The organism is Roseovarius indicus (assembly GCF_008728195.1).
GTDB lineage: Bacteria > Pseudomonadota > Alphaproteobacteria > Rhodobacterales > Rhodobacteraceae > Roseovarius > Roseovarius indicus.
The window spans coordinates 4,304,296-4,359,535 of record NZ_CP031598.1; the positions used below are offsets into that span (position 1 = coordinate 4,304,296).

Genomic DNA, 55,240 nt, shown 5'->3' on the forward strand with positions numbered 1-55,240 from the left:
CCGCACTCTCGGCGGCGGCCAGCAATGTCAGCGTTTCTTCGGCCTTCCGCCGCTCCTCTTCCAGCGCCAGCGTCATCGAGGTAAGTTCGGCCTCGGCATTCTCAAGCTTGTCACGCAGGGCCTCGGCCGCGGCGGCCTCTGCCAGCCGCAGCTTCTCTTCCTCGCTCAACTCCTCTTCCAGTGTTTCGACCTGACCAGAGAGGGTGGCAATCTCCTCCTGCCCGTCGGCGTAACGGCGGCGCAGGTCGGCGATCAGGGCCTCCAGCGCCTCGCGCCGCGCGGCGGCAAGGCGGGCTTCCTCGGTCTGGGCGTCGATCTCCTCGCGCATGTTGGCCAGCGCGAGGTTCAGCTGTTCCTGCTCCGACAGCAGTTCCTCCTGTCGGTCCTGCAGATCGGCGATGGTGCCGAGATTGGTCTCGCGGTCCGACAGCAGGCTCGCCACCTGCTCCTCGAAACTGGCGATCCGCGACTGCGCGGCGGCCAAGGCCTCGTCCTGCGCCTCGCGCTCCTGCCGCAGGCTGTCGATCAGGGCTGTCTGCTGCTCCTGCTGCTGGCGGGCATCCGTCAGCGTGCTGGTCAGCTCACCCACCCGCTCGCTCAGCGTGGCATTCCGGTCCTGCTCCAACCCCAGCGCCCGTGACAGCGCTGCCACCTCGGCCGACAGCTCATCCAGCTTGCTGGCCTGCCCGCTGATCGTCTCGCGCAGCACGAACTGCACGACCATGAAGATCGTCAGCACGAACATCAGCACCAGCAGAAGGCCGGTCATCGCATCCACGAAACCCGGCCAGATCGAAGACTGAAAGCGTTGTCCGGTGCGCCGCGACAGGGCCATGACCTAGCCCTCCCGCTCCGTCTTGTCGGCCTCGGGCCGCACCCGAAGCGCCGCCCGCGTTCGCCCGCTTTCGGCGTTGCGCAACTGGTTGAAGATCTTGGTCAGCGCCGCAAGGTCGGTGCGGATCTCGGTCATCGTCTCCTGCCGGCCCGCGCTGATCTCTTCGAGAATACGCAGCATCTGCACGTCGATCGACCGCAGGCGCATCCGGCTTTCGGCATCGAGCCCCGTCTCGCCAAGCGACTCGTTGCGCGCCTCCAGCGTAGAAATCAGGCGTTCCTGCCCGTTGGCCACCTGCATCAGCGCGGTGTTGACCGGATTCGCCTCGCTCATCCGGTGGGTCAGCCGTTCGATCGAATCCGCCAGAACGCCCAGCTTTTCGTCGACCATCGCCCGGCTGACATCCGACTGGCTGACCATCTGCTGCATCGCATCCATCTGCTCGGACATATGTTCGAGGAACCCGGCCATGGCACCGTGATCGCCGCCGCCCTCCCCGTCACCAGCAGCAAATCCCATGCGGGTGATCGACGACATCCACTCTTCCAGCTCGCGATAGAACCGGTTCTGGCCGTGGCCGGCGAACAGCTCCAGCAAGCCCACCACCAGCGAGCCCGCAAGGCCAAGCAGCGACGAGGCAAAGGCCACGCCCATCCCACCCAACTGCGCCTCGAGCCCGGTCATCAGCCGGTTGAACACTTCGACGCCGCCCTCGCCCTCCTGCGGGGCAAGGCTGCGGATGGTGTCGACCACCGCCGGCACGGTCGTGGCAAGCCCATAGAACGTACCCAGAAGGCCAAGGAAAATCAGCAAGTTGACGATGTAGCGCGTGATCTCCCGCGCCTCGTCGATCCGCTGCGCGACCGAGTCGAGGATCGACCGCGCAGAGGTCGAGGCGATCTGCATCCGCTTGCCCCGGCGCTGCCGCATCAGCGTCGCCAGCGGCGCCAGCAGCCGCGGCGCGCCGGCGGTATCGCTGACATGGTGATCCTGCGCGTAGTCCTCGATCCACCGCACCGAGGTGATCAGCTGGAACACCTGCCAGAAACACGACACCACGCCGATCACGAAGACGAACAGGATGAAGCCGTTCAGGTAGAGGTTCGCCTCGAAGACGGGCATGACTCTGGGCAGGGCCACGAAGGCCCCGAACCCGGTCAGCCCGAGCACGATCAGCATCAGCGTGATCTGACGGACAGGCTGTGAAAACTGCGGCTCGACCTCACGGTCCGGCTGGTCCATATGGACGGCTCCCGGCTCTGACGGTTCTTGGCGCCACCCTACGCTTTATATCGTGTCAAGCCAAGGCTTTATCCCACGATCTGGCGCACCCGTTGCGCCAGCCACTCAAGGTCTTCGTCCTCCAGCCCGAGCTCCCGCAAATGGCTGGTGGTGTTGTAGAGATACTCGGTATTCGGGCCCCGCCCGCCAACCGCATGCGCGATCATCTGCGCCTGCTCTTCCAGCGGCATGCCCCCGCAATACTGAACGTGCTCCGCGTCGATGACATAGGTCACCGCCTCGACCTTTCGGCCATCGCTCAGCGCCAGCGGCAGCACCTTTTCCACGTAGGCCGAAGAGATCAGCTCACGCTCGCGCAGATACTCGAGCACCTGCGCCTCTTCGGGCTCGTGAACCGACAGGGCGACGCCCGTGCAATGCGCGCCCTCGGCCTCGTCCAGCGCCAGAACCAGCCCGGGCTTCTCGTCCGTCCCGCGGTGGTGAATACTGCGCATGCAAAAGCTGCGGTGATAGCCCGGCAGCGTGGCGATCACCTGTTCGCGGGGCTTGAACCCCGGGTTCCAGAGCAACGAGCCGTAGCCGAAAACCCACATCGTCATTTTGCTGTTCCTCGCTCTTTCGAGGCCTTAAACACCATCGAAAGACCCTATGAAAGAGGCACCGGGCAGATGCGTATTTTGTTGACCCTGATCGTGATCGCGGCGGCGGCATGGTCGGGGTATTGGTACATAGGAAAGACAGGCGTCAGCGAAGGTTTCTCGACCTGGCTCGAGGCGCGCAGGGCCGAGGGCTGGGCGGCCGAAACCGGCACGCTGGAAACCGTGGGGTACCCCAACCGCTTCGACACCACCTTCACCGACATCACGCTGGCCGACCCCGACACCGGGCTGGCCTGGGAAGCGCCGTTCTTCCAGATCCTCGCGCTCAGCTACAAGCCGAACCACGTCATCGCCGTCTGGCCCGACGAACAGCTCGTCGCCACCCCGCGCGAGAAATACCAGGTCACAAGCAGCGACATGCGCGCCAGCGTCGTGGTCGGCGCCGATCTCGACCTGCCGCTCGAACGCACGACGCTCACGGCCGAGGAGCTGGCGGTCACCCCCGTTTCCGAAGATCAGACCACCCGCGCCGAGGCCCTGCGCCTCGCGGCCGAGCGGCTGCCGGCCCATCCCGCGACCTACCGGCTGGGCCTCGCCGCCGATGGCCTCTCCCCGGCGCTGGAATGGCGCGTCCGGCTCGACCCGGCGGGCAAGCTGCCGGAACGGTTCGACGCCTTCGAGGCCGACGTCACCGTCGAGTTCGACAAGCCGTGGGACCGTTCCGCCATCGAAGAGGCCCGCCCCCAACCCCGCCGTATCGAGCTTCGCCTCGCCCAGGCCCGCTGGGGCGAGCTCGAACTCCAGGCGGCCGGCGAGGTCACGGTCGACGCACAGGGCTACCCCGAGGGCGAGGTGACCGTGAAGGCCCGCAACTGGCGTGATATCCTGAGGATGGCCGTGGCCTCGGGCACCCTGCCCGACGCCTTCGCCGGCACGCTGGAAGACGGGCTCGGCCTGATCTCGCAAATGTCGGGCAACCCCAAGACGCTGGATATTCCGCTCAACTTCAGGAACGGCAAGGTCCGCCTCGGCCCCGTGCCGCTGGGCGACGCCCCCGTGCTGCGCCTCAGATAGCCGCAGGCGGTGCATTTGAACTTGTCGTCCCACGCGCAACGGTATTAGTCATTCGGCCATGACAGGCTGGATCGTCCGAACCCTTGTCGCGCTCGTCGTGACGCTCGGCATCCTCGCGCCTCAGGGCGCGGGGCCGGCTGCCGCGCTCGGCCTGACCGGCGACCGGATCATGGTCATCTGCACCGGCGACGGCCTGCGCACCCTGCGCTTCGACGCCGACGGCACCCCGGTCGAGGTCTCGGAAAGCCCCGATATCTGCGCGCTGGTCCACGCGGCCGACACCGCATCACCCGCGGTTCCGATGCCTGCTGCCCAACCGCTTGCTCCGGCGCCGCCGCCAGTGGCGGCCCGGTCTTCCGAAAGCCCGGAGGCCCTTTTCTCCCCGTCCCTGCCCAGGGCGCCTCCGGCCATCTGACGCCAGAGAACCCCGAATGCAATTCCGGCCGCATAACCCCCGCGGCCATCAGACTTGGAGAAAATTCCGATGAAATCCCTTCTTGCAGCCGCTCTCGCGCTGACCCTCCCCACCTTCGCCGCCGCCCATGACTACACGCTGGGCGATCTTCAGATCATCCACCCCAGGGTCTTCGCCACCGCCGCCACGGCGAAATCGGGCGGCGGTTACGTCACCATCGCCAATGACGGCGAGACCGACGACGCCCTGATCGACGTGCGCGGCGATTTCCCCAAGGTCGAGGTCCACGAATCCTACGAGGAAGACGGCATCGCCCGCATGCGCCATATCGAAAAGCTCGACCTGCCTGCCGGCAATGTCGTCGAATTGGCCCCGGGCGGCTATCACGTCATGTTCATGGGCCTCAGCGACCCGTTCGAGGTCGGCGAAGAGATCCCCCTCACCCTGGTTTTCGAAAAGGCCGGTGAGATCGACATCGTCTTCATGGTCGAGGAGCGCACCGGCGACGACGCCCACGGCACGCATTCCGAGTGAACGCTCCCGCTGCGGCCCGGCCCGGGCCGCAGCCTACCCTGCCTCAGCGGCAGTAGGCGCCCGAGCGATAGCTCGCCGTGTCGAAATGAAAATGATCCTGGTGGTGGCGGTCCGACTCCGGCCCCAGCACCGTGCCGAAGGGCCCGCAGGCCGACTTGTGCAACCGCCGCAGGACGCGCCCCTTGCGGCCGTTGTCCCAATCCCGCAGCACAGAAATCTCGCTGCCATCGCGCAGCCGGAATGCGGCGATGTCGATCGCCCGGCCCTTGGCATGTTCCGAAATCTTCGCGCCGGGCCGGCTGTTCCGCGTCCGGCAGGCGTAATGCGCGGCCACGTGCAACTCTTCCACACCGCCGCCCATGATGCCGATCACCTGGTCCATCTCGCGCTTGACCCAGACGTTCAGAACCCGCGCGGTGTTGCATTCCATCAGCGCCGGCTGGCTTAGCGAAACCCCGCCGATCCTGCTGACCCTGACCGCGTTGGCAATGCCGCAGACCTTGCTCGCCCCGTCGACCTCGCCGACCACGACTCCCTTGATCGAAGCCTGCCCGCAAACCGACCCGCGGCTTGAAACCTCCACGTCGTCGCGTCCGCCAAACATCCCACATCCCATCAGGATCAACGGGATAGCCCAAATGAAACGCATTGCCCTCAGCCTCTTTTCACTCGTCCGAAGTCTGGTGCATCGGTGTCTTGCCCGGCCTCGATGATACCACGCCGAATGGCCCGGGTACGAGTGAAATAGTCGAAAAGATGATCGCCGTCACCCGTGCGAATGGCCCGTTGCAGGGCGAAAAGCTCTTCGGTGAACCGCCCGAGGATCTCCAGCGTCGCTTCCTTGTTATGCAGGAAGACGTCGCGCCACATGGTCGGGTCGCTCGCGGCAATGCGCGTGAAATCGCGGAAGCCCGCGGCGGAATAGCGGATCACCTCGCTGTCGGTTACCCGACGCAGGTCGTCGGCCACGCCCACCATCGTGTAGGCAATCAGGTGCGGCGCGTGGGAGGTGACGGCCAGCACGAGGTCATGGTGTTCGGCATCCATCTCCTCGGTCTTGGCGCCCATCCCCTGCCAGAACTGCTCCAGCCGCTCCACGGCCTCGCGGTCGGTGCCTTCGACCGGCACGATCAGGGTAAAGCGGTTCTCGAAAAGCTCGGCAAAGCCAGAACGCGGCCCGGAATGCTCGGTGCCCGCCAGCGGATGCGCCGGCACGAAATGCACGCCGTCGGGCAGGTGCGGTGCGACGGCATCGATCACGTCCTTCTTGACCGACCCCACGTCGCTCACCGTCGCGCCGGGCTTCAGCACCGGCGCGATCTCGGCGGCCACGGCCCCCATCGCGCCAACCGGCACGCAAAGTACGACGAGGTCGGCCCCTTCCACGGCCTCGGCAGCGCTGTCGCACACCCTGTCGCACAGGCCGATTTCCCGCGCCGTCTCGCGTGTCTCGGCCGAGCGGGCAAAGCCCGTCACTTCGCCCGCCAGCCCTGCACGCTTGATCGCCCAGAACATCGACGAGGCGATCAGCCCCAGTCCGATCAGCGCGACCCGGTCATAGACCTGGCTCATCGCGCCCCCTCCTTGAACTGGCCGATCGCATGCGCCACCCGCCGGCAGGACGGCTCGTCGCCAATGGTGATCCGCAGGCAATGCGGCAGGTTGTACCCGGCCACCCGCCGCACGATCAGACCCTCCGACTTGAGATACTCGTCACAGGCCTCGGCCTCGTCCTGGCTGGCAAAACGGGCGAGGATGAAGTTCGCGGTCGAGGTGTCCGACGGCACCCCCTTCTCGGCCAGCGCCTCGGCCAGCCACGCCCGCAGGCGGGTGTTGTCGGCCCGGCATTTCGCGGCCCATTCGATGTCGCGCACCGCGGCTTCGGCCGTCACCAGCGCGGCGGTCGACAGGTTGAACGGCCCCCGGATACGGTTCAGCACGTCGATCACATGCGCCGGGCCATAGCCCCAGCCCACGCGCAGCCCGCCCAGCCCATACAGTTTCGAGAATGTCCGCGTCATCACCACGTTGTCGCGCATATCGACCAGCGCGGCACCGCCGTCGTAATTCTCGACATACTCGGCATATGCCCCGTCGACGACCAGCAATACCTGCTTGGGCAGCTTCTCGGCCAGCCGGCCCAGCTCGGCCTCGCCGATCATCGTGCCGGTGGGGTTGTTGGGGTTGGCGATGAAGACCAGCTTGGTCTGCTTGGTGCAGGCGGCGAGGATCGCGTCGACATCCGTCACCCGCTCACGCTCACGCACCTCCACGGGCGTCGCCCCGTTGGCCTGCGCGCTGATCTTGTAGATCGCGAACCCGTGCTCGGTATGGATCACCTCGTCACCGGGCCCGGCATAGGCCTGGCACAACAGGCTCAGGATCTCGTCACTGCCGACCCCGCAGATCACCCGCTCCGGGTCGAGCCCGTGCACCTCGCCGATCGCCGCGCGCAGCTTTTCATGCCCGGTCGAAGGATAGCGGTGCAGGTCGAACCCGGCCTTCCGAAAGGCCTCCTTCGCGGCTTCGCTTGGCCCGAACGGGTTCTCGTTCGAGCTCAGCTTGACCACGTTCTCGACCCCGTCGACCTTCGACGAGCCGCCCACGTAGGGCGAGATATCCAGAATACCCGGCTGCGGCTTGATTTTCGTCATGAGCTTGCTCCTTCCGGGCCTTGTATCGGCGGGAAATCGCCTTGGCCAGAACAAACAAAAAGGCCGCGGCGGTCCCCCGTCGCGGCCCCTGTGCTGTTGCAGAAACGCCTTAGTTCTGCGCGTAGAATTCGATGACGAGGTTCGGTTCCATCATCACCGGGTAGGGCACGTCGCCCAGGCCCGGGGTGCGAACGAACTTCGCGGTCATCTTGGTGTGGTCGGCATCGATGTAATCGGGCACGTCACGCTCGGCCAGTTGCACGGCTTCCAGCAGAACGGCCAGTTGCTTCGACCGGTTGCGAACCTCGATGACGTCGCCTTCCTTCACGCGGTAGGAGGGGATGTTGACCTTCTGGCCGTTCACACGCACGTGGCCGTGGTTCACGAACTGGCGGGCGGCGAACATGGTCGGCACGAACTTGGCGCGATACACAACGGCGTCGAGGCGGCGCTCGAGCAGGCCGATGAGGTTCTCACCGGTGTCGCCGCGCACACGCTCGGCCTCGGCAAAGATGCGGCGGAACTGTTTCTCGGTCAGGTCGCCGTAATAGCCTTTCAGCTTCTGCTTGGCGCGCAGCTGCAGGCCGAAGTCGGACATCTTGCCCTTGCGGCGCTGGCCGTGCTGGCCCGGGCCGAATTCGCGGCGGTTGACGGGGGATTTCGGACGGCCCCAGATGTTTTCGCCCATCCGGCGGTCGATTTTGTACTTGGCAGACGTGCGTTTTGTCACGGCTGATCTCCTTCGTTCAGGGTTTCGAAGGGCGTTGTCCTCTCCCCGGATTTGGCCGGGGTGACAGGAATCCCCTCGCGGGGGCCACCAACACCAATGAAAGCGCGCTTATACAGGCGCGCAGGGCGGTGTCAACAGCATTGGGCGCCCATTCCGACGCCCCTCCTGCATGTTGCCGGAAATACTCCGCGTATCGGCATAGGGGGCAACGCCCCCAACGCCATATCCCCTCAAGCCGCCTCGTGCATCAGGATCGCCGCCTCCGACGTGTTCAGGTTCCGCCGCGCGAAACCGCCATACGCCCTCGGCTCGTGTTCTAGGCTCGGGTTGATCTCCAGAAGCCGCACCCTGTCCCCGGCATCCAGCGTCGACAGTGCGGCCGAGGCCGGGTGAAAGCTCTCCGTCTCCACCCCGTTGGCCCACAGCACCTGGTGGCGCGGCAGAAGCAGATGGATGTATGTCACCTCGCGCAGGCCCATGTCGAAGGTGATCGAGCCATTGTTCACGAGGTCCTTGGCCGACACCAGCACCTCGGGCGTGTTGAACAGCGCCCGCGCCACTGGTCCCTTCACCAGCATTCGGTGCTCGGGCGAGACCAGCAATTCCTGGTCGGGCTGATGGATACCCAGCCCCCCGGCCCTGATCCGCACCGGCCGCAAATGCGGCATCGCGAACAGCCGCGCGCCGGTCATCCGGCGCCGGCCGATCCACTGAACCGGCTGCGCGCCGTTATCCTTGGTCTGAACGTAATCGCCCTCGCGAAACTCCTCGACCAGCCTCGGCCCCTCCGGCGTCTCGATCCGCGTGCCCGGGGTGAAACAGATGACCCCGCCGGTTTCCGGCCCGGTGGCGTTCTGCGCCAACGTGTCGAGCGAGTGATGCACGACCCACATTTCCCGCAGTTTCGGCGGAATGTCATCCACGAACATCAGCAACGGCGGCGCGCCGGCGCCCACGGGCACGACCGTGACGTTGTACGCCTTCAGCCCGTCGGTCACCACGAAACCGATATCGGCCAGCGGCTCGGACGGCTCCACCTCTTCGATGTTTCGCGTATTCGTCTTGGCCGCCGATACCAGCCGCCTGACAAGCTTCGCCGCGCACCGGCGGCTTGTCCCGTTTCCGTTCGCCCCTTCCAGCCGCAGCACACCGCTTGGCCCGTCAATCCGCACGATATCCCCGTGCCACGACCAGGTCGTGCCAACGGCCAGGGATTCCACCGGAGCACCGGTCAAGCCGTCTACTTCCGTCTGCGACCATGAAATGACGAACGCGCCACGATAGCCCGTTCCCATTACCTGTCGTCCTGCCTCTGTTTCTTTTTTATTTGGCCGAACGCTAGCAAATCCGAATCACCTTGGAAACCCTTCACAAAGAAGGTTTTTTCAGAATGTGATCCGAAGCTGCACGGAACCCACAACCTGTGGCTACCGCTAGGTGCTGAACCCTTTGCCAAGGCACGTGAGCCCTAGGAAACACTTGTGCCCGCCCGGACGCACCAGGGCAGACCGCCCCGCCCGCGCCTCGACAAAGGGGCGCACCCCACCCGTGCGAGACCGTAATCGCCCTGCCCGGCGCAGCCCGGGGCGATCACACGACGCGGGTCACGTCCCAGGCGACTCGCACAGGTAGAAGGCAGAGCTGTTGGCGCGCATTTCCGTCTTTTGCAGGGTCTTCCCACAAAGAAATCCAAAAAAGAATCTTTCGAAACCAATGCTTTGCGGGGATCTGGCGGGCAAATGCCATTAAGTGTATTTACAACACTTATTGTTGGTGTCATAACTACACCATCGAAACACGGCAACACCGCCAAACACACAACACCACACACAAAGGATCGAAACAATGTTCAAGACCATCATCACCGCCGCCCTCTTCGCAACCGTCGCAGCCACCGCAAACGCCGCCATCTCCGACAGCTTCGACATCGACACCTCCAGCCTCACCCCCCGGCCGCATCGCAAACCGTCACCGAAGAGGCCGCCATCGACACCGCCTATTACTGCGAATGGGTCACCGTCTACGACTACTACGGCAACTGGGTCACCCTGTGGCAGTGCTACTGATCTTTCGCCCCTGAACCTCCCTCCCTCCTCCCAGAGCACCTGGCCCGCCAATCGGCGGGCCTTTTTTCGTGCGGGGATCGCTTTGGGGAATAGCGGAGGCCTCACAGAGCCCTGTGCTGGCCGCGTCGGGTGTTGGCCGTGGATACCAGCACTCCGAAGGCGAATTGCCCTGCCGTTCGTGGAAACCCGACCGACTCGGCCTGGGTCGTGTCCATGAGTCCGGGGGCGTCTCGCTGGTTCGTGTCGCTATCCCCGGCCAACATCCAAATTTGAATCGTTGGATTCCAATGGCTTACGCGAAATATACCGCAATCAGCCATTAAGTGTCTTTACAACACTAATACTTGGTGTCATATATACACCATCAAGACACGGCAACACCGCCACACACACAACACCACACCGAAAGGACCAAGACAATGTTCAAGACCATCATCACCGCCGCCCTCTTCGCAACCGTCGCAGCAACCGCAAACGCCGCCATCTCCGACAGCTTCGACATCGACACCTCCAGCCTCACCCCTCCCGCCGCCTCGCAATCCCTCGCCGAAGAGGCCGCCATCGACACCGCCTACTACTGTGAATGGATCACCGTCTACGACTACTGGGGCAACTGGGTCACCGTATGGCAGTGCTACTGAACTCACCCAAACCCCAAACGAAAAGGCCCGCCAAAAAGGCGGGCCTTCTTTTCGTTCCGACGGAATCCCGCCCGCCCCACGTAAGACTTGAAACCGGGCCGCGGCTGTGGCTGTCTTTGAAAAAGAGGGGGGTCGCGCGCGACATGGCGACTGTGTTCCTGAGCCACGCAACCAAGGACGACGCCCTGACCGGCGACCTTTTGCGGTGGCTGCACGAGAACGGCTTTCGCGACACCTTCGTCGACCATCTCGACATTCTCGGCGGCGACAACTGGACAGACCGCCTGCGCGATCAGGCCGCGGCCTGCCGGGTCGTGATCTGCGTGCTGACCGAAAACTGGCTCAATTCCTCCGACTGCTTCAACGAGTTCCAAGCCGCCTGGTACATGGGCAAGAGCATCCTGCCGCTGTTCTTCGTCGATATCGACGCCCCCGGCAGCGGAGAGCCCGCCCGCCGTTTGGGCCGGGTGCTGGCGGAAACGCAGGGGATTGACTTGCGTGGGGCGATTGGCCCCGACGGCACGGTCGACCTCGCGCGTGATCCCGACACCGCCGACCTGCTGGCGCGCAGCCTGCGGGCCTTCGGGGCCCAATCCGAGATCGGCCTCGACCCCACGGCGTTTTCCATCGACCCTGCCGCGCGCCCCACGCCCTTTCCCGGCCTCGTCTCCTTCGGTGACCGGGATGCCGACGCGGCCATCTTCTACGGCCGCTCGCGCGAGATTGCCGAGGCAATCGAGGAACTCCGTTCGATGCGCGCCAATGCCGACCGGCGGCCGCTGGCCATTCTCGGCGTCTCGGGCGCGGGCAAGTCGTCGTTCCTCAAAGCCGGTATCCTGCCCCGGCTGAGGCGCGAGCCACGCTCCTGGCTGCCCCTTCGCGCCTTCCGCCCCGGCATCGACGGGCTCGACGGCTTTGCACGGGCCATATCGCAAACGCTGGCCGATCATGGCGCGGTGGAGGCACCGGGCGACATCCGCGCAATGCTGGAGTCCGCCCTGGCACAGGGCGAAACCGCCGGGGCCGCGGCGCTCGACGAGGTGCTCGACCGCCTGTCCGGGAAACTGCGCGGCGCCGCCGGCTCGCCCGGCGCGACCATCCTCATCAGCGTCGATCAGGTCGAGGAGCTGCTCCGTGACGACAGCCCGTCCACGGCCGGCCTTATCGCCTACCTCGCCGCCGCCAACGAGGGCCGACGCGGCTGGATGACCGTGATGACCATCCGCGCCGACCGCCTCCCCGATCTGCAGGCCCATCCCGGCTTCGGCCAGCTCAAGACCCGCGGCTACGACCTGCGCCAGATGCCGCCCTTCCGCTTCAGCGACGTGATGGAACAGCCCGCCGCCCGCTACGGAGTGCGCCTTGCCCCCGAGCTGGTCGACGCCCTGATGGACGACGCCCCCCAGCGCGACGCCCTGCCGCTTCTGGCCTTTGCCCTGCAACGGCTCTGGGACCAGTTCAGCGCCGACAAGGAACTGCTTCTGGAGGATTACCAGCGCCTCGGCCGACTGTCCGGCCTTCTGCGTGACGCCGCCGAGCGGGCCCTGGCCGGGCTCGCCCCGGGCGACGACACCGGCCCGCCACCGGGCCAGCCCAGGGATCGCGCCAGGCTTGCCGAAGGCTGTTTCATCCCGACCCTCGTGGACGTCGATGCCGACGGCAAGGCCACACGGCGCACCGCCTTCTGGGCCGAGTTCACCCCCGACGAGCAAACCCTTCTGCGGCAATTCGAGGCGTGGCGCCTCGTCGTCCGCCGCGGCGTGGGCGTAGAGGCGACGGTCGAGGTCGCGCACGAGGCGCTCTTCCGCGAGTGGGACCGGATGCAAGCCTGGCTCGAGCCCGAGATCGCCCGCATCGGCACCCTGCGCGGGATCAGCGACGCCGCCCGCGCATGGGATCAGTCGGACCGCAACGCCAGCCTTCTTACCCATCGCGGCCAGCGCCTCGCCGACGCCCGCGCCCTTCTGGCCGCCCCCCGTTACCGTGAAAGGCTGGGCGCCACCGAGCGCGCCTATCTCGCCGCCTGCGCCGCCCTCCGGCGGCGGGGCATCCTGACCACCTCCGTCGCCGCCGGCGTGGCCGTGGCGGCCGTCGGGCTTGGCGTGTGGTCATGGCAGCAATCCGAGCGTCGCATGGTGGCCGAACGCGAGGCCGGCTTTACCGAGCGGGTCGAGGCCGCGATGCAGGCGCAGGACATCAGCACGCTGGAGAGCTTCACCTACTTCATCCTGCAAGACCCCTATGCCCGCACCCGCGACGACCGCTTCGCCATCCTTCGGCGGGTGCTGAGCTCCGCCAAGGCCACGGTCGACCCCGAATATGCCATCGCCGATTTCGCGCTCGAGGCGCTCGACGCGCCGGAAAACAGCCTTTTCGAGCTGGAATACTCGGCCGAGCGCGGCGTCGACGCCGAACTCTTCCCGATCCTCTGGCGCCCGCGCGCCGACCGGATCGCCGCCGACTGGGGCCTGCCGGTGCCAGGGTTCCTTCAGCTGGTCGAGAACCCGGCTTTCCCGCCCCGCCGGGTCGTGATCCGACGGGCGGGGGACGTGGTGTTCGACGCCATGCTGCCCGAGACCGACGGCCGCCACATCCTCGATGCGGCGAAACTCGACAGCGACGACCTGAAAGCGTTCTTCGAGGCCAACCGCGCCAGTTTTGCCTCGGCCGAGGCGGTCACCGGTTCGCCCGACCATTACTACGTGCCAGACTGGAGCGTGCCGATCTGGAACGCCGGGCGCGACCGCGAGGCAGGCAGCCGCGTGCTTCCCCCGGGCGCAGATTTCACCCTGCTCCTCGGCAACCTGATCGTCGACGCGCCGCAGATCGTGCTCGACACCGCAGCGGTCGACTATTTCTTCCGCCGCTTCCCCGAGGCCTATGACATCACCGTCGACGAATACCTCGCCATTCGCGGGCCCCATGTGCGCGAAGACCTCATGGCGTGGCTCGACGCGGGCCATTCACTTGACGACATCCTGTTCAGCCTCGGCCTGATCGCAAGCTACGGGCCACGCGAGACCGAGATCGACATGGCCGCGGCCCATGAGGGCGCCGCGTGGCAGGCCGGGCTTTACATGCACGGTCCGATCCGTCGCACGCGCCAGGTGGCGGCGCTCAGCGAGGAGAACGACCCCTTCGCCTCCGGCAGCTTCGCGCAATCGGCCTACAGCCGCCCGTCGGCACCCGCGTCCATCGCGCCGGATCGGACCGAGCGCATAAGCCTGCGCACCCCCGAGGCCGACACCGCGCTGACCGATCCCGCACGAGAAGCGACCGATCCGCTGACAGCGCCTGTCCGCCTGCTTCTGCCAGCCCCCGACATCAGCCAGCCCTTCGAGACATGGAACCCGGTGGCCCGCGCCATCTACCGCGACCGCTCGCTACAACTCTCCGAGGCGTTCCTCGATACCCGCGACGCCACGCTCGACCGGCTCAGGCGACAGACCGGGCTGGTGACGCTCGATATCGCCATCCGCTCCGACACCCGGCTGGGGCCGGGCGACGTGGCGGTGGAAATCCTCGACAGCGACTGGTCTGCGCCCCTGACCCCCGACGCGCAAGACCCTGACGGCGTCATCGACGCCGTGTTTCGCGCGCTCGAAACCCGCGTGCTCTCCGACCCGGCGCGCTTCGTCTTCCCCCATGACATGGCGGGCTATCTCGACACCGCCGCGCCCGACCGGAAACGCTGGGCGCTGGAAACCTTCGCCCATACCGACCTGATGCAACTGGTGGCCGGTCTCGTGCGGCACGAAACCTCCGGCGCCCGGCCCGACGGGGCGGGGCCCGCCCATCTGCCACGGTTCGACTGGCTTCTGGGCGCGCTGGTCTTCTCGGTTGCGGCGAACGGCGTATCCGACGGCGAGGCCCATCTCGGCCTTTGGCGCGATCTCTCCGACCGGGCGGCGATGCCGGAACCGCCGGCCGCGCCGCAAGGCGATGTCGGCACATTGGTAGCCGACGGGGTGGCGAGCCTGCTGGCAGACGACGTGTCGGCGGCCAGAACCGCCTTTGAACGCGCCATCGCGCAAGATGCCGGGGCCGCGCGGGAAAGCTTCCTCGCCGCCTATTCCGCCGCCGCCCCGCAAATGCTCGCCTCCCGCCTGCGCGATGCGTGCCGGTCATCCGCCAGCCCCGATCTCGGCCGCCTCGGCGTTCAGCAACTCGATCTTGTGCTCGACACCGCACTCGACCGGGAAGACAGCACGCGTTTCGGCCTCTGCCGCCTTGCCGCACAGGATCAGGTCGGCGCGCGCGACTGGCTCGACGGCGCGATCACCTACGCCGCGACCCTCCGGCCCGATGACGACCTCACGCCGGAAGACGCGGTCTGGCTTGGCAGGACCATCTGGCAGCGGCATGACCCACTCTCTGAAACCCCCGGCGCGCTGGCGGTGGGCGAACGGTTCCTGCTGTCAGGTATCCGTCGCACGGACGACCCGGCCCGCACAGATGCGCTGGGGCAGGCGCTGGCGGCCGACTGCTACGACCGGATCGATGCCCGCCCCTGCATGCGCCGGGTGATGGCGCTGGCGGAACAGGCCGGAAAACCCGAGATCGGTCTCTTTGCGGCCGAGGCACTTGCCGCCTCTCATGACCCCGGCGACCGCCAGCGCGTGACCGCCATGCTCGACCTGTTCCAGGCCGCGCGCGGCCCGGCGCCGGACTATGCCGGTCAACGGGCCGACTGGTACGCCGCATATGTCAGCTTTCTGCGCGGATTGGTGGCCCAGGCCTCGGGCGAGGCCAGCGCCCGGGGCCACCTGACCCGCGCGATGGATCACCCGGCCTTCCGCTTCGCCGCCATTCCCGCCCTCACTCAGGTGATCGCCGAGGAAGACGGCCCCGGGCCAGCACAGGCCCTGATCGAGGATGCCATCGCCGCCGCCGAGGTGGCCGCCGTCGACCCGACCAACCTTGCCAATCTTCATGCCCTCCGCCTGGCGCAGGCCATCGAGGCCGGGACAGGCGACGACCATCTCGCCGACATGATCGACCTGCCCCGCACCACCGACTGCCTGCAGGCCTATACCGGGCCCTGCGCCGCGCCCTGGCTGTGGCGCGCTTCGGCCCAGGTGCTCTACCGCTTCCAGGACTGGCAGACCGTCGCCCGCACCGTCACCGACCGGGTCGATCATCCATATGCAAAGCTCGTGGCGCTGATGCTTCACGCCCAGGGTGGCGACGTGGCCGGCGCCCCCGCGCTCTTGCGGCGCGCCTGGCAGCGGATCGACCCGGCAACGTGGGATAAACGGCTGGAACTGGAAGACCAGGCCGTCTGGCGCGAGGTCCTTCTGGCAGCCGCGCTGGGAGAGGAGATCGATGGCTACGCGCTCGACACCCTGCGCGCCGTCCTGCAGGACCCGGCTGCGTTCGACGGGCACGCCCTGTCGAAGATCGGCCTTTCCCGGAAGGAATTGCTGACCGAGGCCCTATTCTATTCCGCCCTGCGCGACATCGCCCTGGGCCGTGCCGAAGAGGGTCTGACCCTGCTGCGCCAGACCCGCGAGGTTGGCTACACACCCGCCCTGGAACACGCCTATGCCAAGCGCCTCCTGGCCCAACTGGAACAGGCCGAGCGGTAACGCTCCTCAGATGATGGGAACCAGGTGGTTGTCCCACGCGCAGTCATGGGTAGCCATGTCATGCGCCGCACCGCTATCCGCCAGAACCTGGCCCTCGCCGGTGGTAAAGACGAACCCGGCCTGCCCCGGCGCCACGCCGCAGATATCGCGCTGATCGAGCCGCCGGCTCACACGCCCATCGGCATCGGTGACAAACGCCATCCCACCGCGCGGGCCCGTCACCGCGATCTCGTCACCGCTGCCCGAAAATGCCACGCTGCCAAGGTAGCCCTGCAACTCGGCCTCCGCGCGGGGCCCGAGCGCGTGGAACTCCAGCTTTTCCCCCATCCGATGCGTCGCCAGCAGCGGCGGCACCTCCGTCATCGTCCCCTGCCACTGGCAGGCAATCGCGACCAGCCCGTCGCCATTCACCGCGATGTGCCGCATCGAATTCTTGTGCCAATCCTCCGGCGGCTCCACCTGGTCCGCCAGCGCGCCATCGAAAGACACGTAGCTCAGGTTCGGCCGCATGAAGGGAATGTTCAGCTTCTGCCGCCCCGCATCCGGGTGCGTCTCGATTCCGCCATTGGCGATCACCAGCGTTCCGCCATCCGGCATCAGCCGCAGCTCGTGCGGCCCGACCCCGCCCGAGGGGATGGCGCCCAGCCGCGCAAAGCCGCCGGCGGCATCCCAGACCCCGATCATCCCGCGACCGTTTTCATAATCGTTCTCGGTGGTGAACAGCACCCCGCCATCCGCCGAGAACACGCCGTGCCCGTAGAAATGCGATCCGTCGGGCGTGTCGAGCCGCCGCACCGTTTCCCCGGTCGCACAGTCGATGACCAGCGCGAAATGCCCCGGCCGCCGGGCGAAGGCCACCGCCAAAGGCCGGCTCGGATGCGCCGCCGCCGCATGGCCTCGCCCCGGCAGGGGGATCTCGAACAGCCGCGCTCCCGCCGCACTCAGCCCGAACAGCGCGAACCCGCCCGAGGGCACCTTCGCCGCCGCCAGGTAGGCCGGGCTGCCCGCATCGGCCCAGCTGGCATAGGGCGCCAACCCCGAGGCCAGCAAACCGGTCAGAAAGCTGCGTCGCGTGGGCATGGCGTCAGTCTCCATCCATCGAGTTGAACCCCGCCGAGACGCCCAGCGCCGGGCCAAGCTCGCCCTGCACGATCTCGCGAATGTCCTGCACATCGGTCCGCAGCGATTCCACGCGGAACCGCCCCATCGGGTCGGCGACCGAGGCGAAAACCGGATCGTCCAGCGCCTCGGCATCCGTCTGGAAAGCCTCCAGCTCCGCCCGAAGCCGGTCCTGCAAGACCGCATTCCCCGACGCCAGCCGCAACGCCAGCCCGCCGGCGCCGCGCACCGCCTCCTGCAACAGCCGCAGGCTCAGACCCGAGCGATACGCCTCGGCCCAGTTCGGGCGCGGCCGCTCGAACGTGCCCAGGGGCCGGCCCAGCCGCATATCCGAGGCGAATTCCAGTCCGGTGCTCGCCGATTTGTAGAGCACCTGCAAAACCTCGTCTTCCGAGCGATACGGGCTGTCGGGCCCCGGCTCCGTCAGCTTCGGCGCAAAGGCGCCCCATGCCTCGGCCAGTTCGCCCGTGGTGCCATGGATGTCCGCCACGATCGTCCGCACCAGCGCACAGCGATACCCCGGCGTCCCGATCGTCGCCAGGTCCTCCTCGTGAAGCAGGTAATCCAGCGCATAGAACCCGCGCGCCGCGATCGACATGTCGGCATAGGCCTCGGCCGACAGCAGATCCTCGTCCCCATCCGCCAGCATCTTTCGGATCGCCTTCGCCGTCCGCCCCCGCGGATCGGGCCAATAGGCCAACGCAAAGGCCCGGTTCTCCGCCTCCGACGGGCCGAAGCGCAGGTGGCTCACCCGCACCCAGGCCGAAAACGCGGCGGCATAGCTTTCGTGCAGCCCCGGATGCGTGCAATCCTGCCCGGAGGCCTGCACCATGTCCGCGGCCCTCTCATCCAGCTCGGCAAACCCGCCCACGATATCCTCGGCCACGATCCCGCGGATCACCTCCGCCCGTTCTTGTGCGGGCGCAGCCAGCGGCACGGCCATCAACAGGGCGGCAAACACATGCTTCATCACAGGCTCTCCAGAAATTCGATCAGCGCGGCGCGATCCTCCGGTGCCATCTCTACCACGGCATCGCGCTGCGCCTGCGCCTCGCCCCCGTGCCACAGGATCGCCTCCAGAAGCGACCGCGCCCGCCCGTCATGCAGGAAATAGGTATGCTCCGACACACGCTCGGTCATCCCCACGCCCCACAGCGGCGCGGTGCGCCATTCCCGGCCCGTCGCGCGGGCTTCGGGCCGGTTGTCGGCCAGCCCCTCGCCCATGTCATGCAGCAACATATCCGTGTAGGGCCAGATCAGCTGAAAGCTCTGCTCCGGCTGATCCTCAAGCCGGTGCGTCACGTAAGCTGGCGTATGGCACGACGTGCACCCCGTGTCGTAAAACACCTCCTTGCCCCGCAGAACCTCTGCCTCCGACACATCCCGCCGCGCCGGCACGGCAAGGTTGCGGCTGTAGAACGTCACCAAGTCCAGCCCCTCGCCATCAATCTCATATACCCGGTCGTCCCCATCGCCATGCGGCCCGGCACGACACGCGGCTTGCGCCGCGGTGCATTCGCCCCAGGGGTCGGGAAACAGCGGGTTGGAAATCCCGATATCCCCGGCAAAGGCCGAGGCGGTCTGGTGCTTCACCGTCGGTGCCCCGGCCTTGTGCCCGAACCGGCCCAGCATCGGCATGTCGTATTCCAGCGACCAGATGATGTTCGGCCGCCCCGATATCCCGTCGCCATCTACATCGCCCGGGTCGGCCTTGGCCATGATATCCGCCGCCGGAATCGCCTCGAGCAGGCCCAGCCCGATCATCTGCGGCGCCACCCGCGGGCTCAGCATCGCGTCAGGGTGCAGCGGACCATACCCAAGGTCCGCCGCCTCGTATGTGGGCACCCGCAGGCTGGCCACCTCACCGCCCGACAACGCCACCTCCCGCTCCTCATAGCCCACATCCAGCCGATACTCGGCCTTGTGCCCCGGCAGGCTGAAATCCTGCAATTGCGCACCATAGGTCGGCTCGGGCGAGGTCGATATGTAATCCTCGATCTCGGCCATCGCCTGCTCCTCGCCCCCCGGCACCGAGACGCGCAGGAACATCGACACCGCCGTATCCTCTGGCCCCTCCGGTGGGTGCCCGCGCCCATCCTTCAGATGGCACCGTTGACACGATCGGGCATTGTACAAAGGCCCCAGCCCATCCGACGCCAGCGTCGAGGACGGTGACGAGACCCACAGCTTGCGGAAAAGCCCGTTGCCCACCTTGAAATCAAGCTCATCGGCAAAGGGCATGTTGCCCGAGGGCTGGGAAAACGCGTCGGCATTGTTGCGCGGCCGCACCGTGGCGGCCCCGGCCGACATCTCCTCGAAGGCCTGCGCGGCGGAAAAATCCTCCGGCGCCGCCAGCACCTTTCCAATTCTCTCCTTCTCGGCCTCGGTGCGCGGCACGATCCGCAGATGCGGCTCGTCCAGCACGCCGGCATGGGCACCGAACCCGCCGGCGGAAAGACCAAGCACAAGCCCGGCGCCGGCCAGCGAACGAAGGATCGAGGAATGTCTCATTGGTGTCTGTCCCGGGTCTCAGGTGATGTCGCGCGGGGTCTGCTGCAAAGCGATACGAGCTTTTTTGTCGGGTATCAAATCCCGAAGCGGTTTCAAAATGCCGCAGCCCCGGGCGCGAACCCGGGGCTGCCAAGGTAACCGCCCGATAACAGGGCCTTACTGGAAAACCGCCCCGGGATTGTCGAGGCTATCCGACCCCTCGAACTCGATCCCGTCGAGCCCCAGCGCCGAAACCACCCGCTCGATCGAGCGGGTCTGGTCGACCAGCGCATCGACGCCGCCCATCACCAGCGCCTCGCCCTTGTCGTTGCCGGCCTCGAGCATCTGGTCGTAGGTAAACCCGGCCTCGGCCGCCGTCTTGATCTGCCCCAGCTCCCGCATCGTCGCCGAAAGCTTGCCCTGCATCTCGGCATCGAGCGCCTCGTCGATCTCGGCCACCATGTCCGACAGCGACGCGCCACTCACCACCGTGCCATCGGTGCGCACATACTCGCCCAGGTAAACGTTCTGAATGCCCAGCCCGTCATAGTAATGGCTGTTATGGGTGTTGTCCGAGAAGCAGTCATGCTCCTCCTCGGGATCGTTCAGCATCAGGCCAAGCCGCATCCGCTCGCCCGCCTGCTCGCCATAGGACAGCGAGCCCATGCCGGTCAGGATCGCCGACAAACCGGCATTCTCGTCTTCCATAAGCGCCGTGCGGGCCTCGCCGCCCTCCTGCCATTGCGCGGTGATCCATTCGAGGTCGGACACCAGCAAGTCGGTCGCCGCCGTCAGGTACTCGGCCCGCCGGTCGCAATTGCCGTTGGTGCAGTCCTCACCTTGCGCATAATCCGTCCACGGCCGGTTGCCCGCGCCCGGCTCGTGCCCGTTCAGGTCCTGCCCCCACAGAAGGAACTCGATGGCGTGATAGCCCGTCGCCACGTTCGCCTCGATCCCGTCGGCCTCGTGCAGGGTGCCTTCCAGCAGCTCCGGCGTGATCTCGGATGCGTCGACCTCCTCCCCCGACAGGGTGAAGCTCTCGTTCGCCACCACGTTCAACGCCGCCAGCTCGTTGGCATCCGACGGCCCGCCATAGGCCGCATCGACATAATCGATGAGCCCCTCGTCGAGCGGCCAGGCATTCACCTTGCCCTCCCAGTCATCCACGACTGCATTGCCGAACCGGTACACCTCGGTCTGCTGATAGGGCACGCGCGCCGCCAGCCAGGCCTCCTTTGCCGCGCTCAAAGCCTCGGCCGAGGGGTCGGACACAAGCGCATCGACCGCCGATTGCAGCCGCTTGGCTGTGGTCAGGCTGTCCTCGTACTTGGCCGCGGCAATGTCGGCATATGTGGTCAGGACATCCGCCTTGGCCGTGTCGGCCGCGGCAAGACCGGCCTGGCCGAGCGCGAGGCCAAGAGCAAGGGCGCTGGTGCTGAGCTTGGGGTGGGTCATGGGAACTGTCTCCTCTGATGGGGTCACTTGGTCAGGATCAGCTTGCCCGCGCGGGTGATGCGCAGGGTATAGATCTGGTCCTGGTGGCAGATGAACGCGAGCTTCCCGTCCTGGGTAAGGTCATTCGCGAAATAGGCCGGGGTTTCGGTCTCGGACACGTCTCCGGCCCCTTGCGGAACCGCCCGCGCATCCTTCGGCAGGCCGGGAAATACAACTGACATGGGCCGCTCCGGCTGGTGGGTCTTGATCGCTGACACGCACCCGTGTGTCCGGCTACGCCGGCAACGGGTCGCATGTGGCATGGCTGATCCGGAATCACCGGACTGGCTGGCGCGAAGAACTTGAGTTGTTTTGTCAGAATTGTCAAACGCGCTCCGACACCCCTGCCGGCCACCGCACCGGACCGGGCGGTTATGTTATAAAACCTTCATTTGAGAGTTCCCGGGCCGCGTGCTTGTTTGTCGCCACATCAAGCCGGGCATCCGCGCGGCATCCCAACATTAGACTTCTTCGGAGACCGACGATGAAATCCCATACTTCCATCGCCGCCCTTGCCGCGTCGCTGGCCTTTGCCGCTTCGCCCGTGCTGGCGCAGACCGAAATCAATTTCTGGCACGCCATGGGCGGCGCCCTCGGCGAAAAGGTTGAAGAGATCGCCACCGATTTCAACGAGATGCAGGACGAGTTCAAAGTCGTGCCCACCTACAAGGGCAACTACACCGAGAACATGACCGCCGCGATCGCCGCCTTCCGCGCGGGCGAGCAGCCACATATCGTGCAGGTCTTCGAAGTGGGCACCGCCACCATGATGGCCGCCCAGGGCGCCGTGAAGCCGGTTTACGGGGTGATGGGCAACGCCGACATCGACTGGGATGCCGACGCCTACCTGCCGGCCGTGAAATCCTACTACACCACCCCCGAAGGCCAGCTTCTGTCGCTGCCCTTCAACTCCTCCACCCCGGTGATGTGGTACAACAAGGACATGCTCGACGCCGCCGGTGTCGAAGAGGTCCCCCAGACCTGGGACGACATGTTCGCCGCCGCCGAAAAGCTGAAAGCAAACGGCGCCGACTGCGCCTTCTCCTTCGGCTGGCAATCGTGGGTCATGCTGGAAAACTACCTCGCCTGGCATGACGAGCCCATCGGCACCCAGCAGAACGGCTTCGCCGGTCTCGACACCGAGTTCGTCTTCAACGAAAGCACCGACCTGACCGAGCTGCTTCAGCGTATCGCCGACAGCCAAGCCGACGGCATGTTCAAATACGGCGGCCGCCGCGGCGACTCCCTCCCGCTCTTCACCACGGGCGAATGTGCCATGTGGATGAACTCCTCGGCCTACTATGCCGGTATCTCCGAACAGGCCGAGTTCGAGTTTGGCCAGGCCATGCTGCCCGTCAACACCGCGGTCCGCGACGAAGCCCAGAACTCGATCATCGGCGGCGCCACCCTCTGGGTACTCGAAGGCCATGACGACGCCGAATACCAGGGCGTTGCCGAGTTCTTCAACTACATGTCGACCCCCGAAGTACAGGCCGACTGGCACCAGTCCTCGGGCTACGTGCCGATTACCACCGCAGCCTACGAGCTGTCGAAGGAACAGGGCTTCTACGACGAGAACCCCGGCACCGACACCGCGATCAAGCAACTCTCGCTGAACGAGCCCACCGAGAACTCTCGCGGCATCCGCTTCGGCAACTTCGTCCAGATCCGCGACATCATCAACGAAGAGCTCGAAGCCCTCTGGGCCGGAGACCAGACTGCCAACGAGGCGCTCGACAATGCCGCCGACCGTGGCAACGACCTGCTTCGCGAGTTCCAGGACACCAACAGCTGATCCTGACGAAACGCCAACCAGAAAGCGGCCCGGCGCGCCCGGGCCGCTTTCCGCACGATCAACGACCGGAGCCCCGCATTGCGCGCCAAGAGAGTCACCTTCCGGCACCGCTGGCTGCCCTACGCGCTGATTGCGCCGCAGATCCTCATCACAATCGTCTTTTTCCTCTGGCCCGCCAGCCAGGCGATCTACCAGTCGCTCCTGCGGCAGGACGCCTTCGGCCTGCGGACCGAATTCGTCGGCCTGAAGAACTTCGCCCGCCTCTTCGCCGACCCGCTCTACCTCGACAGTTTCATCACCACGATCCTCTTCAGCACGCTGGTCACCGCCCTGTCGATGCTGACCGCACTGATCCTCGCCGTCATGGCCGACCGCGTTTTGCGCGGCTCGCTCACCTACCGCACCCTGCTCATCTGGCCCTACGCCGTGGCCCCCGCCGTGGCGGGCGTGCTGTGGTGGTTCCTCTTCAACCCCACCATCGGCATCATCGCCTACGCGCTCGACGGGCTGGGCTATGACTGGAACCATTACGTCAGCGGCTCCGACGCCATGGCCCTCATCGTCATCGCCGCCGCGTGGCGGCAGGTCAGCTACAACTTCCTCTTCTTCCTCGCCGGGCTTCAGGCCATCCCCCGCTCGCTCACCGAAGCGGCGGCCATCGACGGCGCGGGCCCGGTGAAACGCTTCCTCACGATCCAGCTTCCGCTCCTGTCGCCCACGGTCTTCTTCCTGCTGGTCGTGAACCTCGTCTACGCATTCTTCGAAACCTTCGGCGTCGTCCACGCCACCACCAGCGGCGGCCCGGGCAACGCCACCAACATCCTTGTCTACAAGGTCTGGCGCGACGCCTTCGAAGGACTCAACCTCGGCTCCTCGGCCGCGCAATCGGTGGTGCTGATGGTGATCGTCATCGCCCTCACGGCGATCCAGTTCCGCTATATCGAACGCCGGGTGGAATACTGAGATGGTCGAAAACCGCCCCGTCCTCAACATCGTCCAGCACGGGCTGCTGATCCTCGGCGCCGCGCTCTTCGTCTTCCCGATCTACGTCGCCTTCATTGCCTCCACCCACACCGCACGCGAGGTCGGCAGCGGCATTCCCCTCCTGCCGGGCGGCGAGTTCTTCGCCAACTACGCCCAGGTGCTCGGCGAAGGGCTCTCCTCCGCCGGGGCGCCACCGATCGGCCTCATGCTCTTTAACTCCGCCGTCATGGCCATCGCCATCACGGCCGGAAAGATTGCCATCTCGCTGCTGTCGTCCTTCGCCATCGTCTATTTCCGCTTCCCCTTCCGCGTGCTGGCCTTCTGGACGATCTTCATCACCCTCATGCTGCCGGTCGAGGTGCGCATCCTGCCCACGTATGAGGTCGTGGCCCAGCTCGGCATGCTGAACTCCTATGCCGGCCTCTCCATCCCCCTCATCGCCTCGGCCACCGCCACCTTCCTCTTCCGGCAGTTCTTCATGACCGTCCCCGACGAGCTGACCGAGGCCGCCCGCGTCGACGGTGCCGGGCCGATGAAATTCTTCCGCGACATCCTCATCCCGCTCTCCCGCACCAACCTCGCCGCCCTGTCGGTCATCCTCTTCATCTATGGCTGGAACCAGTATCTCTGGCCGCTCCTCGTGACCACGGATGAAAGCTATTACACCGTCGTCATGGGCATCCAGCGCATGGCCAACGCGGGCGAGGAACAACCGCTCTGGAACCTCATCATGGCCACCGCGATCCTCGCAATGCTGCCGCCCGTGGCGGTCATCATCGGGATGCAACGCCTCTTCGTGCGCGGCCTCGTCGAAACTGAGAAGTAAGAACCATGTCAGACATCGCCATCGAACACGTCCGCAAGGTCTATCCCGGTGGGGTCGAGGTCATCCCCGACCTCTCCCTCTCCATCGCGGCGGGCGAGCTTTGCGTGCTGGTCGGCCCCTCGGGCTGCGGCAAGTCCACGCTTCTGCGCATGGTCGCGGGGCTGGAAACCGTCACCGGAGGAGACATCAGCATCGGTGGCCGCCGCGTGAACGATCTCGAACCGGTCGAGCGTGATATCTCGATGGTCTTCCAGAACTACGCGCTCTACCCGCACATGACGGTCTACGACAACATGGCCTACGGCCTGCGCAACCGGGGCGAGCCGAAGGACAGGATCAACGCGGCCGTCCACGAGGCCGCGAAAACCCTCGGCCTCTCGGACTTCCTCGACCGCAAGCCACGCCAGCTCTCCGGCGGCCAGCGACAGCGCGTCGCCATGGGCCGCGCCATCGTCCGCGACCCCACCGCCTTCCTCTTCGACGAACCGCTCTCGAACCTCGACGCCAAGCTGCGCGTGAAAACGCGCGTGGAAATCCGCGCCCTGCAACAGCGCCTCGGCACCACGTCGATCTACGTCACCCACGATCAGCTCGAGGCGATGACCCTCGCCGACAAGCTCGTCATCATGAACGCCGGTCAGATCGAACAGGCCGGTCCGCCGCTCGAAATCTACGAGAACCCCGCCTCCGTTTTCGTCGCGGGCTTCATCGGCTCGCCGCCGATGAACTTCCTGCCCGGCACCGTCACCGGCGACGGCATCACCCTCGAAACCGGTCACACCATCTCTCCAGACCGCCCCGCCGTCGGGCCTCTCACCGTCGGCATCCGCCCCGAACACCTGACCCCCGGCAGCAGTGGCCCGCTGACCCTTCAGGTGCAGGTCGTCGAGCGCCTCGGCGCCACGGCCAATGTGCATGGCGTGCTGGAAGGGACGCAAACCGAGCTGGTGGCCAGCATCACCGGCACCGAATTTCCGCAGCCGGGCGAGGTCATGCCGCTCAGCCCCACCCCGGGCGCGCTTCGCTATTTCTCACCCGAAACCGGCCAGCGCCTCGCCTGACCCACGTCAGCCCGCCACCGCCAACGCCACGGCCCGTGCCGTATCGCGCCCCGACAGGTCGGCCCCCCCGACCGTCGCCCACAGATCCCCGTGGCACGCCTCGCCAGCCAGGAACACCCGCTCCCCCACCGGCCGCCGCAACACCTCTCGCATCGGGTAGCCCCCCGGCGCGGCCGAGGCATAGCAGCCCCGGAACAGCGGGTCCGCCGTCCAGGCAGTCGCTGTCGCCTTCACGAAATGCCGGTCCACGTCACCGCCCAGCATCCCCCGCAGCTTGCCCATCACGAAATCGACCGCCGCTTCCTCCCCGGCCTCTTCCAGCTCCCGCGCGAACGACCCGCCCACATCGCAATAGGCCAACCCCGTTCCGCTCGCATTGGTCAGCGCTCCGAAGGCCTCGCCATCCTCACCGACATGATGCAGAAGATACCCATCCTCCCCCATGCCAAAGATATCCTCGGAAAGCTGCACCGCGATGTGATTGTAATCCCCCATCGGGATGGCGTGGATCGCCTCCTGCGTCTCCACCGGCAGCGCCGGCTCGAACACGATCCCCTCAGCGGCCAGCACGCCCGTCGAGACCGTCACGATCACCGCCTTCGCCCGGACCGTCCCGCGCGGCGTCTCCACCTCGACGCCCTGGCCACCCCAACGAATACGCGTCGCCGGCGTCTCCAGCGCGACGGTCAACCCAGCCGCATGTTCTGCCACCAAAGTCCCGTACCCTTCGGCGCAATACCAATCCACGCTATCCGCCGAGTTCCACCAATCGGCACAGGAGAAGTCCTTCAAGTCCTTGCCCATCTCCCAAGGCCCGATCCCGAACCACGCCGTCTGCGCCCACTCATCTCCTGACGGAGACACCGACGCCGCCGACACATCCTCGCCTGCCTTCCCGGCCTCGGTAATGGCGCCGTAAACCTCGTCCCAAACCTCCCAAAGCCGCCCGGCCTCGGCCTCCGAAACCTCGGCCCCGTCCCGAAAAATCCGGTACGCCTCCGTCGCCTTGTAAAACCGATGCCCGCTCGCCTTGGCGCGGTTGAAATACGGGTTCCGCTCCTGGTTCTGCACCCAATGCGCCCCGTGGTCGAACGGCACGCCAAAGGTCTCGCTCTCGGTAAAGGCTCGCCCGCCGACGCGCGAGCCCGCCTCGATCAGCACATGACGCACCCCCTCGCCGGCCAGCGCATGCGCCGCCGATATCCCGGCGGCGCCGGCTCCGACGATCACCACGTCCGTATCCGAGGACAAATCACTCGCCGCCCGCGCCAGTCCCGGCGCCAGCGCCGCCGCGCCGCACAGGGTAAGGAACCTCCGGCGGTCAAAACCTTCGCCCTTTCCGCGTGACGTCATGGCCTTCCCCTCCTATGATTCCTCTACGGTGTAGAATTCATCAATACTCTACACCGTAGAGTTTGTCAAAAGACCGGAGGTCACCCCATGGCGAAACGCGAGCGGCTGACGCGGGAAAAGATCATCGAGGCGGCCATGGCCATGCTCGACCGCGAGGGCGAAAAGGGCTTCAGCATGCGCAAGCTGGCGGCCGACCTGGGCGTCGACCCGATGGCGATCTACCACCACCATTCCAGCCGCAGCACCCTGATCCACGAGGTGCTGCAATCCCTGATGGCCGAGGTCGACATCCCCGATCCCTCGGGCGACTGGCAGGCCGACATCCGCGCCCTCTGCACCGCCCTGCGCGCCTTGGCCAAACGCCACCCGGGCACCTTCCGCATCTACGAGCTCTACGAAGATTGGGTGCCCGCCGAACACCGCCTGCACGAGGCCTTCCACGCCACCCTGCTGAACGCCGGCTTCCCCGGCCCCACGGCCGTGCGCGGGGTCCGCGTGCTGCTGGCCTATACCGAGGCCTTCGCCGTCGACGAGATCACCGGCTGGCTCGACACGTTCGACGAAAGCGACCGGGCCGAGTTCATCGACAGCCTCTCCTCCGGCGACTTCCCGGCCATGTCCGGCCTCATCGATGAGATCGGCCGCGTCGACCCCGACGCCGAATTCGACTTCGGGCTGCGCGTACTGATCCGCGGGCTGGAAGGCGAGCTGGCCTGAGGCCGCCAGCCCACAGCCGGTTCACATATCCACGATCGCGTAATACTTCCTCAGCGGCACATCGCACTTCCAGCTGCACACCGTTCCCTTCGGAATGAACAGCACCTCGCCCGGCCCGAACCGGTGCTCCGTGCCCTCCTCGTCGGTGATCACCACCTCACCTTCGAGGATCTGGCAGAACTCGTGCACCGAGAACGGCGCCTTCTCCGTCTCGAACGGCGTCGTTTCCCACATGCCCACGGTCATCGTGCCCGCATCGTTGGTGAACGCCAGCGCATCCCGCTGCTCGCCCCCGCCGATATTCTCCGCCTCCGGTTCCAGCTTCGCCTCGAGCGCCATCGGGTCCATCACCACGACCCCGCCCTTGGCGCTGTCGATATCCGGCACCGGCTTCTTCTCGTCATGCAACAACAGGAAGAACTTCTTCAGGAACGGCGCCTCCTGTGTCCAGCTTACCGGAATTCCGTTGCGCACCGCGAAAGACTGACCCGTTTCCACCGGCACCGCCTCGCCATCGCCATCCACCATGTCGAGCCGACCTTCCAGCAGGTACATGAACTCGTCACCCGGGTAAGGCCCCGGCTTCTCGGTCATGCCCGTCGTCGTCCACACGCCCACCGTCAGTCCGATGCTCTCATCGGCGAAATACGCATGGATCGACTGTTCCGGCACGTCCGAGCCCGGCGCGAACCCGCTCGGGTCCACCTCCATCGGCTCAAGCCCCTCCCCTACCGGGCCCGCCGGTTCCAGCCGCATCACTCCAGTCTTTGTCATATCTCGTACTCTCCTTGTTGCCGCCCGAAACCATCAACAGGCCCGGCGCTGTGTCTCCCACTCGGCCCGCGTGACCGAGAACCCGAGGCAATCGCAGGCATAGGCCCGCCGCATGCCTTGATGCCGCATCCCGCATTTCGTCAGTACATGCTGCGAGGCCACGTTACCCGGGTCTGTTGTGGCCTTCACCTCATCCAAGGTGGTCTTCTCGAAAGCAAACTCCAGCACGCGATTGCAGGCCTCCGTCGCAAACCCCTGCCCCCAGGCCTCCGGCACCAGCATGTAGCCCACCTCGATCTCGGCGTCCGGATACCGCTCCGGCACCACCAGCGACCAGTCGGTGTCATCCACCTCCACCGGCAGCGGCAACAGGATCGACGACCCGATCTTCTCGCCCGTATCCTTGCGCGTCACGGTCCAGATCCCGATCCGCCCGCCGGCGCCCCGCCGGGTGATCACCGGCATCTCCTCGGCAAGCTCCTCTTCCGGGAAGACATCGCAGACATAGCGCACCACCTCGGGGTCGGTGAAAAGCCGGATCGACAGCGCCAGATCGGCGGCATCGTCGGCCAGCGGCCGCAAGATCAGGCGCGGCGTCTCAAGCACCAGCTCGGCCCGAGAAAGCGGTACGATATCGTACGCAGGCCCGTCCGAGTCACCCACCCCGACGGCCCCGGCCCAAGGCAGGCACCACCTGGCCCGTCCGCGTGAAACAATCTTTCCAGGCCGATGTGAGGCAAATTAACCCACTGAAATCCCTTGATTTTATCATCCGCTCCCTGCCTGCCCAATCATTGTGCACCCACGCGCCACGCCGCGCCGATACCCGAATATTGTATTGACTCGCAGCGCAAAGCAACTCATCCATTGAATGAGTATTCAATTGGTTTTGGCCCGAAACGGCCGCTGCCAAGGGGGTGCCACTACAATAAAAAACGCCCATCCGCGCGGCCAATCGCGCGATAGGGACAGACAACAAAATCCAGACGACGGCCGCCAACAGGCCGACAAAAACAGGGAGATCACCAATGGATGTCTTGGACCAACTCGGTTCCATGCGCGAAGGCAAGATGAGCCGCCGCGCGTTCACGAAATCACTTCTCGCCGCCGGCGTCGCGGTCACGGCCGTGCCGATGGGCGGCCGCCGCGCGATGGCCGCGCCGGAAGATCAGGCGACCTACTTCACCTGGGGCGGCTACGACATTCCCGAGCTCTTCGGCGAATACCAGGAGAAGCACGGCGAACTACCCAACTTCTCGATCTTCGGCGGCTCGGAAGAAGCACTGACGAAGATGCGCGGCGGCTTCGTCGTCGACGTCTCGCACCCCTGCAACCAGGCCCTGCCGCGCTGGGTGGCCAGCGACCTGTTCCAGCCGGTTGAGACCTCCAAGCTCGAGCACTGGGGCGACGTGATGCCCGCGCTGGTGGACCTGCCCGGCAACGATGCCGAGAACGGCAATGTCTGGATGGTGCCCTTCGACTGGGGCCAGACCTCCATCACCTACCGCGCCGACCTCGTCGACGTGGAAGAAGAGAGCTGGGACATGCTCTGGAACGAAGAATACAAGGGCAAGCTGGGCAGCCTCGCCGCCGGGGCCGATGCCTGGTGGGTCGGCGCGATCAAGGCCGGCATCCCGTTCGAAGAGCTCGATACCCCGGAAGCCTTCGAGAAGATTGCCGCGGTCATGCGTGAACAGCGTCCGCTGATCCGCACCTACACCGACGACACCACCACGCTGGAACAGGCGCTGGCCTCGGGCGAACTTGTCGCCGCGATGACATGGAATAGCTCGGCCGCCCTGCTGAAATCCGAAGGCGTCGACGTGAAATTCGCCGATCCCAAGGAAGGCGCGCTGACCTGGGTCTGCGGCCTGATGATGCACAAGGACGCGCCGAAACCCGACCGCGCCTATGATGTCATCGACTCGCTGCTCAGCGTCGAGACCGGCAAGTTCATGATCGGCGACTACGGCTACGGCCACTCGAACATCAAGTCCTTCGACTCTTTCAGTGAGGAAGAACTGTCCGAGCTGGGCCTCAGCAAGACGCCGGCCGACATCCTGCAGGCGGGTCACTTCCAGATCCCGCAGTCGCAGGAATGGGAAACCAAGATGAACGCCATGTTCGAAGAGATCAAAGCCGGCTTCTGAGCCGTCCTGATCGGGGTTCGCGCCGCTCCGGTGGCGCGGACCATCTTCGACAGCCGCGCCGGTCAGCCGATATCGGCTGGTCCGGGTCCCCATGCCCGACGGGCGCGCCAACAAGGCGGATCCATTCCCCATGAGCGAGCAATCCCTGAACGCTACGACACCCGACCCCGAGTCTAAGGGGCCCGCGTCCCGCGCGGGCTGGTTCGAGCGCCTGATCTACAAGTCGGAAGCGGCGCGCGGCTTCGGCCTCCTGGCCCCCACGCTGATCTTCATGCTGACGGTCATCCTGGTGCCCTTCGCCATCCTGATCGTCATGAGTTTGTGGAGCGCGGTCGGCTTCGACTTCGACACCACGCTTACCCTCAAGAATTACCAGCAGGTCTTCGAACGCCCGATCTACATGGCGCTGCTCGGCCGGTCCATCTACATGTCCGCCATCGCCACGATCGCCACGGTACTCCTGTGCTACCCGATGGCCTACTACGTCGCCTTCCACGTTCATCGCAACAAGATGATGTGGATCGTGCTGATGACCCTGCCCTTCTGGACTAGTTACCTCCTCCGGGTCTTCGCATGGAAAGTGGTTCTGGGCTACGAAGGCGTCATCAACTCGGCCCTCATGAGCGTCGGGATCATCAGCGAACCGCTCGAATTCCTGCTCTACAGCCAGGAGGCCGTGATCATCACGCTCGCCCATGCTTGGGCCGCTTTCGCCATCCTGCCCATCTACGTCTCGCTGGAAAAGATCGACCGCTCGCTTCTCGAAGCGGCGACCGATCTGGGCGACGGCCCGGCGATGCGCTTCTTCCGCATCACCCTGCCGCTCTCGCTGCCCGGCGTGATCGCCGCCAGCCTTCTCATCTTCATCCCCACGACGGGCGACTACATCACGCCGGCGCTGCTCGGCGGGCCTGACGGGGCGATGATCGGCAACCTCATCCAGAAGATGTTCGGCCCGATCAACAACTGGCCGATGGGCGCGACGCTTTCGATCGTTCTGATGATCACCATCACGCTGATCTGCCTGCTCTACATCCTGATCATGTTGCTGGTGCGGAGGAAAATCTCATGAGCACCGACTCCTATATCCGCAAGAAAAGCCGGCCCCTGCAGGTCTACGCGATCATCTTCATCATCGTGCTCTACGTGCCGGTGCTCTTCATCCCGCTCTTCAGCTTCAACGACTCGATCTACGTGCGCTTCCCGCTCGAAGGGTTTACGCTGAAATGGTATGTCGAGCTGTTCCACCGTGAACCGGTGTGGAATTCCCTGATGAACAGCGTCAAGGTCGGGCTTGCCGTCTCGGTCATCTCCACCGCCTTCGGCGTCTTCGCGGCCAAGGCCATCGCCCGCTACCGCTTCCCCGGGCGCGGGCCGCTGGTCGGCTTCATCATGCTGCCGCTGGTGGTACCGCTCATCATCTTCGGCGTGGCCCTTCTGGTGCTGCTCAGCCGCCTCGGTATCCCGCTCTCGCTCTGGACAGTGGGCCTCGGCCACCTGATCGTCTGCATGCCCTTCTCGATCGCCACCCTTCTCCCCCGGTTCGAAGGCTTCGACCCGGCGCTGGAAGAGGCCTCGGCCGATCTGGGCGAAAACGCGCTCTGGACCTTCTGGCGTGTCACCCTGCCGATGATCTTCCCTGGCGTCATCGCCAGCCTCATGCTGACCTTCACCGTCTCCTTCGACGAGTTCATCCTGGCCTTCTTCCTGAACGGCACGCAGCCAACGCTCCCCCTCTACATCTGGGGCCAGCTGCGCTTCCCGCAGGAATTCCCCTCGGTGCTGGCGCTGTCCTCCTTCGTCATCGCCGCCTCCTTCGTGATCGTGTTCATCGGTCTCTGGATCAACCGCAGCGCCCATGCCGGCGCAGTCAAGGTAGAGTAACCCCCATGACGGATGCCTTCATCTCGATACAGAATGTCGACAAGTTCTTCGGCAAGTTCCAGGCGATCGACAACGTCTCGATCGACATCGGCCACGGCGAGTTCTTCTCGCTTCTCGGCTCCTCCGGCTGCGGCAAGACCACGCTGCTGCGCATGCTGGCGGGCTTCGAAAACCCCTCCTCGGGCGAGATCTACATCGACGGCCAGCCCATGTCGGAAGTCCCGCCGCACTACCGCCCGGTCAACATGGTGTTCCAGAACTACGCCATCTTCCCCCACCTCAACGTGCGCGACAACATCGCCTACGGGCTGCGGCGGCAGAAGTTGAACAAGGCCAAGAAGAACGAAATGGTCGACGAGATGCTCGAGCTCATCAAGCTGCCCGAGTACGGCGACCGCCGCGCCAACGAGTTGTCCGGTGGCCAGCGCCAGCGTATCGCTCTCGCGCGGTCGCTGATCCTGCGGCCCAAGGTGCTGCTGCTCGACGAACCGCTCGGCGCCCTCGACAAGCAGCTGCGCGAGCAGATGCAGCTCGAACTGCGCCAGCTTCAGCGCACCGTCGGCATCACCTTCGTCTTCGTCACCCACGACCAGGAAGAGGCCCTCACCCTCTCCGACCGCATCGCGGTGATGGCGCACGGCCGGGTGTTGCAGCTGGACACGCCGACCGGCCTCTACGAACGCCCCGGCTCGCGCGACGTGGCCTCCTTCATCGGCACGATGAACTTCTTCGACGGCAAGGTCTCGAAGGTCGAGGGCACCAAGGTCTCGGTCGAGGCACAGGGCCTCGGCCAGATCCACGGCGAGCGCGGCGAACGCGCCTTCGCCGAGGGCGACCGCATCCAGGTCGCCATCCGCCCCGAAAAGCTCGAACTGACCGAGGAACAGCCCAACGGGGGCACCGCCACCGTCAAGGGCACGCTCCGGCACTCCGCCTACCTGGGCGAGCGCAGCCATTTCTTCGTCGAACTCGACGGTCTGGAAAAGCCCGTCGCCGTCTCGGCCCAGAACAAGCTCGATGCCATCTCGGTCACCGACGATTCCCGCCCGGTCTGGCTCAGCTGGGAGCCGGAATCCCTCGTGCTGCTGGGCGCCGAGTAAGGCCCATGGCGGTGTCCTTCGGCATAACCAGGGGCCTGTCATGGCGGATGTGAACGGCCGCACGACCAAGCCGGCAAAGCCGACCGGCCGCACCGCCTCGCGCGAGGTGCGCCGCCAGCAGCTGATCGAGGCGACGATCGAGTCGATCGCCAAGCACGGCATCTCCGGCACCACCATGACCACGGTGACCGGGTTTGCCGGCCTGTCGCTCGGCATCGTCAACTTCCACTTCCAGAACAAGCAGAATCTTTTCGAGGAAACCCTGCGCCACCTCGCCGACGAACACCGCGACCAGTGGCACAAATCCGTCCACAAGGCCGAACTCACGCCGGTGTCCAAGCTCCTTGCCATCGTCGACGCCAATTTCCACCCGCGCGTCTGCAACCGGAAGAACCTCTCCGTCTGGTACAGCTTCTTCGGCGAGGCGCCCTATCGCCACGTCTACCGCAAGATCATGGACGAGATCGACGCCGAGCGCCTCGACACCTCGCGCGAGCTTTTCGAACAGATCATCGACGATGGCGATTACGGCGCCATCGACGCCGCCGACGTCGCCAACACGATGGAGGCGCTTTACGACGGCTACTCCATCAACATCCTGATATACCCCGAGAAATTCGCCCGGCTCGACGCCAAGACCCGGATCCGCGAATTCCTCGCCAATACATTCCCCCGGCATTTCGACCCGCCGGGCGCACAGGCCTGCAGCAACTGAATCATGACCCGAGATCCCCGCTACGACATCCTCTTCGAGCCGGTGAAGATCGGTCCGGTGACCGCCCGGAACCGCTTCTACCAGGTCCCCCATTGCAACGGCATGGGCCGAACCTTCCCGTCCTCCATGACGGAAATGCGCCGCGTCAAGGCCGAGGGCGGCTGGGCCGTCGTCTGCACCGAGGAGGTGGAAATCCACCCCTCCGCCGATCACACCCCCTGGGCCGGCGGCCGCCTCTGGGAAGACCGTGACATCCCGCTTTTCGCCCGCATGTGCGACGGCATCCACGAATTCGGCAGCCTCGCCGGGATCGAGCTCAACCACGGCGGCGTGATGACCTCGAATCGCTACAGCCGCATGGCGCCGATGGGCCCATCGCACCACCCCGTCGCCCTGCCCGACCCGCTTCAGGCCCGCGCGATGGACCTCTCCGACATCCGCGACCTGCGCCGCTGGCACCGCGACGCCGCCCTGCGCGCGAAGAAGGCCGGCGCCGACATCGTCTATGTCTACGCGGGCCACCAGCTTTCGACCATTTCCCACTTCCTCTCGCCCTACCGCAATCGCCGCTCCGACGAATATGGCGGCTCGCTGGAAAACCGCGCCCGCCTCCTCCGCGAGGTGCTGGCCGACACCAAGGATGCCGTGGGCGACACCTGCGCCGTCGCCCTGCGCTTCGCCGTCGATGAACTCATGGGCGACGAGGGCATGACCTGCGACGGCGAAGGCCGCGACCTCGTCGAGATGCTCGCCGAAGAGCCCGACCTCTGGGACGTCAACATTTCCGACTGGGATCACGACAGCGCCCCCTCCCGCTTCAAGGAGCAAGGCTTTCAGGACGACTATGTCGCCTTCGTCAAACAGGTCACCACCAAACCCGTCGTCGGCGTCGGCCGCTACACCTCGCCCGACGCGATGGTCTCGCTCGTCAAGGGCGGCAAGCTCGACTTCATCGGCGCCGCCCGCCCCTCGATCGCCGATCCCTTCCTGCCGAAAAAGATCGAAGACGGCCGCATCGAGGACATCCGCGAATGCATCGGCTGCAACATCTGCATCTCGGGCGACATGGGCTTCGCGCCCATGCGCTGCACCCAGAACCCGACAATGGGCGAGGAATGGCGCAAGGGCTGGCACCCCGACCGCATCGCCCCCAAACGCACCGAAGACTCCGTCCTCATCATCGGCGCCGGCCCCGCCGGCCTTGAAGCCGCCCGCGCGCTCGGCGAACGCGGCCACGAGGTCACCCTCGCCGACGCCCGCTCCGAGGCCGGCGGCCGCCTCATCGGCGAACGCCGCCTGCCCGGCCTCTCCGAATGGGGCCGCGTGGTCGATTACCGCACCTACCAGATCAGCCAGATGGCCAACGTGAACCTCTACCTCGAAAGCGAGCTCACCGCCGAGACCGCCACCGAATTCGGCGCCGACCGGATCGTGCTCGCCACTGGTTCCCGCTGGACAGCCGACGGCATCGGCCGCACCAACCCCCGCGGCATCTCCATCGGCGACTGCGCCACCGTCCTCACCCCCAACGATATTATGGACGGGACCGAGCCCACCGGTCCCGTCGTCATCTTCGACGACGACAATTTCTACATGGGCGGCCTGATGGCCGAGAAACTCCGCGCCGACGGCCATGACGTCACCTTCGTCACCGCCGCCCCCGAGGTGGCAGGCTGGTCTCACAACACGCTCGAACAGCACACCGTGCAAAAGCGCCTGCTGGAAATGGGCGTCACCCTCGTCCTCACCCACAATATCGCGGCCCTGCGCAAAGACGAGGCCGACCTCGCCTGCGCCTACACCGGCACGACCCGCACCATCCCCTGCGGCACCGCCGTCTTCGTCACCATGCGCCTGCCCGTCGACACCCTCTACCACGACCTCACCGCCCAGGGCGCCTCGAACGTCACCCTCATCGGCGACGCCCACGCCCCCGGCATCATCGCCGCGGCCGTCTATTCGGGCCACAAATACGCCCGGGAACTCGGCGAGCAGGACGACCGCGCCATCCCCTTCCTTCGGGAACTCACCGAACTCGCCCCCCTCCCCGAACACCGAAAGGCAGCGGAATGACCCGCGACCCGCGTTACGACATCCTTTTCGAGCCGGTGAAAATCGGCCCCGTCACCGCCAAGAACCGCTTCTACCAGGTGCCCCACTGCACCGGCATGGGCCACATGCGCCCGCGGATGCTGGCCGCCATGCGCGGGGTCAAGGCCGAGGGCGGCTGGGGCGTGGTCTGTACCGAGTACAACTCCATCCACCCCACCTCCGACGACCTGCCCCACCCCTCCGCCGCGCTCTGGGACGACAGCGATATCCGCGCCCACACCCTGATGACCGACGCGGTCCACGAACACGGCGCACTGGCCGGGGCCGAGCTCTGGTATGGCGGCGCCCGCACCGCCAACCTGATGACCCGCGAGGTTTCGATGGACATCGCCTCGATGCCCAACCTCGCCGGCCACCCCTACCAGACCCGCGCGATGGACAAGCAGGATATCCGCAACCTCCGCCTCTGGCACCGCAACGCCGCGCTCCGCGCCCGCGACGCTGGCTTCGACATCGTCTATGTCTACGCCACCCACACCTACCTGCTTTCCAACTTCCTCCACCCCCGCATCAACACCCGCACCGACGAATACGGCGGATCGCTGGAAAACCGCGTGCGGCTGGTGCGCGAACTGATCGAGGAAACCAAGGAAGCCGTGGGCGACCGTTGCGCCGTCGCCGTCCGCTTCTCGGCCGACGAGGAAATCGGTGAAGACGGCGTGCCCATCCACGGCGAACGCCGCGACATGCTGGCCCTGCTCGCCGACCTGCCCGACCTGTGGGACATCAACATCGCCAACTACTTCGTGGAAATGGGCGTCTCCCGCTACACGCAGGAAGCGGCGCTCGAACCCTACATGTCCTTCGTGAAAGAGGTGACCTCGAAACCCGTCGTCACCGTCGGCCGCTTCACCTCCCCCGACACGATGGTCAGCCAGGTCAAGCGCGGCATCACCGATTTCATCGGCGCCGCCCGCCCCTCCATTGCCGACCCGTTCCTGCCCTCGAAAATCGAGTCCGGCGCGCTCGAAACCATCCGCGAATGCATCGGCTGCAACATCTGCTATTCCGGCGACAGCCTCAGCGTGCCGATCCGCTGCACTCAGAACCCCGCCATGGGCGAGGAATGGCGCCGCGGCTGGCACCCCGAAAAGATCGCCCCCAAGGGCTCCGACAGCTCCGTCCTCGTCGTCGGCGCCGGGCCCGCCGGACTGGAAGCCGCCCGCGCCCTCGGTCAGCGCGGCTACAACGTCATGCTGGCCGAGGCCAGCCGCGATCTCGGCGGCCGCGCCACGAAGGAGGCCGCCCTGCCGGGCATGAGCCCCTATGCCCGCGTCCGCGACTACCGCGAACAGGCCCTGCAAAACATGCCCAATGTCGAGATCTTCCGCGAAAGCGCCATGACCGCCGACACCATTCGCGAGGTCGGCGCCGATCACGTCGTTCTCGCCACCGGCGCCACATGGCGCCGCGACCGGTTCGACGGCGAAGTCTTCAAGCCCGTCGCCGGTCAGGAAATCCAGCTCCTCACCCCCGACAACATCATGGCGGGCCAAATCCCCGAAGGCCCCGTCCTCGTCTACGACGAAGACAACTACTACATGGGCGGCCTCCTCGCCGAGTTCCTCCGCGCCAAGGGCCTCGACGTCACCCTCGCCACCCCCTCCGAGGTCGTCTCCGAATGGGCCGGCAAGACCACCGAACGCTGGTCCGTCCGCACCCGCCTCATGCAACAGGGCGTCGCAATCGAAACCGCCCAGAACCTCGACAGCTACGACGGCACCGACGCCACCCTCAAATGCATCTTCACCGGCGCCGAGAAACGCCTTTCCTTCGGCTCCGTCGTCATGGTCACCCAGCGCGAACCCAACGACACGCTCTACCACGACCTCCTCGCCTCCGCCGGCGGTGACGCCTCGGTACTGCCCTTCACCCTCAAACGCATCGGCGATTGCGAGGCCCCCGCCATCATCGCCGCCGCCGTCTATGCCGGCCACCGCTACGCCCGCGAACTGGACCTGCCCGAAGAGACCAGCCGCCTTACCCGCCACGACCGTATCGACGTCGGCGCCACGACCCCCGCACCCGATGCCGCCTATCTCGACAGGCTCAAGCAGTATTACGAGGAAGAGATCGAAGGCGAAGCCTACTTCGCCCGCATCGCCGACCGCCTCGCCACCCCCGACCAGGCCGACAAGATGCGCCTGATGGGCGAGGTGGAAACCTTCGCCGCCGCCGCGGTCCGGCCCCTGCTGGACAAATACGGCCTCACCCCGCGCGCCACCACCGACCTGCACGCCACAGGCCGCGATCAGGCCGATGCCGAGCCCGATGACTGGGACACCCTGATTGCCGGCATGCGCGAAAGCTTTCCGGCCTACATCGCCGATTTCAAGGGGCTCGAGGCCATGGCCCCGCCCGAGGATCTGCCCGCGCTCAGAACCCTCACCGACCATGAATTCGCCGCCATCGCCTTCCTCGAAAGCGAGGCCGCGCAAACCGGCGACACCACCGAACCGCTTCGCCGCTATCTCGACACGGGAACCGCATGAAACACGTCCTGCTCGCCCTCCTCCTCGCCACCCCCGCGCTCGCCAACGGCACCAGCGAAGAGACGGACGCCGCGACAACCAACATCTACGGCGAACCACAGGCCCAGTCCGAAGGCGTGCCGCGCGAATGCGACGTCTGCACCGCCCGCCACAAAAGCCTGCAACGCCTCCAGCAAAAGCGCCTCTCCCTTCCCGGTGATCCCGATGACGAGGCCGACACCGACAATGACGGCTAACCCCTCGCTCCCGACGCTCTTTTCTCCCCTACGCGTCGGCCCCGCTTTCCTGAAAAACCGCATCTTCTCCACCGGCCACATGACGGTGATGCTGGAAGACGGCGTGCCCTCGGCCCGCATGGCCGCCTATCACGGCGCCCGCGCCGAAGGCGGCGCCGGTCTCATCATCGTCGAGGCCGCCCGCGCCCACCCCTCCGGCACCTCAGGCCGCGCCGCCATCACCGCCTATGACGATGCCTGCATCCCCGGCTACGAGCGCATCATCGCTGCCTGCCGCCCCCACGGCTGCAAGGTCTTCGGCCAGCTCACCCACCCGGGCCGCGAGATGGGCGCGCTCGCCGACGGCACCCAGCCCGTGGCCTACGCCCCCTCCGCCGTGCCGAACGAACGCTTCCACGTCATGCCCCGCGCCATGCCCGTGGCCCTCATTGCCGAACTCGTGGAAGGGTTCGAAGCCGCCGCCGGCCGGCTCGCCAAAGCCGGCCTCGACGGCATCGAGGTGCTGGCCTCCCACGGCTACCTCCTCGGCCAGTTCCTCAACCCCCGTACCAACATCCGGCAAGACGCCTATGGCGGCTCCCCCGAAAACCGCCTCCGCCTCGTCCGCGAGGTCCTCGCCGCCGTCCGCCGCGGCGCGGGCGACGGCCTTGCCATCGGCCTGCGCATCTCGGGCGAGGAGAAAGACCATGACGGCCTCGAACAACCCGAGGTCCTCGCCATCGCCGAGGCCCTCGCCGCCGACGGCGTCCTCGACTACCTCAACGTCACCGCCGGCACCTCCGCCGGGCTGGCGGGCTCCACCCACATCGTGCCGCCCATGCATTACGAGACGGCCTACACCGCCCCCCTCGCCGCCGCCATCCGCGCCCGTGTCTCGCTGCCCGTCTTCGTCGCCGGCCGCATCAACCAGCCCCAGATCGCCGAAGAGGTCCTGTCCTCCGGCCAGGCCGACATGTGCGGCATGACCCGCGCCATGATCGCCGACCCGCAAATGCCCCTGAAGGCGCAGGAAAACCGCCTCGACGACATCCGCGCCTGCATCGCCTGCAACCAGGCCTGCATCGGCCACATGCTGAACGGCCAGCCCATCTCCTGCATCCAGCACCCCGAAACCGGCCGCGAACTCACCTACGGCACCCTCACCAAAGCGACCAACCCCAAACGCGTCCTCGTCATCGGCGGCGGCCCCGCCGGCCTCAAGGCCGCCGCCATCGCCGCCGCCCGCGGCCACAACGTCACCTTGCACGAGGCGACCGGCACCCTCGGCGGCCAGGTCAACCTCGCGCAAATCCTCCCCGGCCGCGCCGAATTCGGCGGCGCCACCACCAACCTCACCCGCGAAGCCGAAACCGCCGGCGTCGAGATCTGCCTCAACAGCCCCGCCGACCTGTCGCTGATCGAGCAATCCGCCCCCGACGCCGTCATCTGCGCCACCGGCGCCATGCCCTACACCCCCGACATCCCCGGCGCCGACGAGGCCCATATCGTCACCGCATGGGAGGTCCTGCAGGACAAGGTGAACATCGGCGGCCGCGTCGTCATCGCCGACTGGAAAGGCGACTGGATCGGCCTCGGCCTCGCCGAACGCCTCGCCCGCAACGGCTGCCACGTCCGCCTCGCCGTCAACGGCACCATGGCGGGCCAGTCCATCCCCCAATACGCCCGCGACGCATGGCTCGGCACCCTCCACCGCCTCGGCGTCGAGATCCACCCCTACCTCCGCCTCTACGGCGCGGATAGTGAAGACGCCTATTTCCAGCATGTCCTAAGCGGCGAACCGGTGATGCTCGACGGCGTCGACACCCTCGTCACCTCCCTCGGCCACCAGCCTGTCACCACGCTTCCTGACCAGCTTGCCCAATGGCCCGGCGAGCTGCACCTGATCGGCGATTGCCTCACCCCCCGCACCGTCGAAGAGGCCGTGCTCGAAGGGCTCAAGGCCGGCACCGCCCTCTGACCGCATAACCCGACTATTTCGATTAGGTATTGCGCGGCAGGGCGTTTTGTGGTGAATCCCATTGATAATCGCCAAGCCGGGACATACCCAAGCCAGGCCGAAATCCGTCTGTAAAACCATGTCCCGGAGCCCCGCATGACGCGCCACGCCATCCGCCTCTTCGCCCTTGCCACCTGTCTGCTCGCGGCCCCCGCCGCCATGGCCCAGGACACCGACATCGGCGAAAACGTCATGGTCGAACTCAATACCGTCAAGACCGGCGACAACGCCTGCGCGCTGACCTTCCTGGTCATCAACGGCCACGCCAAACCGATCGAGAAGGCGGTTTACGAAACGGTCCTCTTCAACGCCGAGGGCCAGGTCGACCGTCTCACCCTCTTCGATTTCGGCACCCTGCCGCCCGGCCGGCCCCGGGTGCGGCAATTCTCGGTGCCGGGCCTGACCTGCGACAACCTCAGCCGCGTGCTGATCAACGGCGCCCATGCCTGCACCGCCCCCGAGCTTGACGACACCGCCTGCTCCACAGGCCTCGAAGTCAACAGCCGCACCGAAATCGAGGTGATCGGATGACCCAGATGCTCGAAGCCCTCCGCCAGGTCGCCGATCTCGGCGGCCCGGTCGTCATGGTCCTGATCGGCGTGTCGATCCTCACCCTCGCCGTCATCCTCTACAAGCTCTGGCAGTTCCGCGCCGCCGGTGCCGGCCGCCACCGCGAGCTCTCCGATGCCGTCGCCGCCTTCGACCGCGGCGACCGCGCCGGCGCCGAGGCCGCTCTGTCGCGCTCGCGCAGCTACCTCGCCCCGGTGATCGCCATGGCCTTCACCGCCGGGCCCGCCGACGCCGCCCGCCTCGAGGCCGAGGCCGAAACCCGCTTCGCCCGGCTCGAAAGCGGCTTCCGCCTGCTCGATTCCGTGGCCCAGCTCGCCCCCCTTCTCGGCCTCTTCGGCACCGTCCTCGGCATGATCGAGGCGTTCCAGTCGCTCCAGCAAGCGGGCGCACAGGTCGACCCCTCGCTGCTCGCGGGCGGCATCTGGGTGGCGCTCCTGACCACCGCCGTGGGCCTTGCCGTCGCCATGCCGACCGCCCTCGTCCACAGCTGGTTCGAGGCCCGCATGGATGCCGAACGCGTCACGGCCGGGCGTGCCATCTCCACCGTTCTCTTCCCGCAAGGGGCGACAGCGGATACCGCCGCCCCCTTCGGCGCGGTCCCCGCCGGTGCGTAGGCGGGCCGCACGCAAGCGCCTTTCGATGACGTCGCTGATCGACGTCATCTTTCTTTTGCTGCTCTTCTTCATGCTGTCCTCCACCTTCTCCCGCTTCGCCGAAGTCGAGATCAGCGCCGCCGCCGGTGGCGCCGCCGCCGCGTCGTCCGACACGGCCCCCGCCTTCCTCCGCCTCGGCCCCGACACGCTCAGCCTCAACGGCCAGGAGACGGTGCTCGACGACCTGCAATCCGCCTTCGACGACCTGCGCGAAACCTCCGACGAGACATCCACCCCCGTCATCGTCAGCCTGCGTGACGAGGTCTCGTCCCAGCGCCTGACCGACCTGCTGGTCGCCCTGCGCCGCGTCGAGCGCGTCACCATCACCATCCTGGGGGCCACATGAGACGCGCCCGCGCCACCCAGACCCGCGAACCCACCATCGCGCTGATCAACATCGTCTTCCTGATGCTGGTCTTCTTCATGGTGGCCGGCACCCTCGCCCAACCGCTCGACGGCGACCTCAACCTCGTGCAAACGGCCGATCTCGAAGGCCGCGCGCCGCCCGACACGCTTGTCGTCCATGCCGACGGCCGCCTCTCCTATCGCGGCACGACCCAAAGCTCGGCCGCCGCCTATGTCGCCGGCCTGTCCGAGGAAGAGCGCAAATCCATCCGCCTCGTCCCCGACCGCGACCTGCCGGCCCGGGTCCTTGTCGACCTGACCCGCGAGCTGCGCGGCGAAGGCGCCGAACGCGTGCTCCTCGTCACCGAACGGGGGCTGAAATGACCGCCACCTCCCGCACCGCCAAGCTCCTCGCCACCACCGCGGCGATCGCCCTTCACGGCCTCGCCCTCTGGGGCGTCTCCGGCACCACCGAGATCGAGATCGAAGGCTCCTCCGGCGCGGCCGAGGCCAGCCTCGGCAACAGCTTCGCCGACATGGCCGCGGGCACCATGACCCCGACCGAGACCGAAGAGGTGCTCGACCCCGACGAAACCGAGGCCGACACCGAAACCACCGAAACCGAAACGACCGAAGCCGACGCCCCCGAGGACGTCACCGAGGCCGAGACCGCGGAAGCGCCGGCCGAGGCAACCGAACCCACCGAAACCGAACAGGCCCGGCCGCAGGAAACTCCGGCCGAAACCCCCGAGCAGCAGACGGCCGAAACCGCCCCCTCCGAGACGGCGCAGAACCGTCCGGAGGAGGTGCGGCAGGCCGAAACCACCGAAACCCCGCCCGACCAGCCCGAAATCGCCGAACCGGTGGCACAGGACACGCCCGAGCCGACCGAACAGGCCCGACAGGCCGAGGTCGCCACCGCGCCCGAAGCCCCCGACACCGTCACCCCCACCGTCGCGGCCGAGCAGGACACCGAGACCGCCGAGCCGGAAACCCTGCAACAGACGGCCCCGGAAGAGGTCCAGCAGGCCGAAACCACGCCCGAGCCGCAACCGGCGCAAGAGCCCGTCGCCGCGGTCACCCCCGAGGCGACGGAGCCGTCGCAACCCGAACCGACCGTGGCCGAACCGGTCGAGGCCACCGACCTCGCCGAAAGCGCCGAAACCATCGAGGCCGAGGAGGAAACCTCCCCCGCCGTCACCACCTCCCTGCGCCCGCAAACCCGGCCCAGGGCCATCGAACAGGCCCAGGCCCGCAAACGCGAACAGGAACGGCAGGAGCGGCAGGCCCGCCAGCAGCGCCAGCAACAGCAGCAGCGCGAACAGCAACAGGTCACCCGGCAGCAGCCCCAGGGCAACGCCGCCCAGAACGCCCGCACCGGCACCGCCACGGGCAACGAAAACGCCCGCAGTCAGGCCAACACCGGCACCGGCCAGTCCCGCGAGGCGGGCAACGCGGCGGCCAGCAACTACCCTGGCCAGGTCATGCGCCAGATCTCCCGCGTCCGCCGCCCGCAAGTGGGCTCGCGCGGCACGGCGGTCGTGGCCTTCACCATCTCCGCCAATGGCGGGCTGTCCGGGCTTTCCCTGGCCCGCAGCTCCGGCAACGGCCGGCTCGACCAGGCCGCGCTCGGCGTCGTCCGCCGCGCCGCCCCCTTCCCCGCCCCGCCCCCCGGCGCCCGCCGCAGCTTCTCGATCAACATCAAGGGCGGCTGACCCCCGTCAACGCCGTCGCCCGGCCTCGCGGTCGGATGCCTCCGGCGGGGATATTTGGACCAAGAAGAAGCACAGCCGCACGCCCCAACACCTTGGCGGAAACACGCAATGGGCCGCCATTGGGGGCCAAGCCCTGCTTCTTCTGGCCGGAAATATCCCGGGGGGGTTTGGGGGGCTGGCCCCCCAAGGCCTGCGTGGCCCGAACGCAAACCAACCGGATGCGCCGCAAGGCGCGCCGCATGTAAAAGGGCGGAACCCGAAGGTCCCGCCCCGCCAGCGTTCCACTTTCCTGCTAACCAATCAGAACGCTTTGGCAATCGTAACCTTGAAGTTCCGCCCGGTCGCCCGGCGGCCGGGGCTCATCAGCGGCGTGCGGTAATTCTGGTCGAACAGGTTCTCGACCCCCACCCGGAACTCGGTGCCTTCCCAGACGCCCTCCTTCGGCGCCACCGTGGCCCGCAGGTTGTGCACCGCGTAGCCGGGCGTGTACCCGAACGTGTTGGTGACCGACTCGTTCATCTCGGTCTCCCAGCTCAGGTCGAGCGCATCGCCCCACTTCTTGCCCACCGTCACCCGCAGGCTGTTGCCTGCCTGCAGGCCCCAGTCCTGCGTGACGAAGACCGCGTCGGTCTGCTCGGCCTCCGTGATCGTGGCGTTGACGTCGGTATAGAACCCGTTCTGCATCGCATAGGAGCCCTCGACCTCGATCCCCTGCGTATGCACCTCGTCCAGCAATTGCTGGCCCATCGGCGTCGCCGACACGTAGGAGGTCACATCCCAAAGCTCGGTGTCGTAGATATTCGCCTTCAGCGACAGCGTGTCGCCCGAGGAAAACAGGTCCTGCCCCTCGTAGGCCGCGCCGATCTCGAAGGTCCGCGACTTCTCGGTCGTCGACACCCGCGCCACGTTGTCGAGATCGTCGATCGGCGGCAGCACTTCCGTGTAGGCCGCGCTGCCGAAGACCGAGATGCCGTTGCCGAACGCATAGCGCACCGACACGCCGCCCATCAGCGCCTCGTTCGAGAACTGCCCGTTATTGGGCGCGGTCGTGCCCGAGATATCCGAGGTCTCGTAACGCACCGCCGGCGTCACCGTCCAGCCACCGCCAAAGGCCATCTCGTCGATCAGGAAGAACGCCCACCGGTTGTCGTCCCCGCCCGGCGCCGAGGAGGCATCAAGCCGCTTGCGATAGATATACTCCATCCCCGACACGAGGTTATGCGCCACCGGCCCGGTGTCGAAATACGACCGGTTCTTCAACGTCACCGTGGTCGTCTCGTACTTGTGATCCGCGCCGATCAGCCCGACCAGGAAGGGTGGCGTGCCGGGCACAGGGGTCTGCATGATCTCCTCGTTGGCATAGGAGAATTGCAGCGACAGGTCGACCAGGTCATTGCCCGCGGGGTTGTAGCCATAGCGCAGCATCGCCGTCTCGCTGCTGGTCTCCCGGTCGACGAAGCCGAACCCGGTACCCAGCCCGAAGGCGTCATAGGGCACATTGTACTGCGTCGAATCGGTGTTGGTATAGGACGCCGTCAGCGAATGCGCGTCATCGGCCCCGAAGGTCAGCTTGCCCTTCACCATGTACGAAGGGTCGTTGATGTCGCCCCCCGCCGGGTTGATCGGGTTGCCGTCGCCATCCTCCTGGATGCCAAGCTGGCGGTTGGTGTAGTTCACCAGGAACTCCAGCTTCTCCGTCGGCTGCCACGCCAGGATCGAGGAATTCGCGATCCCCTCGCCGTTGGTGGAAAACTCCAGCATCTGCCGAAACGCGAAGCCGGGCTCGCCGCCGGTGAAATCCGACGCGTCCTTCGTCTCCAGCAGCACCGCGCCGCCCACCACGCCCGAGCCGTATTCGAACGAGCCCACCGTGCCGCGGATCACCTCGACCTGCTTGTAAAGCGCCGGGTCGGTGAACAGCTGGTTGCCGATCCGGTAGAGCTCCTCGCTGCCGCGCGTCACCCCGTCGACCTGGATCAGCACCTTCTGGTCGGTGCCATAGGTGCCGGTCGCGCCGAAGCCGCGGATGTTGATCCCCGAGCCCTGCGCCCTTGTGCCATTGACGAGGTTCACCCCGGGAACGGAATCGATCAGCTCGGCCACCGTGCCGGCCTGCCGGTCCTTGATCTCGGTCTCGTCGATCTCGGTGATCGCGGTCGCCGTGTCGGTCCGCACGTCCCGCTTGCTTTCCTGAAGGGTGATCGTGCCGAGAAACCCGGCCGGCCCCTCTGCCATGTCCTGCGCCATGGCCGGGCTGGCCCCGATCCAAGTCACGCACAGCGCCGTCGTCCCCATAAGGGCGCGCGAAATCCCTCGCGTCATGTCCGTTTCCTTTCGTCCGCTATCCGGTTGTCTTGCCGAAAAGCTCGCGAAAGGCTGGCCTGGCTGATCCTGTTGTGATGAGAGACCCGAAACTTTGGTCTTGTCGGCCTCTAGGCATTCAGACTAAAAGAGTCAAGAATTAAAGCGGAGCCAGCCGGCGCCGCCACAGCCACGCCCTCCCTCCTGTTGCGGCGAAGCCATGACAACCAGTCCTGCTTCAGCGAGGTGACCATGGCAGAGCCCACAACCCCCACGGCGGAAGAGATTCGCGCCGCCCGCCAAGACAACCCCAAGACCCGCGAACGCGACCTTGCCGCCAAGCTCGGCATCACCGAGGCCCAGCTTGTCGCCGCCGATTGCGGCCAAGGCGCCACCCGCATCGATGCCCATCCCGACCGCATCATGGACGCGGCGCAGAAACTGGGCGAGGTCATGGCGCTCACCCGCAACGATGCCTGCGTGCACGAAAAGGTCGGCGTCTACGCCAACTACCACCCGGGCCAGCACGCGGCGATGATCCTCAACGAAGAGATCGACCTGCGGATGTTCCCCAAGCACTGGCAGCACGCTTTCATGGTGGAAAAGCAGGGCGACGCCGGCCCCCGGCGCAGCCTGCAGGTCTTCGACGCCGCCGGTGACGCGGTCCACAAGATCTTCCTGCGCGACGCCTCCAACCACGACGCGTGGGAAGGCATCAAGACCGACCTGGCGCTCGAAAACCAGTCGCCGGAACAGCCGGTCGACCCCCGCCAGCCCAAGGAAGCGCCCAAGTCCGACCCCTCCAAGCTCGACATTCTGCGCAAGGAATGGGCGCGGATGACCGACACCCACCAGTTCCTGCGCCTGACCTCCAAGCTGAAAATGAACCGCCTCGGCGCCTACCGTATCGCCGGCGACCCCTTCGTGCGCTTGCTCGACCCCTCCTCGGTCGATCTCGCGCTGCAGAAACTGGCGGAAGACGGCACCGAGGTGATGATCTTCGTCGGCAACCGCGGCTGCATCCAGATCCACTCGGGCCCGGTCAAGACGCTCAAGGCCATGGGCCCCTGGCAGAACGTGCTCGACCCGGGCTTCAACCTGCACCTCCGCCTCGACCACATCGCCGAGGTCTGGGCGGTCGACAAGCCCACCCAGCGCGGCGCGGCCGTATCGCTCGAGGCCTTCGACGCCGACGGCGGCATCATCCTGCAGATCTTCGGCATCGGCAAGGAAGGCAATGACAGCCGCCCGGCCTGGCGCGCCCTCGTCGCCGGCCTGCCATCGGCCACCGTAGAGGAGACCGCCTGATGTTCGCCAGCAAGTCCCGCGCCAACGGCGTCCTCCTCGCCACCATCTCGGCCGGTCTGCTGACAGCCCTGGCCCTGACAACCCAGGCCCGCGGCAGCGGCAGCGACAGCTCGAAACCCGGCGTCCTCAGCATCGGCGGCTCGGTGACCGAGATCGTCTATGCCCTCGGCCAGGGCGACCGTCTCGTCGCCCGCGACACCACCTCCACCTACCCGCCCGAGGCCGAAGACCTGCCCGACGTGGGCTACATGCGCGCCCTGTCGCCCGAAGGGGTCCTCTCGGTCTCGCCCGAGCTGATCCTCTCGGAAGACGGCGCCGGACCGCCCGAAACCATGGCCGTTCTCACCTCGTCGGGCGTCGATATCGTCACCATCCCCAACGTCGAAAGCGGCCCCGGCATCGCCGAAAAGATCAAGCGCGTGGGTGACGCCCTCGGCGTCTCGAAAGAGGCCGAGGCGCTCGCCGCCAATGTCGAGGCCGAGATCGCCACCGCCAAGGCCCGCGCCGACCGTCTCGCCGGCGACAGCCCCAAGCGCGTGCTTTTCGTCCTCTCCATGCAGGGCGGGCGCGTCATGGCCTCGGGCACCGGCACGGCGGCGTCCGCGATCATCGAGCTTGCGGGCGGCGTCAACGCGGTCACCGAATTCGAGGGTTACAAGCCCATGACCGACGAGGCCGTCAGCGTCGCCGCCCCCGACGTGATCCTGATGATGGACCGCGGCGGCGATCACGCCATCGCCAACGAAGTGCTCTTCGGCATGCCCGCCTTCCAGCCCACCCCGGCGGCCGAGACCGGCGCCATCGTCCGGATGGACGGGCTCTACCTGCTGGGCTTCGGGCCGCGCACGGCCAAGGCCGTCTCGGACCTCAGCCACCACCTCTACGGGGGCTGACCGGCATGGCGGCGACCAGCGAGATCGAGGCGGGCCCCCGGCCCTCCGTCACCCGCGACCGGCGCGTGCTGGCCCGGCAGGCGCACCTGTGGCTGGCGCTCCTGCTGCTCGGCTCCTGCGTCGCCAGCCTCGCCATCGGCGCCTCGGGCGCCTCGCTCTGGTCGGCGCTCTGGCACATGGCGTCGGGCGAGCCGCTGACCCAGCTCGAACGCGTCGTCCTCCTCGACATCCGCCTGCCCCGCACCCTGCTGGGCCTGCTCGTGGGCGCGGCACTCGCCGTCTCCGGCACCGTCCTGCAGGGCCTCTTCCGCAACCCGCTCGCCGATCCGGGCATCGTCGGCGTCAGCGCCGGCGCGGGCCTCGGCGCGATCTGCGCCATCGTCCTCGGCGCCTCCCTCCCCGCCGCGATCCAGGGCTTCGCCGGCATGTACCTCACCCCGCTCGCCGCCTTCGCCGGTAGCTGGATCTCGGTCATGCTGCTCTACACCGTCGCCACCCATCGCGGCCGCACCTCGGTGGCGACCATGCTGCTCGCCGGCATCGCCCTCACGGCCCTGACGGGCGCGCTCGCGGGCATCCTGGTCTACGCCGCCGACGATCAGCAACTGCGCGACCTGACCTTCTGGCAGATGGGCTCGCTCGCCGGCGCCACCTGGTCGAAGATCCTCACCGCCGGCCCGCTCATCCTGCTGGCCCTCGTCGGCGCCTCCTTCCTCGGCCGGGCCCTCAACGGGCTCGCCATGGGCGAGGCCACCGCCATGCATCTCGGCATCCACGTGCAGAAGGCCAAGAACCTCGCCGTGCTCGCCGTCGCCGCCGCCACCGGCGCGGCGGTCGCGGTCTCGGGCGGCATCGGCTTCGTCGGCATCGTCGTGCCCCACCTGCTGCGCCTGGCCACCGGCCCCGATCACGGGCCGCTCCTCATCAACGCCGCCCTCCTCGGCGGCGCACTCCTCATCTGGGCCGATGTCGCCGCCCGTGTCATCATCGCCCCGGCGGAACTGCCCATCGGCATCGTCACCGCCGTCCTTGGCGCGCCCGTCTTCCTCTGGATCCTCCTGCGCCGCCGCGGGGTGCTCGACCTATGACCCTCCAGGCCACCGGCATCCGCCACGCCATCGGCGGCAAGACCATCCTCGACGGCATCGACCTCACCGCGCACCCGGGCGAGGTCACCGCCATCGTCGGCCCCAACGGCTCGGGCAAGACAACCCTCCTCCGCGTCCTCACGGGCGAGGACAGGGCCCACGGCACCGTCACCCTGAACGGCACGCCCGTCACGCCCGCCAACGCCCCGCAGCTCGCCGCCATGCGCGGCGTGCTGCCCCAGGCCTCGCGCATCGCCTTTCCCTTCAAGGTGGCCGAAGTGGTGCGCATCGGCCTCCATTCCGGCCCCCACGGCCGCGACACCGCCATCGCCGAACGCGCCCTCGAGGCGGTCGATCTCGCCACCTTCGCCGATCGCTTCTACCAGGAGCTTTCGGGTGGCGAACAACAACGCGTCCAGCTCGCCCGCGTGCTGGCGCAGGTCTGGCAACCCACCTTCGACACCGGCCCCTGCTGGCTGTTCCTCGACGAACCCGTCGCCAGCCTCGATATCGGCCACCAGCTCGGCATCATGCAGCTCGCCCGCGACTACGCCCTGCGCGGCGGTGGCGTGATCACCGTCATGCACGACCTCAACCTCACCGCCATGTTCGCCGACCGGATCGCGGTGATGAAAGGCGGCCGCATCATCGCCCACGGCTCCCCCGACGACGTGCTCACAGACGAGGTCCTCTCTGACGCCTATGGCTGCCGCCTGCGCACCAGCACGCCACCCCCGGCGCCGATGCGCTACGTGCTGCCCCAATCAGCCGGCGGCGCGGCTTGATACGGCGCCGCCGGAAAGAAAAAACATCGCAATATCAATGCGATGCAATTTTTTCCAAAAAAATGAGACTCTGCAGGAAACCTTTTCGCCAGTCGTCGCGTTGGTATTTCGACGTCGGAATGGAGAAATCGTTTCGACAGGATGTCTGCCTGTCATCCCCAAATCCCCGGCAGACATTCAGCACCCTCCCTGTCCCTCGGGTGCCTGCCCCCGCCTTTATTAAAGGCGGGGGCCGCTTTTTTGGGGATCTGTCGCGAAAGGGAGGCCGCCGCCGTCAGCGCCGTCGCCCCGCGTCACGACATCTCAGATCAGCGGCCGCTGCCTCATGCCCTCGGCCGGGTCCACATGCGCCATCTCGCTCAGCCGGTCGTAATCGAGGATCTCCATATCCCCGTTCTTCCAGTTGACAATCCGCCGGTCGCGCAGCCGCTTCAGCGTCTTGTTGGTATGCACCACCGAAAGCCCCAGCGCATCGGCCAGGTCCTTCTGCGTATAGGGCAGCTTCATCCACGGGCCTTCGGTCAGCCCCAGCGACACCGCCCTGTCGTAAAGCCGCAGGATCCCCGTCGCCAGCCGCTGCTCCGCCGGCATCCGGCCCACCACGGCCAGGTGCTCACCCAGGAAATGCTCCTCCAGCGCGGCCAGCCACGTCAGGTCATAGGCCCGCTCCGGGTGATCCTTGAACAGTCGCCAAAGCGAGCGGCGGTCGAAAACGCACAGCTTCATCGGCGTGGTCGATTCGACCGAGTGCTGCATTTCCTGCATCACGCCCGCCTGCAGCCCGATGAAATCGCCGGGCATGACAAAGCTGATCACCTGCCGCTCGCCATCCTCCAGCGTCTTGTAGCGCAGGCCCATGCCCTCGAGCACCGTGAAAAGCTGCGGGCTGTTCGACCCCTCCAGCATCAGCGTGGCGCCCGCATCGACCTCCAGCTCACCGGTCTTGAATTCGTGCATGAAAACAAGCTCGTCTTCCGACATCGACAGGAAGACAGGTTGCTTCCGCAGCCAGCAGTTTTTGCAGTCCGTAACCATGGACAAAATTTCCCCGTTTTGTATGTCATAGTTTAATGCAGCCCAAATTTTAAAGTGTATTTTCCACTTATGTTTGGAGACGACCTTATGAACGAACGGCCCAAGGATGCCGGGCAGAGTGCCCCGGGTCAAATGGTGCCCGTTTACCTTGTGCTTGAGCGCAATTCCTTGATTGCAGAGGATATTGCCGGCTCGCTCAGGGCAGCGGGGCCGTGCGACGTGGTACACGTCCAGTCATCCGTGGAAATCGCCAACAGCCTGGCAAACCATCCCCGGATCGAAGCAGCTTTTCTTGAAATGACCTATGCGCAGGTGGTCGAGGCCGGGCTCGACAAACCCCTGCTGTCGAATGGCGCGCAGATCGTGCTGACCGTCGGCGAAGACGACGAGGCGAATGTTCGCAGCCTTGGCTGGAACATGCTGATCCGTCCCTTCACCGACGACATGATCCGTCACGCCATCCGGCCGGCGAAGCCGCGCGGCGGCTGACGCCGGTCAGTCCTTGGGCGTGCGCGCGGCACGCCCGGCCTGCATCCCGATCGCGAATCCTTCAGCAATCGCCGCAAACGGCGACGGTGACGGCGACGGAACGCCTGCCACCGGGGCCACCGGCACGCGAACCCGCGGCCGGATATTGGCGAACAGGAAGCAAAGCCCTGCAAGCAGCACGTAAAGCCCCCCGATAAGCGCGGTGGCGGTGATGGCGCCGTAATCGACCTCGATCACCATCCACAGCGCGGCAGACAAGAATCCGCTGCCGATCAGAACCAGAATAATTCCGACAAATGTGAATCCAGCGGCGCGCGCCGCAGCGCGCGCCTGGTATTGCAGCCCTCCGATCATCCCCAGCATCGGCTTATCTCCGGCTCGTCAGCATCCCCAGCACGAAACCGACGCCCACGGCGACGGCCATCGATGCGGCCGGCTGCTGCCGCACGGTGTCGGCGGCGTACTGGCCGTATTGCTCGGCCTGGTCGCGGGCGGCGTTGAACTGCGCTTCACCCGCGTCGCGGAATTCGCCGGCCTTGCGGCGGGCGCCGTTCTTCGCGGCTTCCTTCGAGGCGGTACCAAGCTCGCCCAGCGACTTGGTCAGGTTCGAGACATCCTGTTTCAGCGTGGCGATCTGTGCGGAAAGATCGTCAAGTTCGCTTTGCGGCGACTCAGTGCTGTTGGCGCGTGCCATATCGGTCTCCTTTTCGTGTTCCATTCCGCCCCTCAACGCGCGAGCGCGCGCAAGGTTCCTGAATTTCCGAGGGAACCCCGCGCGGGATGTAACAGCTTGCCGCCGCGGAAATTTTTTTGGGAACCATTTCCCGACGCCGCGGGTTGACCGGCCATCGAATGCAAGACCGAACCTGAGCAATCAAAGGAGTTTTCCGATGCTGTACTGGGCACTTGTTTTCTTCGTCGTCGCAATCGTCGCCGCCGTCTTCGGCTTTGGCGGGATCGCATCCGCGTCGGCAGGGATCGCACAGATCCTGTTCTTCGTCTTCCTCGTGCTGTTCCTCGGCGCTCTCATCATGCGCGCCGTCCGCAGCTGACGGACCGAAGTGAACTCATGAAAAAGGCCTGCGCGCCGCGAATGGCGCGCAAGCCTTACCAAAAGCCCCCGACCTCAGGCCTGAAGCGTTTCCGTACTCGAGAAGAACATGGCCTGGCTTACCGCCGACTGCACCTGGTCTTCCGTATAGGGCTTGGTGATAAGGAACGCCGGCTCCGGCCGCTCCCCTGTCAGAAGGCGTTCCGGGAAAGCCGTGATGAACACGACCGGCACTTCGTCCATCTGACCGAGAATATCGTTCACCGCATCGATCCCCGAGGATTTGTCGGCCAGCTGGATATCGGCCAGGATCATGTCCGGCGGCGTCTGCTTGGCCAGCTTCACGGCCTGGTCGCGGGTCCGGGCAACGCCCGTCACCTCGTGGCCCATGCTCTCGACGATCGACGAGATGTCCATCGCGATGATCGCTTCGTCCTCGATGACCATGATACGGCCCTGCACGGCGTCGGTCATCTCGCGGCGCGCGATCGACAGCAGCTCGGCCGCCTCCTCGGGCGACACGTCGATGATGTCGGCGATCTGCTCGGTGCGGAACCCCTCGAGGCTGTGCAGAAGCAGCGCCTCGCGCGTGTTCCTCGTCAGACTCGAAAGCCGCCACTGCGCGCGGCTCTCGGCCGAATCAAGGCTTCCGCCCTCGTCGACCGGCGCCCCGGACGACACCCAGATATCGTGGAAGGCCCGGAACAGCGCCACTTTCGGGGCGCGCGCGTCTGTAAAGACCTCCTGGTTTTCGAGAAGTGCCTCCAGCGTTGCGGCGGCGTAATTGTCTCCGGTAGTCTGACTGCCCGTAAGCGCCCGCGCATACCGCCGCAGGTACGGCAGTTCCTGCGCGATGCGCGTGGTTACATCAGCATTGCTTTCCGTCATGGGTGTTCCCTCAGGTGTCCTCAAAAAATTCGGTCGATGTATGGAACCAAACGCACATCCCCGGGTTATGTTCCAGATCAGGTGCAAAAAAAGCGCCTGTGGGCTTGTGCGGAAAATCGGGTGTTATGGCTAAGACCGTCAGGAACGACAAAGTGGATCAGCAAATCGACGATAACTTGCGGCGTGTGTACTCGGAGGCTTCAGACGAGCCTGTGCCCGAGCGCTTTACGCAACTGCTAGACCAGTTGCGCGCGAAAGAGCAAGAGAGCAGCAATACGCGGAAACGGGACGACAAACCCCAGACCGAGGATGACGCGTGAACACCACAAAAGATCCGAAGGAAGAGCTGATCGAGCATCTTCCGGCCATGCGTGCGTTCGCTTTCAGCCTGTCGCACAATGCATCCTCCGCGGACGACCTCGTTCAGGACGCGGTCGTCAAGG

At 66.3% G+C, this 55,240-nt stretch carries 55 protein-coding genes (2 of these 55 running past the window's edge); 33 read left to right on the forward strand and 22 right to left on the reverse strand.

Annotation, left to right across the window (positions count from 1 at the left end; all coding sequences use genetic code 11):
* The 3 genes from RIdsm_RS20840 to RIdsm_RS20850 all read right to left on the reverse strand — a co-directional run.
* Window positions 1-835, reverse strand: partial view of a peptidoglycan -binding protein gene (locus tag RIdsm_RS20840; protein WP_057817676.1) — the start only. Its footprint begins 2,312 nt before the window's first position; only the first 835 of its 3,147 coding nucleotides appear in the window; it begins with the start codon at window positions 833-835; the stop codon falls past the left edge of the window.
* A gap of 3 nt (window positions 836-838) precedes the next feature.
* Window positions 839-2,077 carry a hypothetical protein gene (locus RIdsm_RS20845; RefSeq protein ID WP_057817674.1) on the reverse strand — a complete coding sequence of 413 codons (1,239 nt, stop codon included), beginning with the start codon at window positions 2,075-2,077 and terminating at the stop codon, window positions 839-841.
* A gap of 68 nt (window positions 2,078-2,145) precedes the next feature.
* Complete coding sequence (locus RIdsm_RS20850) at window positions 2,146-2,676, reverse strand: gamma-glutamylcyclotransferase (protein WP_057817673.1); 531 nt, start codon at window positions 2,674-2,676, stop codon at window positions 2,146-2,148.
* A 69-nt stretch (window positions 2,677-2,745) separates the two neighbouring features.
* Here RIdsm_RS20850 and RIdsm_RS20855 point away from each other — a divergent pair, with 69 nt between their 5' ends.
* The 3 genes from RIdsm_RS20855 to RIdsm_RS20865 all read left to right on the forward strand — a co-directional run bounded on the left by RIdsm_RS20855 (window position 2,746) and on the right by RIdsm_RS20865 (window position 4,699).
* Window positions 2,746-3,750, forward strand: coding sequence for a DUF2125 domain-containing protein (locus RIdsm_RS20855; protein WP_057817671.1), 1,005 nt, complete (start codon window positions 2,746-2,748; stop codon window positions 3,748-3,750).
* Window positions 3,751-3,808: 58 nt separating this feature from the next.
* Complete coding sequence (locus tag RIdsm_RS20860; RefSeq protein ID WP_057817669.1) at window positions 3,809-4,165, forward strand: hypothetical protein; 357 nt, start codon at window positions 3,809-3,811, stop codon at window positions 4,163-4,165.
* Window positions 4,166-4,234: 69 nt separating this feature from the next.
* Window positions 4,235-4,699 carry a copper chaperone PCu(A)C gene (locus tag RIdsm_RS20865; protein ID WP_057817667.1) on the forward strand — a complete coding sequence of 155 codons (465 nt, stop codon included), beginning with the start codon at window positions 4,235-4,237 and terminating at the stop codon, window positions 4,697-4,699.
* A gap of 43 nt (window positions 4,700-4,742) precedes the next feature.
* Here the strand turns inward: RIdsm_RS20865 and RIdsm_RS20870 are convergent, their stop codons facing one another.
* From RIdsm_RS20870 to RIdsm_RS20890, 5 genes are all read right to left on the reverse strand, one after another.
* Entirely contained in the window at window positions 4,743-5,303 is a 561-nt protein-coding gene (locus RIdsm_RS20870; protein ID WP_236553348.1) for an extensin-like domain-containing protein, read from the reverse strand.
* A gap of 50 nt (window positions 5,304-5,353) precedes the next feature.
* A complete protein-coding gene (locus RIdsm_RS20875; protein WP_057817663.1) occupies window positions 5,354-6,271 on the reverse strand; it encodes a prephenate/arogenate dehydrogenase family protein in 918 nt (305 codons plus the stop codon).
* Window positions 6,268-7,353: a histidinol-phosphate transaminase gene (gene hisC / locus RIdsm_RS20880; protein WP_057817662.1), complete on the reverse strand. Its 1,086-nt coding sequence runs from the start codon at window positions 7,351-7,353 to the stop codon at window positions 6,268-6,270. The genes RIdsm_RS20875 and hisC overlap by 4 nt, the downstream gene beginning before the upstream one ends.
* A gap of 109 nt (window positions 7,354-7,462) precedes the next feature.
* A complete protein-coding gene (rpsD, locus tag RIdsm_RS20885) occupies window positions 7,463-8,083 on the reverse strand; it encodes a 30S ribosomal protein S4 (protein WP_057817660.1) in 621 nt (206 codons plus the stop codon).
* A gap of 230 nt (window positions 8,084-8,313) precedes the next feature.
* A complete protein-coding gene (locus RIdsm_RS20890) occupies window positions 8,314-9,378 on the reverse strand; it encodes a Hint domain-containing protein (protein ID WP_057817658.1) in 1,065 nt (354 codons plus the stop codon).
* Between the two features lie 444 nt (window positions 9,379-9,822).
* On the opposite strand from RIdsm_RS20890, the gene RIdsm_RS30410 reads away from it, so the two are divergent.
* From RIdsm_RS30410 to RIdsm_RS20900, 3 genes are all read left to right on the forward strand, one after another.
* Window positions 9,823-10,149 carry a hypothetical protein gene (locus tag RIdsm_RS30410; protein ID WP_217625275.1) on the forward strand — a complete coding sequence of 109 codons (327 nt, stop codon included), beginning with the start codon at window positions 9,823-9,825 and terminating at the stop codon, window positions 10,147-10,149.
* 419 nt (window positions 10,150-10,568) lie between these two features.
* Window positions 10,569-10,790: a hypothetical protein gene (locus tag RIdsm_RS20895; protein ID WP_074940253.1), complete on the forward strand. Its 222-nt coding sequence runs from the start codon at window positions 10,569-10,571 to the stop codon at window positions 10,788-10,790.
* A 143-nt stretch (window positions 10,791-10,933) separates the two neighbouring features.
* Window positions 10,934-16,378: a toll/interleukin-1 receptor domain-containing protein gene (locus RIdsm_RS20900; protein ID WP_057818472.1), complete on the forward strand. Its 5,445-nt coding sequence runs from the start codon at window positions 10,934-10,936 to the stop codon at window positions 16,376-16,378.
* A 6-nt stretch (window positions 16,379-16,384) separates the two neighbouring features.
* Here the strand turns inward: RIdsm_RS20900 and RIdsm_RS20905 are convergent, their stop codons facing one another.
* The 5 genes from RIdsm_RS20905 to hemP all read right to left on the reverse strand — a co-directional run bounded on the left by RIdsm_RS20905 (window position 16,385) and on the right by hemP (window position 21,663).
* Window positions 16,385-17,458 carry a DUF1513 domain-containing protein gene (locus RIdsm_RS20905; RefSeq protein WP_057818470.1) on the reverse strand — a complete coding sequence of 358 codons (1,074 nt, stop codon included), beginning with the start codon at window positions 17,456-17,458 and terminating at the stop codon, window positions 16,385-16,387.
* Window positions 17,459-17,462: 4 nt separating this feature from the next.
* On the reverse strand, window positions 17,463-18,467 hold the full coding sequence (locus RIdsm_RS20910) for an imelysin family protein (RefSeq protein ID WP_057818468.1): 1,005 nt from the start codon (window positions 18,465-18,467) through the stop codon (window positions 17,463-17,465).
* The gene (locus tag RIdsm_RS20915; RefSeq protein ID WP_057818466.1) at window positions 18,467-20,008 is read right to left on the reverse strand and encodes a di-heme oxidoreductase family protein; all 1,542 of its coding nucleotides are present in this window, start codon (window positions 20,006-20,008) and stop codon (window positions 18,467-18,469) included. Before RIdsm_RS20915 ends, RIdsm_RS20910 begins: the two co-directional genes overlap by 1 nt.
* 156 nt (window positions 20,009-20,164) lie before the next feature.
* Window positions 20,165-21,442: an imelysin family protein gene (locus tag RIdsm_RS20920; protein ID WP_057818464.1), complete on the reverse strand. Its 1,278-nt coding sequence runs from the start codon at window positions 21,440-21,442 to the stop codon at window positions 20,165-20,167.
* A 23-nt stretch (window positions 21,443-21,465) separates the two neighbouring features.
* Window positions 21,466-21,663 carry a hemin uptake protein HemP gene (gene hemP / locus RIdsm_RS20925; RefSeq protein ID WP_057818462.1) on the reverse strand — a complete coding sequence of 66 codons (198 nt, stop codon included), beginning with the start codon at window positions 21,661-21,663 and terminating at the stop codon, window positions 21,466-21,468.
* A 302-nt stretch (window positions 21,664-21,965) separates the two neighbouring features.
* Between hemP and ugpB the strand changes: the two genes are divergently transcribed.
* The 4 genes from ugpB to ugpC all read left to right on the forward strand — a co-directional run bounded on the left by ugpB (window position 21,966) and on the right by ugpC (window position 26,147).
* Window positions 21,966-23,276, forward strand: coding sequence for a sn-glycerol-3-phosphate ABC transporter substrate-binding protein UgpB (gene ugpB, locus RIdsm_RS20930; RefSeq protein ID WP_057818460.1), 1,311 nt, complete (start codon window positions 21,966-21,968; stop codon window positions 23,274-23,276).
* 78 nt (window positions 23,277-23,354) lie between these two features.
* Complete coding sequence (gene ugpA, locus RIdsm_RS20935; RefSeq protein ID WP_057818458.1) at window positions 23,355-24,239, forward strand: sn-glycerol-3-phosphate ABC transporter permease UgpA; 885 nt, start codon at window positions 23,355-23,357, stop codon at window positions 24,237-24,239.
* 1 nt (window position 24,240) lies between these two features.
* Complete coding sequence (gene ugpE, locus RIdsm_RS20940; protein WP_057818456.1) at window positions 24,241-25,086, forward strand: sn-glycerol-3-phosphate ABC transporter permease UgpE; 846 nt, start codon at window positions 24,241-24,243, stop codon at window positions 25,084-25,086.
* A gap of 5 nt (window positions 25,087-25,091) precedes the next feature.
* Window positions 25,092-26,147 carry a sn-glycerol-3-phosphate ABC transporter ATP-binding protein UgpC gene (ugpC, locus tag RIdsm_RS20945; RefSeq protein ID WP_057818454.1) on the forward strand — a complete coding sequence of 352 codons (1,056 nt, stop codon included), beginning with the start codon at window positions 25,092-25,094 and terminating at the stop codon, window positions 26,145-26,147.
* A 6-nt stretch (window positions 26,148-26,153) separates the two neighbouring features.
* Here the strand turns inward: ugpC and RIdsm_RS20950 are convergent, their stop codons facing one another.
* Window positions 26,154-27,500 carry a flavin monoamine oxidase family protein gene (locus RIdsm_RS20950; RefSeq protein ID WP_057818452.1) on the reverse strand — a complete coding sequence of 449 codons (1,347 nt, stop codon included), beginning with the start codon at window positions 27,498-27,500 and terminating at the stop codon, window positions 26,154-26,156.
* An 87-nt stretch (window positions 27,501-27,587) separates the two neighbouring features.
* Here RIdsm_RS20950 and RIdsm_RS20955 point away from each other — a divergent pair, with 87 nt between their 5' ends.
* On the forward strand, window positions 27,588-28,217 hold the full coding sequence (locus RIdsm_RS20955) for a TetR/AcrR family transcriptional regulator (RefSeq protein ID WP_057818449.1): 630 nt from the start codon (window positions 27,588-27,590) through the stop codon (window positions 28,215-28,217).
* 21 nt (window positions 28,218-28,238) lie between these two features.
* Here the strand turns inward: RIdsm_RS20955 and RIdsm_RS20960 are convergent, their stop codons facing one another.
* Both RIdsm_RS20960 and RIdsm_RS20965 read right to left on the reverse strand, forming a co-directional pair.
* Window positions 28,239-28,991, reverse strand: a complete 753-nt coding sequence (locus tag RIdsm_RS20960) for a cupin domain-containing protein (protein WP_074940248.1) — start codon at window positions 28,989-28,991, stop codon at window positions 28,239-28,241.
* Window positions 28,992-29,024: 33 nt separating this feature from the next.
* Window positions 29,025-29,654 carry a GNAT family N-acetyltransferase gene (locus tag RIdsm_RS20965; protein WP_160325870.1) on the reverse strand — a complete coding sequence of 210 codons (630 nt, stop codon included), beginning with the start codon at window positions 29,652-29,654 and terminating at the stop codon, window positions 29,025-29,027.
* Window positions 29,655-30,019: 365 nt separating this feature from the next.
* Between RIdsm_RS20965 and RIdsm_RS20970 the strand changes: the two genes are divergently transcribed.
* The 14 genes from RIdsm_RS20970 to RIdsm_RS21035 all read left to right on the forward strand — a co-directional run bounded on the left by RIdsm_RS20970 (window position 30,020) and on the right by RIdsm_RS21035 (window position 44,959).
* Window positions 30,020-31,141 carry an ABC transporter substrate-binding protein gene (locus tag RIdsm_RS20970; protein WP_057818444.1) on the forward strand — a complete coding sequence of 374 codons (1,122 nt, stop codon included), beginning with the start codon at window positions 30,020-30,022 and terminating at the stop codon, window positions 31,139-31,141.
* 130 nt (window positions 31,142-31,271) lie between these two features.
* Window positions 31,272-32,213 carry an ABC transporter permease gene (locus tag RIdsm_RS20975; RefSeq protein WP_057818490.1) on the forward strand — a complete coding sequence of 314 codons (942 nt, stop codon included), beginning with the start codon at window positions 31,272-31,274 and terminating at the stop codon, window positions 32,211-32,213.
* Entirely contained in the window at window positions 32,210-33,025 is an 816-nt protein-coding gene (locus RIdsm_RS20980; RefSeq protein ID WP_057818442.1) for an ABC transporter permease, read from the forward strand. The genes RIdsm_RS20975 and RIdsm_RS20980 overlap by 4 nt, the downstream gene beginning before the upstream one ends.
* A gap of 5 nt (window positions 33,026-33,030) precedes the next feature.
* Window positions 33,031-34,125, forward strand: coding sequence for an ABC transporter ATP-binding protein (locus tag RIdsm_RS20985; protein ID WP_057818440.1), 1,095 nt, complete (start codon window positions 33,031-33,033; stop codon window positions 34,123-34,125).
* 40 nt (window positions 34,126-34,165) lie between these two features.
* Window positions 34,166-34,840, forward strand: a complete 675-nt coding sequence (locus RIdsm_RS20990) for a TetR family transcriptional regulator C-terminal domain-containing protein (protein WP_057818439.1) — start codon at window positions 34,166-34,168, stop codon at window positions 34,838-34,840.
* A gap of 3 nt (window positions 34,841-34,843) precedes the next feature.
* Window positions 34,844-36,913 (forward strand): oxidoreductase, encoded by a 2,070-nt coding sequence (locus RIdsm_RS20995; protein WP_057818437.1) that lies wholly within the window; start codon window positions 34,844-34,846, stop codon window positions 36,911-36,913.
* On the forward strand, window positions 36,910-39,444 hold the full coding sequence (locus RIdsm_RS21000) for an oxidoreductase (RefSeq protein ID WP_082647458.1): 2,535 nt from the start codon (window positions 36,910-36,912) through the stop codon (window positions 39,442-39,444). Before RIdsm_RS20995 ends, RIdsm_RS21000 begins: the two co-directional genes overlap by 4 nt.
* The gene (locus RIdsm_RS21005) at window positions 39,441-39,680 is read left to right on the forward strand and encodes a hypothetical protein (protein ID WP_057818434.1); all 240 of its coding nucleotides are present in this window, start codon (window positions 39,441-39,443) and stop codon (window positions 39,678-39,680) included. Before RIdsm_RS21000 ends, RIdsm_RS21005 begins: the two co-directional genes overlap by 4 nt.
* Entirely contained in the window at window positions 39,670-41,637 is a 1,968-nt protein-coding gene (locus tag RIdsm_RS21010) for an oxidoreductase (RefSeq protein WP_057818433.1), read from the forward strand. The genes RIdsm_RS21005 and RIdsm_RS21010 overlap by 11 nt, the downstream gene beginning before the upstream one ends.
* A 135-nt stretch (window positions 41,638-41,772) precedes the next feature.
* Window positions 41,773-42,207 (forward strand): hypothetical protein, encoded by a 435-nt coding sequence (locus RIdsm_RS21015; protein WP_057818431.1) that lies wholly within the window; start codon window positions 41,773-41,775, stop codon window positions 42,205-42,207.
* Between the two features lie 5 nt (window positions 42,208-42,212).
* Window positions 42,213-42,860, forward strand: a complete 648-nt coding sequence (locus tag RIdsm_RS21020; protein WP_370276025.1) for a MotA/TolQ/ExbB proton channel family protein — start codon at window positions 42,213-42,215, stop codon at window positions 42,858-42,860.
* Between the two features lie 25 nt (window positions 42,861-42,885).
* Window positions 42,886-43,245, forward strand: coding sequence for a biopolymer transporter ExbD (locus RIdsm_RS21025; RefSeq protein ID WP_057818427.1), 360 nt, complete (start codon window positions 42,886-42,888; stop codon window positions 43,243-43,245).
* Complete coding sequence (locus RIdsm_RS21030; protein WP_057818425.1) at window positions 43,242-43,628, forward strand: ExbD/TolR family protein; 387 nt, start codon at window positions 43,242-43,244, stop codon at window positions 43,626-43,628. Before RIdsm_RS21025 ends, RIdsm_RS21030 begins: the two co-directional genes overlap by 4 nt.
* Window positions 43,625-44,959: an energy transducer TonB family protein gene (locus tag RIdsm_RS21035; RefSeq protein ID WP_057818423.1), complete on the forward strand. Its 1,335-nt coding sequence runs from the start codon at window positions 43,625-43,627 to the stop codon at window positions 44,957-44,959. Before RIdsm_RS21030 ends, RIdsm_RS21035 begins: the two co-directional genes overlap by 4 nt.
* 300 nt (window positions 44,960-45,259) lie before the next feature.
* Here the strand turns inward: RIdsm_RS21035 and RIdsm_RS21040 are convergent, their stop codons facing one another.
* Complete coding sequence (locus RIdsm_RS21040; RefSeq protein WP_236553361.1) at window positions 45,260-47,281, reverse strand: TonB-dependent receptor domain-containing protein; 2,022 nt, start codon at window positions 47,279-47,281, stop codon at window positions 45,260-45,262.
* A 231-nt stretch (window positions 47,282-47,512) separates the two neighbouring features.
* Between RIdsm_RS21040 and RIdsm_RS21045 the strand changes: the two genes are divergently transcribed.
* Genes RIdsm_RS21045 through RIdsm_RS21060 form a run of 4 tightly spaced genes read left to right on the forward strand, consistent with a single transcriptional unit; the run spans window position 47,513 to window position 51,334 of the window.
* Entirely contained in the window at window positions 47,513-48,568 is a 1,056-nt protein-coding gene (locus tag RIdsm_RS21045) for a hemin-degrading factor (protein ID WP_057818422.1), read from the forward strand.
* Window positions 48,568-49,461, forward strand: a complete 894-nt coding sequence (locus RIdsm_RS21050) for a heme/hemin ABC transporter substrate-binding protein (protein WP_057818420.1) — start codon at window positions 48,568-48,570, stop codon at window positions 49,459-49,461. Before RIdsm_RS21045 ends, RIdsm_RS21050 begins: the two co-directional genes overlap by 1 nt.
* Window positions 49,462-49,466: 5 nt before the next feature.
* Window positions 49,467-50,549, forward strand: a complete 1,083-nt coding sequence (locus tag RIdsm_RS21055) for a FecCD family ABC transporter permease (protein ID WP_057818418.1) — start codon at window positions 49,467-49,469, stop codon at window positions 50,547-50,549.
* Window positions 50,546-51,334 (forward strand): heme ABC transporter ATP-binding protein, encoded by a 789-nt coding sequence (locus RIdsm_RS21060; protein WP_057818416.1) that lies wholly within the window; start codon window positions 50,546-50,548, stop codon window positions 51,332-51,334. Before RIdsm_RS21055 ends, RIdsm_RS21060 begins: the two co-directional genes overlap by 4 nt.
* Here RIdsm_RS21060 and RIdsm_RS21065 read toward each other — a convergent pair.
* Entirely contained in the window at window positions 51,314-51,511 is a 198-nt protein-coding gene (locus RIdsm_RS21065; protein ID WP_143100460.1) for a hypothetical protein, read from the reverse strand. The two genes, RIdsm_RS21060 and RIdsm_RS21065, sit on opposite strands and share 21 nt — an antisense overlap.
* Window positions 51,512-51,637: 126 nt before the next feature.
* Window positions 51,638-52,369, reverse strand: coding sequence for a Crp/Fnr family transcriptional regulator (locus RIdsm_RS21070; RefSeq protein WP_057818415.1), 732 nt, complete (start codon window positions 52,367-52,369; stop codon window positions 51,638-51,640).
* 87 nt (window positions 52,370-52,456) lie between these two features.
* On the opposite strand from RIdsm_RS21070, the gene RIdsm_RS21075 reads away from it, so the two are divergent.
* A complete protein-coding gene (locus RIdsm_RS21075; protein ID WP_236553360.1) occupies window positions 52,457-52,858 on the forward strand; it encodes a hypothetical protein in 402 nt (133 codons plus the stop codon).
* A gap of 6 nt (window positions 52,859-52,864) precedes the next feature.
* Here RIdsm_RS21075 and RIdsm_RS21080 read toward each other — a convergent pair whose 3' ends face one another.
* A complete protein-coding gene (locus RIdsm_RS21080; RefSeq protein WP_057818411.1) occupies window positions 52,865-53,221 on the reverse strand; it encodes a hypothetical protein in 357 nt (118 codons plus the stop codon).
* A gap of 4 nt (window positions 53,222-53,225) precedes the next feature.
* Entirely contained in the window at window positions 53,226-53,576 is a 351-nt protein-coding gene (locus RIdsm_RS21085) for an ElaB/YgaM/YqjD family protein (protein WP_244955842.1), read from the reverse strand.
* 172 nt (window positions 53,577-53,748) lie between these two features.
* Between RIdsm_RS21085 and RIdsm_RS21090 the strand changes: the two genes are divergently transcribed.
* Window positions 53,749-53,910, forward strand: a complete 162-nt coding sequence (locus RIdsm_RS21090; protein ID WP_074940246.1) for a DUF1328 domain-containing protein — start codon at window positions 53,749-53,751, stop codon at window positions 53,908-53,910.
* 74 nt (window positions 53,911-53,984) lie between these two features.
* Here RIdsm_RS21090 and RIdsm_RS21095 read toward each other — a convergent pair whose 3' ends face one another.
* Window positions 53,985-54,797 carry a response regulator gene (locus tag RIdsm_RS21095; protein WP_057818409.1) on the reverse strand — a complete coding sequence of 271 codons (813 nt, stop codon included), beginning with the start codon at window positions 54,795-54,797 and terminating at the stop codon, window positions 53,985-53,987.
* 125 nt (window positions 54,798-54,922) lie between these two features.
* Between RIdsm_RS21095 and RIdsm_RS21100 the strand changes: the two genes are divergently transcribed.
* Complete coding sequence (locus tag RIdsm_RS21100; protein WP_057818407.1) at window positions 54,923-55,117, forward strand: NepR family anti-sigma factor; 195 nt, start codon at window positions 54,923-54,925, stop codon at window positions 55,115-55,117.
* Window positions 55,118-55,164: 47 nt separating this feature from the next.
* Window positions 55,165-55,240: the 5' portion of an RNA polymerase sigma factor gene (locus tag RIdsm_RS21105; RefSeq protein ID WP_057818484.1), read on the forward strand. It continues 428 nt past the right edge of the window; the window shows 76 of its 504 coding nt (coding positions 1-76); the start codon lies at window positions 55,165-55,167; the stop codon falls past the right edge of the window.

What these genes read in the sequence shown, in the direction of transcription:
- RIdsm_RS20870 (WP_236553348.1), bottom strand. Translation starts at nt 5,303, where the DNA reads ATGTTTGGCGGACGCGACGACGTGGAGGTTTCAAGCCGCGGGTCGGTT.
- RIdsm_RS21060 (WP_057818416.1), top strand. Translation starts at nt 50,546, where the DNA reads ATGACCCTCCAGGCCACCGGCATCCGCCACGCCATCGGCGGCAAGACC.
- ugpE (WP_057818456.1), top strand. Translation starts at nt 24,241, where the DNA reads ATGGTCGAAAACCGCCCCGTCCTCAACATCGTCCAGCACGGGCTGCTG.
- RIdsm_RS21065 (WP_143100460.1), bottom strand. Translation starts at nt 51,511, where the DNA reads ATGTCTGCCGGGGATTTGGGGATGACAGGCAGACATCCTGTCGAAACG.
- RIdsm_RS21100 (WP_057818407.1), top strand. Translation starts at nt 54,923, where the DNA reads ATGGCTAAGACCGTCAGGAACGACAAAGTGGATCAGCAAATCGACGAT.
- RIdsm_RS20855 (WP_057817671.1), top strand. Translation starts at nt 2,746, where the DNA reads ATGCGTATTTTGTTGACCCTGATCGTGATCGCGGCGGCGGCATGGTCG.
- RIdsm_RS21090 (WP_074940246.1), top strand. Translation starts at nt 53,749, where the DNA reads ATGCTGTACTGGGCACTTGTTTTCTTCGTCGTCGCAATCGTCGCCGCC.
- RIdsm_RS21085 (WP_244955842.1), bottom strand. Translation starts at nt 53,576, where the DNA reads ATGGAACACGAAAAGGAGACCGATATGGCACGCGCCAACAGCACTGAG.
- RIdsm_RS21030 (WP_057818425.1), top strand. Translation starts at nt 43,242, where the DNA reads ATGAGACGCGCCCGCGCCACCCAGACCCGCGAACCCACCATCGCGCTG.
- RIdsm_RS21095 (WP_057818409.1), bottom strand. Translation starts at nt 54,797, where the DNA reads ATGACGGAAAGCAATGCTGATGTAACCACGCGCATCGCGCAGGAACTG.
- RIdsm_RS20985 (WP_057818440.1), top strand. Translation starts at nt 33,031, where the DNA reads ATGACGGATGCCTTCATCTCGATACAGAATGTCGACAAGTTCTTCGGC.
- RIdsm_RS20955 (WP_057818449.1), top strand. Translation starts at nt 27,588, where the DNA reads ATGGCGAAACGCGAGCGGCTGACGCGGGAAAAGATCATCGAGGCGGCC.
- RIdsm_RS20960 (WP_074940248.1), bottom strand. Translation starts at nt 28,991, where the DNA reads ATGACAAAGACTGGAGTGATGCGGCTGGAACCGGCGGGCCCGGTAGGG.
- RIdsm_RS20910 (WP_057818468.1), bottom strand. Translation starts at nt 18,467, where the DNA reads ATGAAGCATGTGTTTGCCGCCCTGTTGATGGCCGTGCCGCTGGCTGCG.
- RIdsm_RS20865 (WP_057817667.1), top strand. Translation starts at nt 4,235, where the DNA reads ATGAAATCCCTTCTTGCAGCCGCTCTCGCGCTGACCCTCCCCACCTTC.
- RIdsm_RS20950 (WP_057818452.1), bottom strand. Translation starts at nt 27,500, where the DNA reads ATGACGTCACGCGGAAAGGGCGAAGGTTTTGACCGCCGGAGGTTCCTT.
- RIdsm_RS20905 (WP_057818470.1), bottom strand. Translation starts at nt 17,458, where the DNA reads ATGCCCACGCGACGCAGCTTTCTGACCGGTTTGCTGGCCTCGGGGTTG.
- RIdsm_RS20900 (WP_057818472.1), top strand. Translation starts at nt 10,934, where the DNA reads ATGGCGACTGTGTTCCTGAGCCACGCAACCAAGGACGACGCCCTGACC.
- RIdsm_RS21050 (WP_057818420.1), top strand. Translation starts at nt 48,568, where the DNA reads ATGTTCGCCAGCAAGTCCCGCGCCAACGGCGTCCTCCTCGCCACCATC.
- RIdsm_RS30410 (WP_217625275.1), top strand. Translation starts at nt 9,823, where the DNA reads ATGCCATTAAGTGTATTTACAACACTTATTGTTGGTGTCATAACTACA.
- RIdsm_RS21000 (WP_082647458.1), top strand. Translation starts at nt 36,910, where the DNA reads ATGACCCGCGACCCGCGTTACGACATCCTTTTCGAGCCGGTGAAAATC.
- RIdsm_RS21080 (WP_057818411.1), bottom strand. Translation starts at nt 53,221, where the DNA reads ATGCTGGGGATGATCGGAGGGCTGCAATACCAGGCGCGCGCTGCGGCG.
- ugpB (WP_057818460.1), top strand. Translation starts at nt 21,966, where the DNA reads ATGAAATCCCATACTTCCATCGCCGCCCTTGCCGCGTCGCTGGCCTTT.
- RIdsm_RS21010 (WP_057818433.1), top strand. Translation starts at nt 39,670, where the DNA reads ATGACGGCTAACCCCTCGCTCCCGACGCTCTTTTCTCCCCTACGCGTC.
- RIdsm_RS21020 (WP_370276025.1), top strand. Translation starts at nt 42,213, where the DNA reads ATGCTCGAAGCCCTCCGCCAGGTCGCCGATCTCGGCGGCCCGGTCGTC.
- RIdsm_RS20890 (WP_057817658.1), bottom strand. Translation starts at nt 9,378, where the DNA reads ATGGGAACGGGCTATCGTGGCGCGTTCGTCATTTCATGGTCGCAGACG.
- RIdsm_RS20970 (WP_057818444.1), top strand. Translation starts at nt 30,020, where the DNA reads ATGGATGTCTTGGACCAACTCGGTTCCATGCGCGAAGGCAAGATGAGC.
- RIdsm_RS20975 (WP_057818490.1), top strand. Translation starts at nt 31,272, where the DNA reads ATGAGCGAGCAATCCCTGAACGCTACGACACCCGACCCCGAGTCTAAG.
- hisC (WP_057817662.1), bottom strand. Translation starts at nt 7,353, where the DNA reads ATGACGAAAATCAAGCCGCAGCCGGGTATTCTGGATATCTCGCCCTAC.
- hemP (WP_057818462.1), bottom strand. Translation starts at nt 21,663, where the DNA reads ATGTCAGTTGTATTTCCCGGCCTGCCGAAGGATGCGCGGGCGGTTCCG.
- RIdsm_RS21005 (WP_057818434.1), top strand. Translation starts at nt 39,441, where the DNA reads ATGAAACACGTCCTGCTCGCCCTCCTCCTCGCCACCCCCGCGCTCGCC.
- RIdsm_RS20995 (WP_057818437.1), top strand. Translation starts at nt 34,844, where the DNA reads ATGACCCGAGATCCCCGCTACGACATCCTCTTCGAGCCGGTGAAGATC.
- RIdsm_RS21025 (WP_057818427.1), top strand. Translation starts at nt 42,886, where the DNA reads ATGACGTCGCTGATCGACGTCATCTTTCTTTTGCTGCTCTTCTTCATG.
- RIdsm_RS21055 (WP_057818418.1), top strand. Translation starts at nt 49,467, where the DNA reads ATGGCGGCGACCAGCGAGATCGAGGCGGGCCCCCGGCCCTCCGTCACC.
- RIdsm_RS20915 (WP_057818466.1), bottom strand. Translation starts at nt 20,008, where the DNA reads ATGAGACATTCCTCGATCCTTCGTTCGCTGGCCGGCGCCGGGCTTGTG.
- RIdsm_RS21035 (WP_057818423.1), top strand. Translation starts at nt 43,625, where the DNA reads ATGACCGCCACCTCCCGCACCGCCAAGCTCCTCGCCACCACCGCGGCG.
- RIdsm_RS20980 (WP_057818442.1), top strand. Translation starts at nt 32,210, where the DNA reads ATGAGCACCGACTCCTATATCCGCAAGAAAAGCCGGCCCCTGCAGGTC.
- RIdsm_RS20860 (WP_057817669.1), top strand. Translation starts at nt 3,809, where the DNA reads ATGACAGGCTGGATCGTCCGAACCCTTGTCGCGCTCGTCGTGACGCTC.
- RIdsm_RS21075 (WP_236553360.1), top strand. Translation starts at nt 52,457, where the DNA reads ATGAACGAACGGCCCAAGGATGCCGGGCAGAGTGCCCCGGGTCAAATG.
- RIdsm_RS20990 (WP_057818439.1), top strand. Translation starts at nt 34,166, where the DNA reads ATGGCGGATGTGAACGGCCGCACGACCAAGCCGGCAAAGCCGACCGGC.
- ugpC (WP_057818454.1), top strand. Translation starts at nt 25,092, where the DNA reads ATGTCAGACATCGCCATCGAACACGTCCGCAAGGTCTATCCCGGTGGG.
- RIdsm_RS20845 (WP_057817674.1), bottom strand. Translation starts at nt 2,077, where the DNA reads ATGGACCAGCCGGACCGTGAGGTCGAGCCGCAGTTTTCACAGCCTGTC.
- RIdsm_RS20850 (WP_057817673.1), bottom strand. Translation starts at nt 2,676, where the DNA reads ATGACGATGTGGGTTTTCGGCTACGGCTCGTTGCTCTGGAACCCGGGG.
- RIdsm_RS21070 (WP_057818415.1), bottom strand. Translation starts at nt 52,369, where the DNA reads ATGGTTACGGACTGCAAAAACTGCTGGCTGCGGAAGCAACCTGTCTTC.
- RIdsm_RS21040 (WP_236553361.1), bottom strand. Translation starts at nt 47,281, where the DNA reads ATGACGCGAGGGATTTCGCGCGCCCTTATGGGGACGACGGCGCTGTGC.
- RIdsm_RS20895 (WP_074940253.1), top strand. Translation starts at nt 10,569, where the DNA reads ATGTTCAAGACCATCATCACCGCCGCCCTCTTCGCAACCGTCGCAGCA.
- RIdsm_RS20875 (WP_057817663.1), bottom strand. Translation starts at nt 6,271, where the DNA reads ATGAGCCAGGTCTATGACCGGGTCGCGCTGATCGGACTGGGGCTGATC.
- RIdsm_RS20920 (WP_057818464.1), bottom strand. Translation starts at nt 21,442, where the DNA reads ATGACCCACCCCAAGCTCAGCACCAGCGCCCTTGCTCTTGGCCTCGCG.
- RIdsm_RS21045 (WP_057818422.1), top strand. Translation starts at nt 47,513, where the DNA reads ATGGCAGAGCCCACAACCCCCACGGCGGAAGAGATTCGCGCCGCCCGC.
- RIdsm_RS21015 (WP_057818431.1), top strand. Translation starts at nt 41,773, where the DNA reads ATGACGCGCCACGCCATCCGCCTCTTCGCCCTTGCCACCTGTCTGCTC.